Annotated in this window: 45 protein-coding genes, 1 pseudogene and 1 riboswitch (1 of these 47 running past the window's edge); of the genes and pseudogenes, 9 read left to right on the forward strand and 37 right to left on the reverse strand. The window is 53.7% G+C overall.

What is annotated here, in order from left to right:
- The 11 genes from EYB31_RS35420 to nagA form a co-directional block, all read right to left on the reverse strand.
- Positions 1-1,270 (reverse strand): hypothetical protein (locus EYB31_RS35420; RefSeq protein ID WP_206105523.1); only part of this gene is annotated, 1,270 nt, incomplete at its 3' end.
- Between the two features lie 5 nt (positions 1,271-1,275).
- Positions 1,276-2,535 (reverse strand): AGE family epimerase/isomerase, encoded by a 1,260-nt coding sequence (locus tag EYB31_RS35425; RefSeq protein ID WP_131018307.1) that lies wholly within the window; start codon positions 2,533-2,535, stop codon positions 1,276-1,278.
- A gap of 259 nt (positions 2,536-2,794) precedes the next feature.
- Entirely contained in the window at positions 2,795-3,622 is an 828-nt protein-coding gene (locus tag EYB31_RS35430; protein WP_131018308.1) for a carbohydrate ABC transporter permease, read from the reverse strand.
- Complete coding sequence (locus tag EYB31_RS35435) at positions 3,619-4,542, reverse strand: carbohydrate ABC transporter permease (protein WP_131018309.1); 924 nt, start codon at positions 4,540-4,542, stop codon at positions 3,619-3,621. Before EYB31_RS35435 ends, EYB31_RS35430 begins: the two co-directional genes overlap by 4 nt.
- A 43-nt stretch (positions 4,543-4,585) precedes the next feature.
- Entirely contained in the window at positions 4,586-5,341 is a 756-nt protein-coding gene (locus tag EYB31_RS35440) for a glucosamine-6-phosphate deaminase (protein WP_240763175.1), read from the reverse strand.
- A gap of 21 nt (positions 5,342-5,362) precedes the next feature.
- Positions 5,363-6,373, reverse strand: a complete 1,011-nt coding sequence (locus EYB31_RS35445; RefSeq protein ID WP_131018311.1) for a LacI family DNA-binding transcriptional regulator — start codon at positions 6,371-6,373, stop codon at positions 5,363-5,365.
- Positions 6,374-6,457: 84 nt separating this feature from the next.
- Entirely contained in the window at positions 6,458-7,306 is an 849-nt protein-coding gene (locus tag EYB31_RS35450) for a sugar phosphate isomerase/epimerase family protein (protein WP_131018312.1), read from the reverse strand.
- Positions 7,307-7,327: 21 nt separating this feature from the next.
- A complete protein-coding gene (locus tag EYB31_RS35455) occupies positions 7,328-8,518 on the reverse strand; it encodes a DegT/DnrJ/EryC1/StrS family aminotransferase (RefSeq protein WP_131018313.1) in 1,191 nt (396 codons plus the stop codon).
- A 51-nt stretch (positions 8,519-8,569) separates the two neighbouring features.
- Positions 8,570-9,595: a Gfo/Idh/MocA family protein gene (locus EYB31_RS35460; protein WP_240763176.1), complete on the reverse strand. Its 1,026-nt coding sequence runs from the start codon at positions 9,593-9,595 to the stop codon at positions 8,570-8,572.
- 13 nt (positions 9,596-9,608) lie between these two features.
- Positions 9,609-10,946: an extracellular solute-binding protein gene (locus EYB31_RS35465; RefSeq protein ID WP_131018315.1), complete on the reverse strand. Its 1,338-nt coding sequence runs from the start codon at positions 10,944-10,946 to the stop codon at positions 9,609-9,611.
- Between the two features lie 341 nt (positions 10,947-11,287).
- On the reverse strand, positions 11,288-12,493 hold the full coding sequence (gene nagA / locus EYB31_RS35470) for an N-acetylglucosamine-6-phosphate deacetylase (RefSeq protein WP_131018316.1): 1,206 nt from the start codon (positions 12,491-12,493) through the stop codon (positions 11,288-11,290).
- Between the two features lie 215 nt (positions 12,494-12,708).
- On the opposite strand from nagA, the gene EYB31_RS35475 reads away from it, so the two are divergent.
- Genes EYB31_RS35475 through EYB31_RS35485 form a run of 3 tightly spaced genes read left to right on the forward strand, consistent with a single transcriptional unit; the run spans position 12,709 to position 16,488 of the window.
- Positions 12,709-14,169 carry a spore germination protein gene (locus EYB31_RS35475; protein WP_131018317.1) on the forward strand — a complete coding sequence of 487 codons (1,461 nt, stop codon included), beginning with the start codon at positions 12,709-12,711 and terminating at the stop codon, positions 14,167-14,169.
- Between the two features lie 36 nt (positions 14,170-14,205).
- Positions 14,206-15,390 (forward strand): Ger(x)C family spore germination protein, encoded by a 1,185-nt coding sequence (locus EYB31_RS35480; RefSeq protein WP_131018318.1) that lies wholly within the window; start codon positions 14,206-14,208, stop codon positions 15,388-15,390.
- Positions 15,391-15,396: 6 nt separating this feature from the next.
- Positions 15,397-16,488 (forward strand): GerAB/ArcD/ProY family transporter, encoded by a 1,092-nt coding sequence (locus EYB31_RS35485; protein ID WP_131018319.1) that lies wholly within the window; start codon positions 15,397-15,399, stop codon positions 16,486-16,488.
- On the opposite strand, the gene EYB31_RS35490 is transcribed toward EYB31_RS35485, so the two are convergent.
- The 4 genes from EYB31_RS35490 to EYB31_RS35505 are packed head-to-tail and all read right to left on the reverse strand — an operon-like array spanning position 16,460 to position 21,603.
- On the reverse strand, positions 16,460-17,782 hold the full coding sequence (locus EYB31_RS35490) for an MBL fold metallo-hydrolase (protein WP_165452785.1): 1,323 nt from the start codon (positions 17,780-17,782) through the stop codon (positions 16,460-16,462). The two genes, EYB31_RS35485 and EYB31_RS35490, sit on opposite strands and share 29 nt — an antisense overlap.
- Before the next feature lies 1 nt (position 17,783).
- Entirely contained in the window at positions 17,784-19,457 is a 1,674-nt protein-coding gene (locus tag EYB31_RS35495; protein ID WP_131018321.1) for an ABC transporter permease, read from the reverse strand.
- A gap of 21 nt (positions 19,458-19,478) precedes the next feature.
- Positions 19,479-20,603 carry an ABC transporter substrate-binding protein gene (locus EYB31_RS35500; RefSeq protein ID WP_131018370.1) on the reverse strand — a complete coding sequence of 375 codons (1,125 nt, stop codon included), beginning with the start codon at positions 20,601-20,603 and terminating at the stop codon, positions 19,479-19,481.
- The gene (locus EYB31_RS35505) at positions 20,590-21,603 is read right to left on the reverse strand and encodes an ABC transporter ATP-binding protein (protein ID WP_131018322.1); all 1,014 of its coding nucleotides are present in this window, start codon (positions 21,601-21,603) and stop codon (positions 20,590-20,592) included. Before EYB31_RS35505 ends, EYB31_RS35500 begins: the two co-directional genes overlap by 14 nt.
- Before the next feature lie 375 nt (positions 21,604-21,978).
- On the opposite strand from EYB31_RS35505, the gene EYB31_RS35510 reads away from it, so the two are divergent.
- The gene (locus tag EYB31_RS35510; RefSeq protein ID WP_131018323.1) at positions 21,979-22,878 is read left to right on the forward strand and encodes a LysR substrate-binding domain-containing protein; all 900 of its coding nucleotides are present in this window, start codon (positions 21,979-21,981) and stop codon (positions 22,876-22,878) included.
- A 635-nt stretch (positions 22,879-23,513) separates the two neighbouring features.
- Here EYB31_RS35510 and EYB31_RS35515 read toward each other — a convergent pair.
- The 4 genes and pseudogenes from EYB31_RS35515 to EYB31_RS35530 form a co-directional block, all read right to left on the reverse strand.
- Positions 23,514-23,876: pseudogene (locus EYB31_RS35515) on the reverse strand (Rpn family recombination-promoting nuclease/putative transposase); the annotation flags it as partial.
- Positions 23,877-23,953: 77 nt separating this feature from the next.
- Positions 23,954-24,844 (reverse strand): diguanylate cyclase domain-containing protein, encoded by an 891-nt coding sequence (locus EYB31_RS35520; protein WP_165452786.1) that lies wholly within the window; start codon positions 24,842-24,844, stop codon positions 23,954-23,956.
- Between the two features lie 285 nt (positions 24,845-25,129).
- Positions 25,130-25,831, reverse strand: coding sequence for a glycosyltransferase family 2 protein (locus EYB31_RS35525; RefSeq protein WP_240763177.1), 702 nt, complete (start codon positions 25,829-25,831; stop codon positions 25,130-25,132).
- 199 nt (positions 25,832-26,030) lie between these two features.
- Positions 26,031-26,834 (reverse strand): AraC family transcriptional regulator, encoded by an 804-nt coding sequence (locus EYB31_RS35530; RefSeq protein ID WP_165452787.1) that lies wholly within the window; start codon positions 26,832-26,834, stop codon positions 26,031-26,033.
- Between the two features lie 236 nt (positions 26,835-27,070).
- On the opposite strand from EYB31_RS35530, the gene EYB31_RS35535 reads away from it, so the two are divergent.
- From EYB31_RS35535 to EYB31_RS35555, 5 genes are all read left to right on the forward strand, one after another.
- On the forward strand, positions 27,071-28,606 hold the full coding sequence (locus tag EYB31_RS35535) for an ABC transporter substrate-binding protein (protein ID WP_131018328.1): 1,536 nt from the start codon (positions 27,071-27,073) through the stop codon (positions 28,604-28,606).
- A 75-nt stretch (positions 28,607-28,681) separates the two neighbouring features.
- Positions 28,682-29,650 carry a carbohydrate ABC transporter permease gene (locus EYB31_RS35540; protein ID WP_206105524.1) on the forward strand — a complete coding sequence of 323 codons (969 nt, stop codon included), beginning with the start codon at positions 28,682-28,684 and terminating at the stop codon, positions 29,648-29,650.
- Positions 29,647-30,558 carry a carbohydrate ABC transporter permease gene (locus tag EYB31_RS35545; protein WP_131018330.1) on the forward strand — a complete coding sequence of 304 codons (912 nt, stop codon included), beginning with the start codon at positions 29,647-29,649 and terminating at the stop codon, positions 30,556-30,558. Before EYB31_RS35540 ends, EYB31_RS35545 begins: the two co-directional genes overlap by 4 nt.
- 166 nt (positions 30,559-30,724) lie before the next feature.
- The gene (locus EYB31_RS35550) at positions 30,725-32,188 is read left to right on the forward strand and encodes a sulfatase family protein (protein ID WP_131018331.1); all 1,464 of its coding nucleotides are present in this window, start codon (positions 30,725-30,727) and stop codon (positions 32,186-32,188) included.
- A 213-nt stretch (positions 32,189-32,401) separates the two neighbouring features.
- Positions 32,402-32,668: a hypothetical protein gene (locus EYB31_RS35555; RefSeq protein WP_131018332.1), complete on the forward strand. Its 267-nt coding sequence runs from the start codon at positions 32,402-32,404 to the stop codon at positions 32,666-32,668.
- A 381-nt stretch (positions 32,669-33,049) separates the two neighbouring features.
- Here EYB31_RS35555 and EYB31_RS35560 read toward each other — a convergent pair whose 3' ends face one another.
- The 18 genes from EYB31_RS35560 to EYB31_RS35645 form a co-directional block, all read right to left on the reverse strand.
- On the reverse strand, positions 33,050-33,841 hold the full coding sequence (locus tag EYB31_RS35560; RefSeq protein WP_131018333.1) for a (2Fe-2S)-binding protein: 792 nt from the start codon (positions 33,839-33,841) through the stop codon (positions 33,050-33,052).
- Entirely contained in the window at positions 33,825-34,670 is an 846-nt protein-coding gene (locus EYB31_RS35565) for an ABC transporter ATP-binding protein (RefSeq protein ID WP_131018334.1), read from the reverse strand. Before EYB31_RS35565 ends, EYB31_RS35560 begins: the two co-directional genes overlap by 17 nt.
- Positions 34,671-34,757: 87 nt before the next feature.
- On the reverse strand, positions 34,758-36,719 hold the full coding sequence (gene nikC, locus EYB31_RS35570) for a nickel transporter permease (protein ID WP_165452788.1): 1,962 nt from the start codon (positions 36,717-36,719) through the stop codon (positions 34,758-34,760).
- Positions 36,712-37,680 (reverse strand): nickel ABC transporter permease, encoded by a 969-nt coding sequence (gene nikB / locus EYB31_RS35575; RefSeq protein WP_206105525.1) that lies wholly within the window; start codon positions 37,678-37,680, stop codon positions 36,712-36,714. The genes nikC and nikB overlap by 8 nt, the downstream gene beginning before the upstream one ends.
- Positions 37,677-39,272: an ABC transporter substrate-binding protein gene (locus EYB31_RS35580; RefSeq protein ID WP_131018336.1), complete on the reverse strand. Its 1,596-nt coding sequence runs from the start codon at positions 39,270-39,272 to the stop codon at positions 37,677-37,679. The genes nikB and EYB31_RS35580 overlap by 4 nt, the downstream gene beginning before the upstream one ends.
- A gap of 204 nt (positions 39,273-39,476) precedes the next feature.
- Positions 39,477-39,672, reverse strand: a riboswitch (cobalamin riboswitch).
- Between the two features lie 200 nt (positions 39,673-39,872).
- On the reverse strand, positions 39,873-41,090 hold the full coding sequence (locus tag EYB31_RS35585) for a mandelate racemase/muconate lactonizing enzyme family protein (RefSeq protein ID WP_131018337.1): 1,218 nt from the start codon (positions 41,088-41,090) through the stop codon (positions 39,873-39,875).
- A 122-nt stretch (positions 41,091-41,212) separates the two neighbouring features.
- Positions 41,213-43,519: a helix-turn-helix domain-containing protein gene (locus EYB31_RS35590; protein ID WP_131018338.1), complete on the reverse strand. Its 2,307-nt coding sequence runs from the start codon at positions 43,517-43,519 to the stop codon at positions 41,213-41,215.
- A gap of 89 nt (positions 43,520-43,608) precedes the next feature.
- On the reverse strand, positions 43,609-44,520 hold the full coding sequence (locus tag EYB31_RS35595) for a hypothetical protein (protein ID WP_131018339.1): 912 nt from the start codon (positions 44,518-44,520) through the stop codon (positions 43,609-43,611).
- Positions 44,521-44,562: 42 nt separating this feature from the next.
- Positions 44,563-46,173, reverse strand: a complete 1,611-nt coding sequence (locus EYB31_RS35600) for an extracellular solute-binding protein (protein ID WP_131018340.1) — start codon at positions 46,171-46,173, stop codon at positions 44,563-44,565.
- 38 nt (positions 46,174-46,211) lie between these two features.
- Positions 46,212-47,102 (reverse strand): hypothetical protein, encoded by an 891-nt coding sequence (locus tag EYB31_RS35605; RefSeq protein WP_131018341.1) that lies wholly within the window; start codon positions 47,100-47,102, stop codon positions 46,212-46,214.
- Between the two features lie 38 nt (positions 47,103-47,140).
- On the reverse strand, positions 47,141-48,025 hold the full coding sequence (locus EYB31_RS35610) for a carbohydrate ABC transporter permease (RefSeq protein ID WP_131018342.1): 885 nt from the start codon (positions 48,023-48,025) through the stop codon (positions 47,141-47,143).
- A gap of 57 nt (positions 48,026-48,082) precedes the next feature.
- Positions 48,083-49,012, reverse strand: a complete 930-nt coding sequence (locus EYB31_RS35615) for an ABC transporter permease (RefSeq protein WP_420819497.1) — start codon at positions 49,010-49,012, stop codon at positions 48,083-48,085.
- Positions 49,013-49,404: 392 nt separating this feature from the next.
- Positions 49,405-51,684: a helix-turn-helix domain-containing protein gene (locus EYB31_RS35620; protein WP_165452789.1), complete on the reverse strand. Its 2,280-nt coding sequence runs from the start codon at positions 51,682-51,684 to the stop codon at positions 49,405-49,407.
- 170 nt (positions 51,685-51,854) lie between these two features.
- Positions 51,855-53,369 carry an extracellular solute-binding protein gene (locus tag EYB31_RS35625; RefSeq protein ID WP_165452790.1) on the reverse strand — a complete coding sequence of 505 codons (1,515 nt, stop codon included), beginning with the start codon at positions 53,367-53,369 and terminating at the stop codon, positions 51,855-51,857.
- A gap of 198 nt (positions 53,370-53,567) precedes the next feature.
- Positions 53,568-54,653, reverse strand: coding sequence for a mandelate racemase/muconate lactonizing enzyme family protein (locus tag EYB31_RS35630; protein ID WP_165452791.1), 1,086 nt, complete (start codon positions 54,651-54,653; stop codon positions 53,568-53,570).
- 110 nt (positions 54,654-54,763) lie between these two features.
- The gene (locus tag EYB31_RS35635) at positions 54,764-55,642 is read right to left on the reverse strand and encodes a carbohydrate ABC transporter permease (RefSeq protein ID WP_131018346.1); all 879 of its coding nucleotides are present in this window, start codon (positions 55,640-55,642) and stop codon (positions 54,764-54,766) included.
- Positions 55,643-55,671: 29 nt separating this feature from the next.
- On the reverse strand, positions 55,672-56,529 hold the full coding sequence (locus EYB31_RS35640) for an ABC transporter permease (RefSeq protein WP_420819498.1): 858 nt from the start codon (positions 56,527-56,529) through the stop codon (positions 55,672-55,674).
- Between the two features lie 101 nt (positions 56,530-56,630).
- Positions 56,631-57,671, reverse strand: the 3' portion of a protein-coding gene (locus EYB31_RS35645) for a Gfo/Idh/MocA family protein (RefSeq protein WP_131018347.1). Its footprint extends 243 nt past the window's final position; only the last 1,041 of its 1,284 coding nucleotides appear in the window; its start codon lies beyond the right edge, outside the window; its stop codon occupies positions 56,631-56,633.

Below are 57,671 nucleotides of genomic sequence, written 5' to 3' on the forward strand. Positions count from 1 at the left end.
CAGCCGCGTCCGCGTCCGCGCCCGCGAGCCCGGCGTACCGCCGCAGCGCCTCCGGCGTCGGCGCCGGCTGCATCGCCAGCGGCACCCGCCGCGCCGCCGCGGCCAGCGAGCCCGCCGCCAGCAGCTGCAGCGTGCCCGCCAGCACGCCCTGCACCGCATCGGCCAGCTTGCGGCCGAGCTGCCGGATCTCCGCGTCGCTGCCGCGGTAGAAGGCGCCGTCCTTGACCAGCGCCGGACGGACATCGCCGCAGAAGCCCTGCAGGAACGCGGCAATCATGCCGCCGCCTGCATCCTCCTCCAGCATATCCATTGCCGCTCCCGGGTACTCGGAGGACAAGTCGTTGTCTCCCGAAGTCGTCGGATGGCAGGCATAGTGCAAAAGCAGCGCTTTTGTTTTGACTGATCCGGCGTCCTGCGAACATAGTGCACCGCCCGCTTTTTCTGCACTTCCCGCATCTTTTGCATCTTCTTCACTTTTTGCAACTTTTGCGTTTTGCACGCCAACGGTTTCACCTGCAATCTCGTCACCCGCTCCGCTTGCGCACGTTCGGGCAGCAATTGTCGCGCCATCTGCACTCTTCGCCTCATCTGTCCGCCCGCCGGCAACCACAAACCGCAGCACCGTGACCTCCGAATCGACCGGAATGTGCGGATTTGGGGCCATCATCATACCTTCGCCGGTCATTTTCCGGCGAAAAATGCCCATCTCGCACAAGCCGCTGCCCTTCTCCACCGTAACCGGCTCGAACCGCTGGGACGCCTGTTCGACTCCGGCGATAATTTGCCGCTCCAAAAACGCTACGTAACCGGCATCCGCGCGGCCCAGCATCGGCGTAAACAGATTGGTCGTCTGCGGGCCGGAATGGCTGTGTGTCGCATGGAACTGCATCTGCTCGTCGCAAAATCCGAAGCGGCTGCGCAACTCCGCCCGGATCCCGGCTAGCGTATCCGTACCAAAGCAAAGCAGGTCCGCGGACACGATCAGGCACTGCGCTCCGGTAAACGGCGCTCTGTCTCCTTCCGCGCCCCAGTTTCCGCCCGCACCCGCGTCGCTTTCCGCATCCGCTTGCCCCTCCTCAACTGCAGTCCCCGCTCCCCCGCCGGGACGGCGGAAATATAAAATCCGCGCGTGAATCGGCCGCTTGACGCTCTGGAAATCGCCCTTCCGGTGGCCGTAACCGGCCAAAGGCAGCGGATGCGGCGGGGTAATGTCAACTTTGGCGCAGCCCAAGTGCAGCAAACCGCCATATGCGTCATCGCGGCTTGGCATGGCGCTCACTCCCTTTCTGGCTGTGCGGCGCCTGCCGACAGCAAGTCGATAACCAGCAGCATGTTGCGTAAAATATGGTAAGGATCTTTGACCGGCAGAGCGACCAGTTTCTGCTCCGGCTGTCCCTGCCGGCTGCGGATTTGAATCCATTCGCCGACCGATTCGTCCGGGTTCGGAAACGTGCGGAATACATAATCGCTCATCCGATCATACCGTTCAAGCAGCCCTTCCCGGCCGGTAAGCCGATGGGCCAGCAGCAGCGCGTACAAAGCTTCCGAATGCGGCCACCATATTTTCATATCCCACGTATCCCGCACCAGATCTTCGTAACGTCCTCCCGCAAGTTTCCCTTTCGGAACGCCGCCTTCGCGGTCGACATAACGCAGCAGACCGCCGTACTCCTCGTCCCAACCGAGATCGACGGCTCGCTCCACCACCTCGGCAGCCCGGCCGATCAGTTCGCCGCGTCCCGTCTTGACCGCCTCGGCCATTACAAACCACATGCATTCGAGTGAATGACCGGGCGTAATATGGCGGCTGAGCAGCGTATCGGCATCCTCCTGCCGCTCCGGCAGCATTTCGCGGATCAAGCCGTCTTTATAAAACCGGCCCATCACCGCATCCATCGCTTCCGCGGCCAAACTGCGAATCTGCGCCGCTGCGGCATGACCCGCCGCTTCCAGCGCATCCGCCAGCTCCTGGTACATGTTCAGCTGGATCATCGAAACCGAGTGGGCCTCGTATCCCTCCGGTACCGGATACGGCTCGCTGCGTCCGTCGCCCGAAGCCAATCTGTCTTTGATCCGCAGCCCCAGCTTCAAAGCTTCTTCGAGCACGTCCCCATCCCCGGCAACCCGGGCATATTCGGCAAAACCAAGCACGACAAAACAATCCGCATAAAAGCTGATGTCATAACCCGCTCCCGGAATCGGTTCCTTCATCCGGCCGTCTTCGGTCAGCAAATAGGCACAGTTGCCGTTTTCCAAAAAAACGTGACGGCGCAAAAAAACGACCGTCTTGCCCGCATGCGCAAGCAGCGACGCAGCGTCCCCGGATAAACGACCCCGGCCGATCATCTCCGACATGCGGGAGAGCAGCCAAATCATCCGACCTTGCGACCATGTGTACTTATCCGTGCTCAGCAGTTCGGTTCCCTCATTGTTGAAGCAAGTAAACACTCCGCCGCGCTCATGATCCAAAGCCCGTTCCCAGAACGGCAGCAGCGTCTTCTCCGTATGTTCCCTGTAAAACTTCAGCAACCCCATGTTCCGTTGCCCCCATTCGTCATTTTTGTCCAATCCGGCGGACAAGCCGGCTATGTCTAATCCAAGTATGTGGTTCCCAGAAGCACGTTTCCGACCCGTATAGCGATGATCGCTCCCACACGGCTTGCCCCAAAGGCATCCGCATCCGGATCATCAACTCTCGCCTCCGTACCCGTCACACTCCATTTTCACTATCGCTATACGCATACACTTAAAAGGAGGCCGGTTTCTCGCAACCTGCCTCCCCCGGTACTTGCAATTACTTGCTTCCCGTCATGCTGACGCTTTGAATGATGTGACGGCGCAGGAAAATAAACACGATCAAGATCGGAATAACTGAAATGACCGAACCCGCTGACATAACCGTCATGTCGATCGAAAACGACGATTGGAACATCGCCAGCCCCAGCTCCATCGTAAACATCGACTTGTCGCCGACGACCAGCAGCGGCCATACAAACGCATTCCACGCCTCAATAAAGGAGAAGATGCCCAGCGCGCTCATCGGCGCAACCATCAGCGGCACGACCAGCCTGAAGAAAATACCCCATTCCGAAGCGCCCTCCACTCTGGCCGCTTCCAGCATCTCATCGGGAATTTGCTGGATGACGTTTTGCCGCATAAAAAATATGCCAAAACTCATGACCAGATACGGCAGCACCAAACCGCCGAATTTGTTAAGCAGATCCAGCTGCTGCAGCTGCATATACAGCGGAATCATGTAAATCTCGAACGGCACGATCGCCGTCGCCAAAAACAGCGAAAACACAAAAGTCAGCCCGAAATATTTGTATTTGGCGAAAATAAAACCGGATATCAGCGACGTAAACACGATGGCGACAGCCGACAGCGAAGCCATTTTTAAACTGTTCAGAAAATATAGATGAAACGGCGCGGCTTCGAACACCGCTTTGAAGTTATTGAAATTAAACTGCTTCGGAATGAAGCTCGGCGGCCATATGTTCAGCTCGGGAGGCGTCTTAAACGCCGTCGACACCATCCACAGAAACGGAATTACCATGACAATCGCTCCAATGGTCAAAACAATCATAGAGAGCGCATCCAGTATTCGCTTTTGGCGTTTCACCGTTTTTTCCTCCTTCCGGAAGCCGTATTGTCTCTGGCCAGCAGCATTTGTACTACTGTAAGCACCAGCACGATCAGGAACAGCACAAACGCTTCGGCCGACGCATAACCCATCTTGTAGAAACGGAATCCGTTTTCGATCATGTCATACACCAACACGCGGACGACATAACCCGGGGCTCCTTGAATGTCGGAAGCCAAAATGTAGATTTGGCTGAATACGTTGTAGCCGTGGATCAGCGTGACGATGGAGACAAACACGGTGATCGGCTTGAGCAGCGGCAGCGTGATATACCAGAACGATTTGAGGCCTGTCGCGCCGTCAATGGCGGCCGCTTCGTAGTTTTCCTTGTTTATGCCCGTCATGCCGACAAGGAAAATGATCATGTTGTAACCAATCGTTTTCCATACCGTCAGCATGATGACGGAAACGATCGCCAGCACCGGATCAAACAGCCAAGCGTGATTGGGAACGCCGAAAAACGATAACAAATAATTGAGAAGTCCTGTTTTGGAATCGAGAATCCATTTCCACGAAACCGCCACCGGCACCATCGGCGTAATGTAGGGCAGAAAATATAACGCTTCGTACCATGCTTTAAAGCGGATGCCGCGATGCAGCAGACTGGCGACGACAATCGCGATCGGAACGCTGAATATTAGGATGCCGAAAGCGATAATCGTCGTATTTTTTATCGCAAGCAGAAACGGCTCGCTGTGTAGGAGTTCAATATAATTATCCAGGCCGACAAACGGCTTTTTGACGGAAATGAGATCCCACTCGAAAAAGCTGATATAAATCGTCCGCAAAATTGGGATGAACCTTAAGTAGGCATATACGGCAATAATCGGTCCCAAGCCCAATATGCAAAACCAATGCCCGGCCTTCAGCTTGAATCTTTTCTTTGCATGAGCCGTCATCCGCTCCCTCCCCTTTTCTTTAAATTTGCACAACGCAGCCCGTTCACAGCAAAGACGCGCTTTCCGCATCCAAATACATGCGGCACGACCCGGCGCTGCGCAGGATCGAAGCCGGGCATTGTTCCGTTACAGGCCCGTGTACGGCGTCGCGTACCGCCTGTTTTTTGCGGTCTCCCGGTACGGTACAGAAAATATGCGATGCAGACATAATTGTCGGAATTGTCAGACTTATAGCGATAGAAGGAACTTGCTCCAACGTCTCAAAACACCCGTCGTTCACTTGCTGTTGTCTGCTGACCAGATCAAGGTGGACGCTTTTCACCCGCAGCGGATCGTTAAAATCGGCAATGTGCGGATCGTTAAAGGCGATATGCCCGTTTTCCCCGATCCCGATACAAGCGATGTCGACGGGGTTGGCGGCGAGAAGCTGCGAATACCGCTCGCATTCTTTTTCCGGATCGTTCAAACCGTCAATCGCATGAAATTGCTTCGGCTTGCGGGTCTTGAACAACTTCTCCTGCAAATAAAGCGAAAAGCTTTGCGGCGCTTCGGCCGACAGTCCTACGTATTCGTCAAGGTGGAAACATATGACGCGCTCCCACGGAATATCCGCTTCTTCGCGCAGGGCATCCAAAAATTCATTTTGCGACGGCGCCGAGGCAAATACGACGGTAATCTGATCTTTCTCCCGCAGCAGCTCCAGCATGCGGTCCTTTACGTCGGACGCGACAGCTTTTCCCATCTCCTGCCGCGTCGAATATGGCAATACAGTCAGTTCATTAATCGTTATCGGTTTCACAGCGTTTGTCTCCATTCCCGCTTAAGGATTTATATTTTTGACCGACGTGCGGACAACCAGCTTCTGATCAAACATAATATGTTGAAAGTCCGTCAAACGTCTTTGAAAAATGCGATCAAACAACGTCCAGCCCAGCGCCTTCCCCGCCTCATAGGTCGGAATCGATACGCTGGTCAGCGGGAACGTCGTCAAGTCGATATCGTCGAAACCGACGATGGACAAATCGTCAGGCACGTTTAAACCCGCTTCGATAAAAGCCCGGATGACGCCGATGGCAATCACGTCATCAAAGCAGATCAGCGCCGTCGGCCGGTCCTCGGCGTCGATACCGGCCAACTGCCGGCCGATGTGCTGGCCGTCCGCCAAACCGTTCGCTTCACGGAACACATAACGTTCATCAACCGGCAGCCCCCGCTTGTTCATCACGTCGATAAACGCGTCGTAGCGGAGCTTTGACGCTCTTGACGTTTTCAGTCCGCATACGAAGCCGATACGGGTATGCCCGTTGGCCAGCATATGTTCCGTCACCTGGCGCCCGCCGTCATAATCGTCGAAGGCGAAAGTATCGCAAGCGAGACCCGGTATTTTGCCGAGCAGCACAAACGGAACTTCCTGACGCTGCAGAGCGAAAATATGGTCAAACGTCACATCCTCGAGCAGCGGTGCAATAATCAAGCCGTCCACCCGTTTGCGCACCATCGCTTCGATATGCTCGATCTCCGTATCGTGTTCCTCGCCGCTGCTGCACAAAAAGACGGTGTAACCATGCTCGCGGGCGATTTCCTGCACCCCTTTTGTAATGTGATTATAGAAGGGGTTGGTAATGTCTTTTATAATCAAACCGATTGACCCCGTCGAGCGGGACGAAAGCCCTCTTGCGATTTCATTGGGCACATAGCCGTGTTCCTCCGCAGCTTTGAGCACTTTCTGTCTCGTCTTCTCGGAAAAGCCGCTTTTGTTGTTCAGTACGCCGGAGATGGTGCTTTTAGCGAGCCCGGTAATGCGGGCCAAATCGGAAATCGTCGTGTTCAAAAACTTGCGCCTCCTTAAAACGTACAAAACTTGAACCTGCAGAAGCTGCCCCTTAAGCGGAAGAAATCCGCGCGGAGGCTGATCTTAAGACAGCAGCCTCCGCAAGCCGGCAAGCGTCATCTCCGTTCCTTCCATTGCCGTGCCGCCGGCCGGAATATAATGCGTTTCTATCGTATAAAGTCCCTTGTACCCGCTATCTTCCAGGGCCATGATATGCCCCGGATAGTCGACGGCTCCCGATCCGAGCGGCACGCAGCGCGGCGTTCCGCCGGCATCAACATAAGCGTCCTTCAGATGCACATGGCTGACGACATCTTTTACTTCGGCGTAACCTTCGGGATAAGCGCTTTTGCCGCCATACGCTTCATTGCCCGGATCCCACAGCGCTTTGAGCGCAACCGAATCGACTAGCCGGACGATCCTGCCGACTTCGGAGGCAAAGCCGCCGTTGCAGGACGGCTCGTTCTCCAGCAGCAGCAGCATCTTTTCCCGCTCGGCTATTTTTGCCGCGGTTTTCAGCAATTCGGCGATTTCAGGCACGACGTTTGCCGGATCTTGCTCGCGCCAGAACGAAAAGATGCGAATCCGGTTTGTGCCCAAGCAACGTGCAATACGAATCGCTTTGGCAAGCATTTCAAAATGAGCGTCCACATCCAGCTCCTGCTGTCCGAAGGTGTCGCCTCCGGCTACAGGCCGGCTTGCATCAAGCGCGCATTTGAATACCGGGGAAGCGATGGCCGAGACATAAAGCCCCCGCCGCTCCACTTCTTTAAGTATTCGTACCAGCGTATCCTCCGGCGCGTTCATAATATTGGCGCCGTCCACGGTGCGCAGCTCCACATGGCGAAGTCCGTTCCTTTGAACCCAATCCAAGGCTTCCAATATATTAGAAGAAACTTCATCCGTCAATACGCCTAACCGATCCCAAATCATGCATAGTTCTCCTTATGCTTCCTATATCGATTGTACGACTTTTTGAATTGCGCGCGCAATATCATGCATATCTTCTTCGCTGCCGAGCAGCACATTTTGCGGCAGCCAGAACGCTTCTCGCGAACAGGCCGCTTCGGCGACCGGACAAGAGAAGGTACGGCTTTCTCCGGTCCATTTGCGGATGCCTTCCAAAATCGCTTTGTTCTGGTTCAAAGCGATATAACCTTCATGCAGCGGAATACCTTCATTAACCACCTTCTCGCAAAACTCGCGTTTTGTCGTTTTGGCGGCGACATCCGGCTGCAGTTTGAACAAGTACAGATGATAAGCATGACGCGTCACCTGCGGTTCCTCATCAAGCACTCGCACACCTTCGATATTGCCAAGCAATTCGGTGAGGATGGCGGCGTTTTTTTCACGGGTAAGCATCTGCTCCTCCAGCCGGCTGAGCTGGCCGACAAGCAGCGCCGCCTGAAGTTCGGTCATGCGCAGGTTCCAGCCCACATTCTCATGTTGATACCATTCACCGCTGGGGATCCGTCCCGCGTTAATCAGCGACCAAGCCATTTCGGCGACCTCGTCGTTGTTGGTCAGGATCATGCCGCCTTCGCCCGCGTTAATATTTTTGGAGCTCTGAAAGCTGAACGTGCCGCAGTCGCCCAACGTGCCGACGCCTTGGCCGTTCCAGCTGCCGCCAACCGCTTGCGCAGAATCTTCGACGATGCGCAGTCCATGCTTGTCGGCAATTTGCTTCAGCCGCGTCATATCGGCAGGTCGCCCGGCGATATGAACGGGCAGGATCGCCTTTGTCTTTGGCGTGATCAGCCGCTCCACCTGGTCAGGGTCGATCAGCAGCGAGCCTTCCTGCACATCGGCGAATACCGGAATCGCCCCGAACATCAGCGGAGCGGACGCCGTTGCAAAGAAAGTATACGGCGGAATGATAACTTCATCCCCCGGGCCTACTCCGCATGCCTGCAGCGCCACCGTGATAGCCACCGTTCCGTTAACGACGCTGATCGCATGTTTGGCGCCGTGTATATCGGCAAACCGCTGCTCCGCTTCGGGAAGCTTAATTCGGCCGGTTCCTCCCCATTTACCCGAATGCAGCACTTCTAGCAGCAGCTTTTCCTCAAGTTCCCCGTAAATCGGCCAATCCGGGAACGGTTTGGTTCTGACCGGCGTTCCCCCGTCAATCGCTAATTGCGTCATCGCTTTATCCTCCTAAAAGTTTTGCGCAGCAAAACTTACTTCGTAAGCATTTCAAGCAAGCTCTATTTCTTTTCCCGTGCGGGCCGATTCGTAAGCGGCAAGAATCAGATCCACTGATTTGCGCGCTTCCTCGCCGTTCACATGCGGCTCGCGTCCGGTTCGGACAACTTCGACCATGTCATTGATGTAGTAATAATGCCCGGCTACCGGCAGCTGCTGGGCGCTGCTGCTGGTAGAGCCGAATCCCAGCGTATCCTCGAAGACGGGAGCAGGCTCGTCGCTGTCCATGAACTTCCACTGCTTGAAGCCCTCGTCGCCGAATTCGATCGTACCTCTGTCGCCGTGAAGCTCAAAACGCGTTTCCTGTCCCGGGTATACGGAGGTCGCTCCTTGTATGACGCCCAGCGCACCGCTTTTGAATTTGAGCGTAATGACCGCCGTATCCTCAACTTCGATGTCCCGCGCAAGCGTCGGACAATAAGCAAAGACGGAAGCCACATCGCCCATCATGTATTGCAGCAGATCGACGCCGTGAACGCCTTGGTTCATTAGGGCCCCGCCGCCGTCAAGCGCTCTTGTGCCGCGCCAGCCGCCGCTTTGGTAATATTCGGGGCTGCGGTAATACTTCAGATAAGCGTTACCCATGACCGGCCGGCCGATTTTCCCGTCCAGCAGCGCCTGCCTCGTGTGCAGCATAGCGGGCATGAGCCGCCGTTGGAACACGCAGCCGAGCTTTACGTTCCGGCTGCGGCAGGCACGGATCATCGCCGTCATCCGCTCCGCCGTCACTTCCAGCGGTTTCTCGCACAGCACATGTTTGCCTGCGTGAGCGGCAAGCACAACGCCGTCGCCATGCATGCCGCTGGGGGTGCAGACGCAGATCACATCGATCTCCGCCAGCTCCAGCATTTTAGCATAATCGTCATACAACCGAATGCTCGTATCCCCTTCGGCAAACTCTTCTGCTTTCTCAATCGTAATCCCGCATACCGCAACCAGCTCCGCTTCGGAATGCAGCTTAATGGCCGCCGCATGATAACGGGCAATTGCACCGGTGCCGACGATTCCAAATTTCACCGTATTGTTCATATTATTCGGCCAAATGTCCGGCTTTTTTCAAAATGTCGTTTGTTTCTTTAGCCGCTTCATCCAGGAACGCTTTGATTTTATCCGGCTGATCTGCAAACGATGCGTCAGTGAAACCCTTAGTTGCCAATCTGTCGGCGAATTTGGTCAGGATTTCGTCAAACTCGGGAAGATCGGGATACATTTGCAGTTCCTGTTTGGCGAAAAATCCTTGATATTGCGGGAAGTCCTTATACAAATCAGCCATATCCAAGTCGATACGCGGTGTCAGCCAGCCGCTCATCGCCACCATCGATTTTTGATTTTCCGGTTTGGTCAGGAAGTTGATGAAATCCCACGACGCTTGAATTTTCGCCTTATCCGAACCCCCGACGTAATAGTTGACCAAAGAAACCACATTTGCTTTCAGAGGAGCCGTTCCATAGTTCAGGTTGGGAGCTTTGGTTTTGGTATCCATAATTACGTTGGATTCGCGAATGTAGAATGCGGCCGCTCCCGTTTGGAACGCTTCGGTGTCATGTTTCACCTTCGGATCGTCGGTTTTGAACTTGTGCACCATGTCAACGTACATTTTCAGCGTTTGATAGCCGTTTTCCGTGTTGTAATCAGCTTTGTATTTGCCCGGCGACACTTCTTTGACGATGCTGCCTCCGCGCTGCGCAAGGATGTTCCAGAACTTCTCTCCCACGCCGCTGCCGCCGCCGCTCAAACGCAAGCTCATGCCGGCTCTTTCCAAATTGCCCGAAGCGTCTTTCTTAGCCAGCTTTTGCGCATATTCCAAAAGCTTGTCCACGTTAGGCGGATCGGTGAGGCCCGCTTCCTTCAGCATGTCCTTATTGTAGAAAATAGCGCCCGCACCTTTGATAAAAGGCACGCCATACGTCTTATTGTCCACCTTCGTTTTGTCGACGATGATTTTATCGTAAGAGGTTGTTGTGATTTGTTTGCCTACGTCGTCGGGAGCCGCTTGGAGCAAGCCGCCTTGAATGTAACGCAATGCCAGGTTCGGGCTCATCGGCACAATATCCGCGGCATTTTTGGCCGGGATGGCAGCCGCGACTTTTTTCTCGTAATCGCGAAGCGGGAAAGAGGATACTTGAACCGTCACGTTAGGTTTGGTCTTCTTGAATTCGTCGGCCATCTTTTTGAACCACGGATCAAGCTCCGGATACCCTGTCCAGATCGATACTTCGACCGGTTTCGTATCCGCTTTTGCGTCTCCCGCACCGCTATTTCCCGCTCCAGCTTGCGGAGCCGCCTCTTTACCGCTTGAACACCCCGCCAACATCGCCGATGAAGCCATGATTCCAACCAATGCACCAGACACCCATTTTTTTGACATTCCCAATACACTCCCCTCAAATTGTGTAATGCCGAATAATACCTGACAAATAGAACTTTCTAAATTTGAACCGGTTCAAATTTTGTTGAAAAAAATTTTTGACCCCCTCCAGCCCATTTGTGTAAATATAAATGACATAAAAATTGATAAATGCATAATATTTTTTTGTTTCTTACGACAATATTACATTTACGCTATTTATATGTCAATATACATAACATTAATTTTTCCCTATTCTTTTTGAAACCGCATACATTTATTATATTACAATTTACTAGGCAGAAAAATCAACAGTTTTTTAAAATAAATTTGTACCGGTTCAAAAAATGGGCAAAAAGTCCTCATCTGGTTGAGGTTGAATACACCGTTTCTCCTCGTTTGATTACGGCTCGAACCTCTATTTTCCGGGTTTCCGGCGTTATAGCAAACAGAATCAAATCGGCCCATCGGTTTGTCGCGATCGTCCCCAGCTGCGGCTCACCGATCAGTTCGGCCGGTTTTGCGCTCGCCAGCGTGAAAGCCTCGGAAAGCTCCGCTCCGGTAAATTGACTGTAACCTGCGACGCAATCCAGCAGCGATGCGGCGGAGCCTGCCAAAAGCAGCGGATTTGCCGATGTCTGCAGTCTTCCGGAGGGCAGCAGTTCGACTTCGCCGCCGACATGTGTTGTGTATTTGCCAGGAGGCATGCCCGCCAAATGCACCGCATCGCTCACCAGCACAATCCGCCCTTGCTTGGCGCGGGCCATCACTTTCACTACGGATGGATGCAGGTGGTGGCCATCGGCGATAATCCCGCAAATCAGCCGGTCTTCCGCCAGCTGCGACCAAATATAGTTAGGGTGTCTCGGCAGCAGCGGGTGCGCGCCATTGCCCAGATGTGTCGACATCGCAGCGCCGGCATCCACCGCAGCGGTGATTTGATCGTGAGTGGCGGCCGTATGTCCAATGCATACAAGAATACCGCTTGACACCAGCTTGCGGATCATTTGAACGGCTCCGGCGCGTTCCGGCGCGAGGGTTACCATGCGGATTTTTCCGCCCGCTGCTTCGTTCCAATGTAAAAACTCCTGCCAATCCGGGTCTTTGATGTGCTCCTTCGGATGAGCTCCGCGTGGTCCGTCCTCTCCGGACAAATACGGCCCCTCCAGGTGGATGCCCAGCACGCACCGGTCGACAAGCGGGTCCGATTCACAGGCGAGCCTGACAGCTGTCATGCTGTCCATAATTTGCTCGTATCCCGCAGTAATGATCGTCGGGCAAAACGATGTTGTGCCCATCTTAAGCAGCTCGTGTGTCATGTTTTTGATCGCTTCCACCCGATCTTCCATCGGAACGCCGGCCAAATTTACATCGTATCCGCCAAATCCGTTGACCTGTAAATCGACGAGTCCGGGTGCGATCCACAACTCCTCAGTTCCGGTATTCAGCTGTTCCGGTTCCACCGGCGCTACCGTCGTAATCAGCCCGTTATTCATGCTGATCGCTGCCTGTACCCCCGAGCCGATCAGCTTGCCGTACACTTGGCCCGGCGTCTTTGCCTGATCCATTTTGCCATCCTCCTTGTTATGTTGGCTTGGCGCAAAACCCGCCCGAGGCTGCGCAACCGCGCTTACCACTGGGCTTGAACAAGCGCCGAATAGCAACATTATACAGACTTGTCACGGCAAGAAGTCAAGTGATTTCGGCAAACATGAAGAAAAAGAAGTTTTTCTCACCGTATCCAATAAATGCATAACCGCCTTCTGGTCGTCCATACTATACCATGTGGAAAGCGGGTGGTACCTTGAATCAAGCGGCATGCGGCGTCCATTCGACGCTCGAGCTCATCAAAAACGAGCTGGGCAACACTTCGGATTTATCCGTGCGCGAATGCAGAATCGGCGTGGAACGGATTCCCGTTTTTGCGCTTTGGTTGTGCGGCATCACAGAAAAAAGAACGTTAAACGAAAACATTATCGTTCCGCTTATCGCAGGAACCCGGAATTTGCACATCTCTGCTTGCCAGGAGCCATTACACGAGCTGCTCAGCCATTCCATCGTCACCACTTCGGAGGGAGTCATACTTGATTCCGTGGAGGAGGCGCTTTTACGTTTATTGGCAGGTTGGACGCTTGTTTTGGCGGGAGAAGGGACCCCGATTCTGGCTTTCGACACACGCGGCTACGAAACGCGCAGCATCGAAGAGCCCGCTTCATCAACTGTAACCCGCGGTCCCCGCGACGGATTCGTCGAATCGCTGGAGGTCAACAGCTCGCTGATCCGCCGGCGCATCCGCAATAAAGCGCTGCGTATTGAAGTAATGAAAGTCGGCACCGTCACCTGCACCGATATTGCCATGATTTATTTGCACGACCGCGTCGTGCCCGACATTGTGCAAAAAGTCCGCAACCGCTTAAAAAACATCAACATTGACGCCGTGCTGGAATCTCAATATATCGAAGAAATGATCAAAGATCATCCCAGTTCTTTTTTTCCGACCGTTTACAGCACCGAACGGCCCGACGATATTACCGGAGGTGTTCTTGAGGGGCGGGTAGCGATTCTTGTCGACGGGACTCCGTTTGGCCTGATTGTGCCCTGCACGTTATTTCATCTGCTGAAAACCCCTGAGGATTATTATTTGGCTTATCCTGTTGCCACTTTTATCCGCTGGCTGCGCATGATCGGATTTTTTTTCACGCTGCTGCTGCCGTCGCTTTATGTTGGCATCCTTACTTTCCATCCCGAAATGGTGCCTCCCAAGCTGCTCAGCAGCATCTTGTCGTCCCGGGAGGGAGTTCCTTTTCCTTTGCTTTTGGAAGCGCTCATTATGGAGCTGACCTTCGAAATGCTTCGGGAGGCGAGCATCCGTATGCCCCGGACGATCGGCTCGGCCATCAGTATCGTCGGAGCGCTGGTGATCGGAGAATCGGCCGTCAAGGCCGGAATTATCTCTTCTCCGGCCATTATCGTAGTAGCCGGCACCGCGATTGCCTCCTTTACGATTCCGTCGATCGAATTATCGGGCGCCATTCGGCTGATGCGTTTTTTTATGCTGGCCATCACCTCACTGCTCGGATTGTATGGCATTTTTATCGGCCTGATGGTTCTCTGCACTCACCTGGCATCCCTGAAGTCGGTTGGAATCCCGTATTTATCGCCGGTCGCGCCGTTCAGGAAAGAAGAAGCCAAAAAAACATTCATCCGTATTCCCTGGTGGACGCTGCGGCAAAAAAAACGTTAGTCGGCAATTTTATCACTTGCACAGGGGGATAAAAACATGAGTCCATACCGTTATGCCCGATGTTGGATCCGCCTGCCAAAAATTTGCCTTTTGCTTTGCACCTCCTTCATGCTCAGCGGCTGCTGGAGTCAAATCAATCTCGATCAATTAACTGTCGTTTCCGCTGTCGGGCTTGATCTTTCCGATGACGATACGCTTCAGGTTACCTTGCAGCTCGTGAATCCGACGTTGCCTGTTGCGGCCGGGGGCGGTCAGCAGCGAAGGTCCTACGCAACCTATACGACACAAGGCCATACGGTCGAAGAAGCGCTGGATAAGATCAAGCAGCAAGCCAAAAAAAGCGTCTTTCTTCCGCAAACGCGGGTGATTCTGATCGGAGAAAATTTCGCGCGCCATGGTATCGGAGGTACGATGGATTTTTTTCTGCGCGATCCGAATCAAAACTTGAACAGTTGGGTCCTCGTCTCTTCCATTTCGGCGCGGGAAACGCTTGAACATGCAGAAGAGCTGGAGTCGGTCCCGGCCGATGAATGGAAGGAATATTTAAGCAGCAAAAAACGCAAGCCGTTAATCGAGACCGTGCAGCTGTACCAGTTTTTGCCCCGGTTACACCAGGTCGGGTTCCAGGCCTCCGTCTCGGGCATGTTTCCCGTATCCGGCATCAAGGGGGAGGAAATTATGAGGATCGGAGAGACGGCAATATTCAGGGGGGATAAAATGGTCGGCTGGCTGACGGCAGAGGAAAGCCAAGTGACCAATTGGCTGGCTGACGGTCCCCGGGCGGGAAGCATCCAGCTCAACATGGCTGAGGATGCATTCATCAACTTCAATCTGAAAAACATTCGTACCCGTATCCAGCCCGATTTGCAGGAAGATCAGCCGGTCATGTCGATCCAACTACGCGGAGAAGCGGAAATCGTCACCACGACGCGCCGCCTTGATCTGACGAACCCAAAAACGGCGGCCAAACTGGAACAAGCGCTGAATGAACTCATACGCACCTCTGTGGCCCATACGGTCGCCAAAGTATGCGGAACGTACAAAAGCGACATCTTTGGCTTTGGTGAAAGTCTCCATAGAAAAGATCCGAAGCAGTGGAAATTGTTGAAACCGCAGTGGGGGGAAACGATCGGCAAGCTGAAGCCAAAAGTCGCCGTTTCCGTCCAATTAGTCAAGTCCGGTCTGCTGCGGGACAGCTCCAGCTATACAGAAAAGGAATGATCGCCGGTGAAAATATCGCGGATATCCGACAGCCAGTTTTTTTTCATTATTTTCGTATCCATTGCGTCGCTTACTTTTTTCTCCGTTCCCATGCAGCTTGCCACCAGAGTAAAACAGGATTTATGGCTGTCGATGGCCATCGGCACCGTGATCGACATCTACGTAGCCGCCCTTCTCGCCTGGCTGGGAAATACGTATTCCGGACAGTCGCTTGTCCAATATTCGGTGTCCATTATGGGAAAAGCGGGAAAACTGATCGGCGCCGTGTTCATTTTGTTTTTTGCCGGAGTGATCGTTTCCGCCTTATGGATATTCAGCGATTTTCTGTCCAGAACGCTCATGCCGGAAACGCCGCGTATCGTGTTCTCCATCACGATGACCCTATGTGCGGGTTGGGCGGCGCTCAAGGGGCTGGAGACGATCGCACGGCTTGCGCAGTTAATCGGCGCACTCACCCTGTTCACTTCACTGGTGTTGTTTGCCACCTCGATACCTTATCTTCACCTCGAGCATCTGCTGCCGCAAATGGAAAACGGGCTCACCCCGGCGCTGAAAGGCTCCGTATATCCTGCCAGCTGGTTCGGTATCTGCATCACGATGGGCATGCTGATGCCGCATCATCTCAATCCGCGGCGCACATTATGGGTAAAAGCGAGCGCGGTGATTCTCGGCTCGCTTATTATGACGTTGTATCTGCTGTACAGCATCGGGGTCATGGGGCCGGAACTGGCCAGTACATTGGAAAACCCGATCTACACGTTTACGCGTATTACGAAACTGATTATTTTTGAACGGATCGAAGTGCTGCAGCTGCTCGTATTTATTACCGGAACATTTATCACGTTCTCCACGCTGTATTATACGGTTGCGGAAGGAGCGACTCAACTGTTTGGCATGAAAACATACGACAAATGGGTTTACGGCCTCGCCATATTGTTTGCCCTCAGCCCGCTGCTCCCCTTCAACCACAACAGCCCGCTTACCGACCGGTATCTCAGCCGCTGGTTTCCTTATGCAGCTATCAGCATTGAAGGCGGATTGGTAACGATCTTGTTTCTTGCCGCTCTGCTTAGGAAAAAATGGCCCCGCCGCGGCTAAGCGACAACGAGTCTCCGGCCTGAAGCGAGTACAGTCCGCGGTACCCTTCGCCGGTAAGCGCTTCCGTCAAACGGTCGGTCGCCTCCCGCGATGCGTGCACAAGCACGGTATGCTCGCAGTTTACACGGTTAAGCATACTTCTGACATCGCCGATGCCCTGATGCACCTTCCAGCGCAGCATCAGCACACGAGCCGCCTCCTGCGGATTGGCCTTGGCGGATTCGGTTTCCAGCAGGTTTTTGCCGAAGCTTCCGGCCGCCAAATGTCCGGTCAGCACAACGGCGTTTGCCGGAGAACCGCACAGCTTGCGGTAATACCACTGCGCCTTCGCCGATTGCATCATGCCATCATTCGTCAGCACGATGCCGTTCTCTCCGGAAGCAAGCGCCCGCTCGCGTTCCTCCAAGCTGTCGATGCGGTACAATCGGCCGCAAGACAATGCCCGCTTGGCCCGCTCTACGGCCCCCTCTCTGAGCAAACCCGGTTTGCTTAGCAGCTGCCGCAAGCCGTCCACAATTTCCCCTTCGACCCACAGGCAGCGGTCCGGATACCGTTCCGTCAGCCAGACCAGCAGTTCCTGTCCGCGGCCGTATACCGGTACGGGCAGCAGCGCAATGCCGCCTTGCCGGACGGTTTCCGCTAGCACTTCGGCCAGCCGCTCCAGCTTGGTCATCTGCGATTCGCCGTCGGTTCCGTACGCCGCATCCACCAAGCCAAGCAGCGGCGCGTCTTTCCCCGACAGCTGCGGCGGGGCGTCGGAGCCGAGCAGCAGCGATTCGGCGGTGTAATCGCCGGAAAAAAACACCCGCTCGCCGTCCATCTCCGCCATCAGCCAAACAGCGCCCAGCATATGGCCGCTCCGTCCCCAGCAAACCCGCAAGTTAGGCCCGGCCTCGAACCATTCTCCCGGTGCCGCTGCGTCGTCGAGATAAGCGAACCGGATCGCGGCAACATCATCTTCGTCGTACGGCAGTTCCGCCGAACGCGAAGCCGCGTAAGCACTCCACGCCGCGAAATACGGAGGAAGCTGGGCTGCCGTAGCCCGCGTCGTCCATACAACGCCGGTATAACCAAACTTGTACAACAGCGGAAGCGCGATGGAATGATCCTCGTGGGCGTGGGACAAAAACACGGCGGTCAGCGCTGCGGCATCCTGCGGCACGATATTCGGGTACACGCCGTCACCTTCTTTTTTCACGCCGCAATCAAATAACACCGAAACCGCTTGGCTGCGAATAAAATAACTGGAGCGGCCATGTTCTCCTGCGCCGCCCCACACGGTTGCATGTATCATGTTAGGCATTCCACTTTCTTTTTGAGCTTAAAATTTCAAGTCCGAGCAGCATCAAGGTCGTCAAACCGACGGAAACGACGGCCATCGCCATGCCAAGCGACACCTTGCCCTGCTCGAATTGCGCAAATATATACGTTGCCGACGTTTCCATCGACGGCGGCAAAATGAGCAGCGACGCGACAAGCTCGCGGATCGAGATCGTAAATGTCATCATCCATCCGGCCAGCATGCCGGGCGCAATAAGCGGCAGCAGAATGCGCCGCGCGATCATCCAGGAGCCCGCTCCGAACACGCGTCCGGCTTGAAACAGCGACGGATCAAGCTGGCTGAAGCTCGCCTTGACGTACTGCACCGTATAAGGCAGGAAAAAAACGACATAGGTGAGCACGACCATGCCGTACGTATTGTACAGCGGAATGGGCATCCACGGCGCATTCCAGAGCAGAATCAAACCAAGCACAATTACGATGCCGGGTACGGTGTTGGGCAGCAGGCTGAGCAGATCCGTAACCCTTTGCGGCACAGTCTTCGAGCGGTGAATCATCAGCGCGGCGAATGTTCCCAGGATAACGGCGATCGTTGCCGCAACCAAGGACAAGCTGAAGCTGTTCCACAGCGCGATCAAGCTTTTGGAGCCCCAGGCCAGCAGGTCCGCGTAGTTGTGCAGGGTCAGGTTGCTCCACGCCAAGCCGCCGCCGCGCAGCTTCATGAGCGATGCGGCGATGATCGAGAAATATGGCACGCCGATGGCAAACACGAGCAGCAGCACTACATAAAGCCAAGCCAGAACGGCACGCCAGCCGCTGAGCAGCACGATTTTGCCGCGCGAGCCTTTGCCGCCTACCAGCGAATACGAATAACGGCGCGTCACCAGCGACTGCATATACCACAGCACCAAACATGTGCCCAGCAGCACGGAAGCAAGCGACGTCGCTTTGCCGAAATCGATCGGCCAGCTGGAAATGTATTTATGGATCTCGGAGGTCAGCACGTAAAAGCCAATCTTTCGCCCGAACGTTGCAGGCGTGCCGAACTCGGCGATCGTTTTCACGAAGATGAGCAGCGCGCCCATCGCATAACTTGACATCAGCAGCGGCACAACAACGCGCCGGAAGCGGTACGCAAAGCCGCCTCCGTGCAGCGCCGCCGCTTCCTCGAGGCTGCCGCCGATTCGCTGCAGCGCCCCGCGCAAAATCAAATACAAAAATGGGAACAAATGCAGGCTCATGATCAGCACCAAGCCAAATACAGAGAAGAAGCTTGGCGTCCACGCCGCGGTCCATGGCATAAACTGCTCCATATAACCGTTGCGCTGCATAAATAAAATCCAGCCCATCGAGCCGATATAAGGCGGTGTCATAAACGGAATCAGCAGCACGATATCCAGCCATCTGTGCCGGCCTAGGCTTGATCTCGCGCTCAGCCACGCAAGCGGCAGGGCGAGCACGGTCGTTCCGATGACGACCCATAAGCCGACCCACAGCGAGTTTACGAATACTTCGGCCAAGTCACCTTGAGCGATCGTACGAAGCGGAGCAAGTATATCCAGCCGGTCGGCCGGATATACGCTCGTTAAGAAAATGAGTACTAGCGGGACAACCACAAGCGCCGTCAGCAAAACAAATGCCAAAGTCATCCCGATTTTATTCAAAGGCGTGGCGCCGGAAACTTGCATGATCAGCTCAACCTTTTTCGATTATTTAAAAAGCTGGGTAAATTTCTTCGTTACCGCATCGCCGTTGGCGTCCATCCAATTCCAGTCGATCTTCATTTGCGGAATTTGCTCCGTGCCCGGACGGTCTTTCGCTTTTACATCTTTGCGGCCCGGCAGCAAGTAGGTTTCAGCAACCATTTTTTGTGCCTCGTCGGACAGCAGGTAGTCGATAAACGCTTTGGCGTTGTCCACGTTTTTGCTTGATTTAACAATCGCCGCCGGACGCGGGCTGATGACCGTTCCGCTCTCCGGATACAGCAAGTCGATCGGTTCGCCTTTGGCTTTGGCTTGGTAAGTCATATAGTCCACCGCTGCGGCTACGACGCTTTTGGCTCCTGTGATGACCGGATCCAGCGCTTCTTGGTTGGCGCCGGCCATGGCTGCTCCGTTTTTCTTGTATTGCTCAAGCAAATCCCAGCCGCCGTCGCCTTTCAAACTCAAGTAGCCGGTGACAAAATCAAGCGCCGAACCCGATTGTGCCGGATCGGGGATATTCACAACGCCTTTCCATTCCGGCTTGGTCAAGTCAGCCCACTCTTTCGGCGGCGTCTTGACAAGCTTCGTATTGTAGGCGATACCCAGCGCCGACGCGCTGTAACCAAAGAAGCTGCCGTCCTTGTCGGACCATTCCGGAATCAGCTTATCCGCGTTTTTGGCTTCTTTGTAATCCAGTGTCAACCCGCTTTTCTTAAGTCCTTGCGCGGAAGGAAGCGAGGCAAGCACAACGACGTCGACTACCGGATTCGCTTTCTCCGCTTCCATCCGGGATAAAATTTTCCCCGTTGTTCCTTGGAACATCTCGACTTTTACGCCGGTTTTTGTTTCATAACCTTTCTGAATCGCTTCCGCCAGCTCTTTCGGGCCTGCGCTGTACACGACCAGTTTGCCGCTCAGTTTCTTCTCTTCCGGTTTCGCTGCCGCCGGAGCCGCTTGTTGAGCCGCCGGCTGCGTCTGCTGTTCCGCCGGTTTTTGCGCTGCTGCGCCGTTCGCATTACCCGAAGCGGCATTAGAGCCTCCCGTATTGGTGCCGCAGCCTGCCATTCCGAAACCTACCGCAGCTGTTAAAAGCACCAGCGCCCCGTTTTTCCATTTGTTATTGAATTGCATATTCATATTCAATTCCTCCTTCATTGGATTGGTTTTCATTTTCGATATGGCAAATATGTTGCGGCGATACATACAATTCCGCCGTTTCGCCGGCGGAAAGCCGCGTTCCGTGGTATGCGGTCCAGCTTCCGAGCTGCCCCATATCCAGCTGTATTTCGTATCGGTCCCCCATGTAACTTACACTGCGGATGGTTGCCCGGTAAGTCTCAAGCCCCGGCTCCCGCTGCCAGCGAATGTGCTCAGGACGAATCATTCGCTTACCCGGCTCAAGCCAGTTCGACTTCCCGATAAAACTTGCTACAAAAGGATGGGCGGGCATGGCGTAAATCTGCTCCGGCGTGCCTGACTGCAGCACGCGGCCGTCCTTCATCACCACGACTTCGTCGGACATCGACATCGCTTCCGTCTGGTCGTGCGTCACATACAGCGCGGTCAAACCGAAGTCGCGCACCAGGCTTGTCAGCTCCGTCCGCATCTCGTCCCGCAGCATCGCATCCAGCGCGCTGAGCGGTTCGTCGAACAACACAAGCTGCGGTCTGGCGACAACCGCACGCGCAAATGCGACACGCTGCTGCTGTCCGCCCGACAGCTGATGCGGGAGACGTTTCTCCATTCCGCCGAGACGCACGCGTTCGATCGCTTCCAGCACGCGGGACGGCATCTCTTTGGACTGCCCCGTAGCGCGCAACCCAAAAGCAACATTTTCAAACACGGTCATGTGCGGCCATAACGCAAAGTCCTGAAACACCATGCCGAAATTACGGCGGTGTACGGGTTTGTCCACCCGCTTGCCGGATGAGAATATAACCTCATCCCCCACCCGGATCTCACCCGCATCGGGTGACTCGAGCCCGGCAATCATCCGTAACAGCGTCGTTTTGCCGCAGCCCGACGGACCAAGCAACGTCGTAAATCCTCCTTTGCGAATCCGCAAGCGGGTCGGCTTTAGCGCCTGCACTTGACCAAACGACTTGGCCAGACCGTCAATGATAATATCCATGCCGCTTTCTTTCCCCCATCCTTAATGCTGCCATGTTCTGCTGTCTGTGTACCAAGCTATGTATTCAAAAAGCAAGCTTCTTGAACACCTCAACAAGTTCTAGTGTACAGGAGAAAGTTTCGAGCTTTGTTATCGCTGGGTTAATGGACTGTTAATTTTATCGATAGGATCTATTCATCTTCATAGATTTTATCTATACTGCAAGTAGAGCGATGTGCGGCGGATCCATTTCCAATACGTACGGCTCCCGAACGCGTGTACCGGCGTCGTGTGGCGGCGGTCGCCCCCTATCCTTTTGCAAAAACGCAAATGTGGCCGCCGGATGTCGGATGAGGCGACCTGAATACGCCCCCCGTGAATGGAGGTTTACAAGTTATGAATTTCCATCTGCTTAAGTTGAAAATCGTCGAATTGCTCGAACGCCACAAAAAAATAACGTCCGTCGCCGACGCGCTTGATTTACGGCAGCCCACCGTCTCCTTCCATATGAAAAGCCTGGAGCAGGAGCTGGGCGTGCAGTTGTTCGAGTCGCGCGGCGGCAAGACGTTTCTGACCGAAGCGGGTCTTGCGCTTCACCATTATGCCGTTAAAATCAACGCCCTCGCTTATGAAGCGGAGCGGGTCGTCAAGGAATTTCAGGTGCCGGGGAGAGGATCGCTGAAGCTCGGGGCCAGCTACGTGCCGGGTACCTATTTGCTGCCCGGGCTGCTGTGCAGTTTCGCCAAGCTGTACCCGCACATTACCGTTTCGCTGACGGTGAAAACCGCCCCCGTCATCAAAGAAATGCTGGTCAATCATGAAATCGATTTGGCCGTATTTTCCGCCGAGCCTTTTCAACTGGCCCCGCTGGCCGCGGATACGTTGTGCGAAGACGAAATGGTCGTTGTGTTTGCAGCCGGACACAAGCTGGGCCAAGAAGACAAGCTGACTCCGGAGATGCTGGCGAAACTGCCGTTTGTGATGCACAGCCCGGACTCCAGCACCGGGGAATTAACCGCCAAATGGATGCATGCAAACCAGGTTTCGCTGCAAGCGGCGATGCAGCTCGATTCGCTGGAAACGATCAAACAGATGGTCATCCAAAGCGACGCCGTCTCATTCCTGTCCAAGCTGGCGGTGCACCGGGAACTGGAGCGCGGCGAGCTGATCTGCCGCCCGATCCCGGAAAGCGACTTCAAGCGGTATATTTTATATGCAATCAACGAAAACCGGCTGCCGTCCGTGCTGCTTGACGCTTTTTTACGTCATTTGCTGGAGGGCCGGAAAGAGGGGTAAGCGGGGATGAGCGGGCAATGTTGTCAGGTTAATGTTGTGTCAGGTTAGCGATAAATGGCTGGTTTTCAGAACGCGTGTAGGCCACAGCATTAGCGCAATCATATCGGGATGATGGAGGAGTAGAACTGGAACCATAAAATGCTTGAACGCAGCAAATAAAGCGGCATCTTAGACTTCGATACAACTTGGTGAAAGTTGATCTTTGGTTAGGCGTCTGTAACGGACATCCTCGTCGCCATGGTTGGCGTTGCCTTATACCTGCGAACATCATGCTCCACCGTAACGGACAGGAGCGTCGTTATGTGGCAAAAAAACCGGGGTTATCATTTTTTACGGACATATGCGCCTTTATTTGCCAAAAAAAGCCGGGGAAACCGTGAGGTTAGGCCGAATAAGAGCGACGGTGTCCGTTACGTTTAGCAAACCTCAGATTTGGGTTACATAGTTGCGCCCACGTCCGTTAGAGCTGGCCCCCCCCTCCATCGTTAAGGGATGCACACAATAAATCGACGGTCTCACTCAGTCCGCGTTATCCATTCGGATAGGTTCTATGTCCAGAACGGGCGATGATCGACCAGTCCGTTCGTTAGCTATTACCACGCACTGGCTTCTCTTTTTCTTGGCTAACTTTAGCTTTACTGTCTTAAAGCAATAATTTCAGCCACAGACAGCCCCGAGGCTTTGATTATAATAGAAATTTCCACTCCAAGCTTAAGAAGCTCCAGGGCCATCTGAACGGCTTTCTTCTTCTCGCCGCGAGCTTCACCCTCAGCCAAAGCTCCTTCAATCATGGAAGCTTCATCATGCAGGTACTTCTGCCTGTCTTCATATAATCGGCGGGCCTCGGCATCCTGACTAAGAAATTCCAACGTGTCCATTGCTTTTTTCAATACAGGCTCGTTCATCGTCAGCACCTCCCAATTGGATTTATCGACACCTTTTAAAAAGAGTAACCAGTTAACCAATCCATCGCGCTTGAGCGGAGCCGCATGATCGTTCGTGAACAATTGAGTGTTAAGTTTAAACCAGAACTCCCCTTCAGACGGCGTGAAGGGGATCTCCGGTTATATAACTTCTACGCACCGTACGATTCGATAGCAAACGAGTTAGGTCCTTTTTGCCTTGCATGGTCAATGACCTCAATGGAATTTTCAACTATGTTGCGGATATTTGTTTTATTTTTGAACGGCCCGACCAGCCCGCCGATGTAACATCCCATTTGCTTCGGACAACCGATAACGGCAAAATCAAAATGCTTCATATCGTTGATGATGCTTTCGGCGATTAAGTTGGTCTCATCCTTGCCCGCTTTGGCAAATACGATAAATTCATCGCCATGCGCCCGGCCAAGGGTTGCGTGAGTGAAGTATTTTTGGACGTTGGATTCAATCATTTGATAACAAGCGACAATGACGTTGTCCCCTACTTCGAAGCCGTAATCGTCATTCACTTGTTTGAAGTGGCTGATGTCAAACCGAAATACCGCGAAACTGTCATCGTTCGAACACAAAGCAACGATATTGGCTACGTTTTCAAGAAACATTTCCATGTTGGGAATGTTCTTTTTGATTTCATGCACATCCGCCGATCCTATATGCTGCAAATCGATTTTTTTATCCATTTCAAATCCCTCTTTCTCAATGATGGTGATGAGCCGGTCTATGGCCATTTTCTTCTGGATCTGTTCATTTAGCGCTGAGGTAATGGCGATGCGTTTGCGTATCAATTGGTGAACGACGATCGTACTCTCAATGGGACCGCTGATGAGTTCTTTAATTTCACTCAAGGAAAAATCGAGGCTCTTGAGAATAACAATCCAATTCAGAAGATGCGATTGCTCTGATGTATAGGAGCGATAGCCTGTCTCGGAATCAATGGCCGCTGGCTTCAGCAGCCCGATCTCGTCGTAGTGCCGAAGCATTTTTGCGGTGACCTGATTTAATTCTGCGAACTCCCCAATTTTCAAACGAAGACATCCTTTCATAAGTGATTCCGGCCGGAACTCCTTACGTTAACCATAAACCTTACCACAACAGGAAAGTCAATACTCCCGAATAGAAAAAACCGCATTTTCACAAAAAATCTTGCCGCTATAGCTGGCGCGGAGAACGCTGCCATACATAACGGCAAGTTGTTGAGATATATGGATCTACACCGAGGTTAATCCGAACGTGAATGACAAGCCACCCCTATCTCTCGCTGTGCAAAATGGGGAGAAAATCTGTGTCTGCGAGTAAAGACTCCGGTTCGCTTAATGCTTGCGCACGGCAAAACGGCGAAAATGTGTGGTTACGGCAACGGCTCGGCTGCCTCTCAGGAACCGGCGATCGCCCACCCGCCATGTGTGGGTGCTTTTATTTTTTCTGCGGATGTAGACGTAGTTGTAGGGAGAAGTAGCGTAAATGGGATACCCTTTCTTGGAACAATCCCTTAGAAATTTGACATCTTCGCCAAGCGAGCGATCCGAGAAACGTACGTTCTTGAGGATTTCCTTGCGGAACAGGATCGTTCCACCCTGAATGAAATTGACAAATTTGTTTTTTTCTTGAGGAGAGCGAATGATCAGCTTGTGGCTTGCAGCCAAATAGACGAGGCATGCGTGCTTGCCGAGTACCGGACTTCGTGTGCGCAGAAGCGCCTTGACTTGCTCCCTTAAATAATATGGGGAATAATAATCGTCGTGGTCAAATTTAGCGATAAGTGGATATTTAGCTCTGCAGATGCCGCAATTTAAGCATTGTCCGAGCGAAATCCGCTCCGGCACTTGATACACGGTCACATTAGGATAACCGGCGGTTTTTTTCCGCCATTCCTTCAGATTGATGCTATCCTTATTTATAATGATGATCAGTTCTTTTCGCTTGTAGCGCTGAGTCCGGTAATTATCCAAAATGTTGTCGAGAAAATGGGGCTGATGCGTGCATGTGATTATGGACACCCCCGGTTCGGACATGAGCTCCCCCTCCATCTGCATACTTCCGCTAATTTCTTTACTTTATAAAATTCAAATTGGCGGAAGTTTGCTTGGGCCAAATGGGGGGACGAAGGCTTGACGATACATGCTGATGTGAATCGGAAACGCAGGTGTTTGCTGTCAGGACCAAGGGAGTTAAACCGTATAAAACGGCAGCGGCCCGCCTTACCTTCCAGCATTAATTGATATTTAAGAAAGCAGCTTGCGGCGTCGTGCCGGATTGCCGGTATTCCGTAGGCGACACGCCCGTATGTTTCTTAAACATCCGAAAAAAATACGAATGATCGTAATACCCGAGATAATTCGAGATTTCCGTCACAGTCAGGTCGGAGTTCGACAGCATGCTGCAGGCTTCTTTCATCCGCAGCTGGTGAACGTATTGGATCGGCGAAAGCCCCGTTACTTCGCGGAACAATGAGATCGTATAGTTCGGGGAGCGGTGGATCAACGCGGCCACTTGCTCAATGTTGACCGGCTGCCGGTAATGCGAAACCAAATATTCCTGCAGTTCCCCTGCCAGTTTCTGCTTGCTCGGCGCAATTTCTACCGATTCGAATTCACGTGAAGCAATGCCGACGATTTCGTTAAAAATGCCGTTGACCACCCATGGCTGAAATTTGCCGTCGCCCACCGTTTCATAAAACAAACGTTCGAACCGGCGCTTCATATATTCGAATTTACGAATTTTGCATTTCACGTATGGCTCGGCGTTGAGCAGCGGCAGCTGCTGCGCGTCTTCCTCCTCATGCCTGAACAATACCGTTATTTTCTGATGGTCCTCTTCCACATTTTCGCCAGCCCGGATCACTCCGTTCGGAAAAAACAGCAGCTCGCCTTTTTCCAAAATAAACGACTTTCCCGCCAACGTGTATCGAACTTTCCCTTCCAGCACCAAAGCAAGCACGTTGGTGTCCGTAGCGCCGATGTCCTTACGCCAATTGGGAATGCGGTTGTCGAAATGAACGGAGCTTAAACATAACATGCGCCGGCGCCATCCCTTCTGAATTTTAGTTAGTTTCACTATAAGTGTGTACATCCAAAATAACAATACATTCCGCGGTTCAAGCGGATTTTTCATAAAAGTGAGCGTAGTTTTGTACACAATATCGTAACTCTGTACATAGATTGCGCCGCATCGTTTCAGCTACTATGAATATCAAGGTAAGCGTTGCCAAAGCTTATCTATAACTGGAACGATTCCACAAGGGAGGTATTGCGTTGGAAGCTTTTACCCGAATATGTTGGATTGCAGCGGCGGTTGGCATGATGGCAGTCCCTTTAACGGCATGTACGTCTTCAACTCCAACCAGCGGAGCAAACGAACCGCCAAAAGCCGGGAGCCCTACCGCTTCGGCACCGCCGAGCGGGCAGACCGCGCCAAGCGCAGGCACGCAGGAGGTCACCCTGCGAGTGATGGACTGGAGCGACAGCACCAAGGCGCTGCGCGAAGATTTTCACAAGAAGTTTATGGAGAAATACCCCAACATTAAAATTCAGTACACCCAGCTCACCATTGACCAGTTTAAAAACACGGTTCTCACCGCCGTCAAATCGGATGACGCGCCCGACCTGTTCCCGGTGCCTACCGGCATGAAGTTGTCCACGCTCGTAAAGGACGGCTGGTTCCAGCCGCTTGATCCGCTGATGGACGACGCGTTCAAAAGCATGTTTGTGGACGGCACGTTCCTGGAAGGAACAACGATGGTAGGCGGCAAAATCTATTCCATACCGGAAGCGCTGTCATTGCCGAGTACGCTCGTTTTTTACAATAAAAAGTTGTTTAAGGAGGCCGGCCTTGATCCTGCCCAGCCACCTAAAACGTACGCGGAGTTCCGCGATGCCGCCAAAAAAATCACTCAAGCCGGCAAAGGCAAATATTACGGCATCATCGAAGGCGGCAAGCAGACGAACCGCTGGCAGCAAACCGCATTGGACTGGTCTTCCATGGGTGGAAGCGGCTTGAACGGCAACTCTCCGGTCAGTCTGGTCACGAAAAAAACGACATACGATTCCAAGCCGGTGCTCGACGTATTTGAACTGTTTAAAAACATGACCAAAGACGGCAGCTTCCATCCGAAAACGATGAGCATCACCGCCCCCGAAGCAAGAGCGCTGTTTGCCCAAGGGCAAGCCGGTTTTATTGTCCAAGGCGCTTGGAATGTAGGCGTGTGGAACAAAGACAATCCCGATCTGGATTACGGAGTTATGGCGCCTCCCCTGCCGGACAGCGGACAGAAAGGTGCGCTGCCGATGACCAATTCGGGCGCATGGATCGGACTTGGAGCCAAGTCGAAGCACCCGAAGGAAGCGGCGTTGTATTTGAAGGAGTATTACGGCAGCGACTTGTTCCAGCCGAAAAAGGTCGAATCCGGCGATTCGTTTTCAGTCGTGAAAGGCATTAACGAGAAATATTCAAAGGCCGCGCAGCTTAAGCAATACTACGACATCTCGATGCAAATCAGCCGGATCGTGCCCGATCCGTCGATCGCCAATCCCGCCGCCGCCGATGTGTTCGCCGAATTCAAAGATGTGCATCCGAATCTGGGCGAGCTGCTTGCCGGAGTCGCTGCAGGAGCGGTGAACGATGAGGCCAACAAACTTGGCGAGCTCTCCAAACAGCTGGATAAAGCGTGGGCCGCCGCAATTGACGCCGCTCAGAAAAAAGGCGCCAAAGTCGACGCCAAAACGTTTGAATTCGCAAATTGGGATCCGATGAAAAATTACGGCTCCGATGAATATAAGGCTTTAAAATAACGGCGGCGCAGAAACTTAAGCAGCGCTTTCGACGCCAGTTTTTGCTGGCACAAAAACTTTTAGGAGGCTATGCCTGTGGCCGTAATCCGCTCGCTTGCCGACACTCATGCCGGGCCGGCAGCCAAACGCAAGCCGCAGCGCCGCCACGTGCAGTTGTGGTGCTGGCTGTTCATCGCTCCCAACCTGGTCATGTATATGCTGTTTATCGGCTGGCCGATTGCGATCAGCTGGTATTATTCGATGCTTGATTGGTCGGGCCTCAGTTCAAACATCAGCTTTGTCGGCCTAAACAATTTTAAAGAAATTATCGCCGATTCTTACTTTTGGAACGCCTACGGCAACAGCTTTGTGTTTATGCTTGGCGCGGTGCCGCTTCAGCTTGTCTTGGCGCTGCTGATCGCCGTGATCCTCAACAACCCGAAGCTGCGTTTTGCCGGCGGGTACCGGACGCTTATCTTTTTGCCGGTTGTCACAACCGCTTCGATTGTCGGCATTATTATGGTGTATATCTGGGGTTCGGACGGGGCGGTCAATTTCCTGCTTACCCAGCTTGGCTTGCTTGATGCTCCGGTCAATTGGCTGAGCGACGCCAAATGGGCCATGTTTACGGTCATTCTCATCTATGTGTGGAAAAACCTCGGGATCAACATGGTGTATTGGCTGGCCGGATTGCAAAGCGTGCCGCGCGAGCTGTACGAAGCGGCCCGCGTCGACGGTGCCGGTCATACGCGGACGTTTTTCCATATTACGCTGCCGCTGATCGCCCCGATCGGCGCGATCATCCTGCTGCTGAATATTGCGGGTTCGCTGAAAGTATTCGACCTGATCAAAACGATGACCGACGGCGGTCCGTTTTTCGCCACAGATGTCGTGTCGACGTACATCTACCGTTATGCGTTCTCCAGCGAGCTTGGCCTGCCGCGTCTCGGCTACGCCTCGGCTGCCGGCATGTTTTTTGCTTTTACGATTGTTGTCATCGCCATCCTGCAAACGGTTGTGAGCAGGCAATTCCGCAGCAAGCAAGGAAAGGAGCGAGCTTCATGACCGAACAAACGCAAGCCAAAGCCGCCAGCCTGTCGGCGGAAGCGCAGCGCTCCTCCAAAGGGCCTGCCGCCAGACGCAAAGGCAAAAAATCGCTGTCCGGCACACTGCTTCATATCGCTCTAATCGTGCTTTGCTTGATCTGGATTTATCCTTTCTTGTGGATGGTCGCTGCCTCCTTTAAAACCAAAGACGAATTTTTCACCAAAGGGCTCAGCTTGCTTCCCGCTTCGTTTGATTTGTCCAATTTTGCCCGCGCTTGGCGGGAGGGGCATTTCGAGCAATATTTCCTGAATTCGGTCGTTATTACCGTATGTGTCATTGCGATAGTGCTGTTTATGACGGCCACGTGTGGTTATGCGATCGGGCGGTACTCGTTTACAGGAAAAAAGTGGGTGGTCACCTTGTTTGCCGCCAGCATCTTTGTGCCGCTGGAGTTTGCGATCATCCCAATTTTTGAGCTGATTAAAGGGCTCGGCTTAACCAACTCGCTGTTGGGCGTCATTTTGGCCGAATCGGGGGGCAGCCATCTTGTATTTGTGCTGCTGTTCGCCGGTTTTTTCCGGCAAATTCCGAAGGAGCTGGAAGATTCGGCGATTACGGACGGCTGCGGTTACGTGCGTACCTTCGCGCAAATTATGCTGCCGCTTGCCAGCCCTATCGTCGGCAGCGCCGTCATTATGCAGTTCATCTGGACCTGGAACTCCTTCCTGCTGCCGCTAGTGCTGACGCTCAGCAATCCGGCACTGCGACCCCTGGCCGTCGGCCTGTACGCGTTGCGGGGGGAAAACATCGTCGATTGGACGGGAATCGCCGCCGGAGGCACGATCGCGATCGTACCGATCGTCGTGATCTTTTTGCTGCTGCAGCGTTATTTTGTCGACGGTATCGCCGGGGCGGTCAAAGGATAAACCCGCCAGCGAAGCGACGGGCTCCATCTACCATCAAACGCGCTCGTAGATTCACGCGAAACCAAAAGATTTACACAACCCTACAATTCGTATGTGCCGCGGCCCGGAAAAATTATAGCGACGGCCTGCCGCATTGCCATATCAGAACACATGAAGGAGAAAAACTATGAGAATTTTGCTGCTTGACCTCGATTCAACGCGGCCCGACCACCTGGGCTGTTACGGTTATCCTCGCAACACGTCGCCGAATATCGACCGGATCGCCGAGCAAGGCGTCCGCTTCACCAACTATTACACCTCCGATGCGCCGTGTTTTCCGTCGCGCACGGCGCTGATGACCGGCAAATTCGGCATTCACAACGGAGTGGTCGGACACGGCGGCACCGCCGGGGACGTAAGGCACGAAGGCGCGGAACGCGGCTTCCGCAGCCGGCTGACCAGCGAGTGCTTCCCCGCCTTGTTCCGCTCGGCCGGCATGAAGACGGCGCTGGTCAGCCCGTTCGGGGAACGCCATTCGGCATGGACGTTTTACGCCGGCTTCAACGAAATTCATAACACCGGCAAAGGCGGTATGGAATCAGCGGAAGAAGTGACGCCGGTCGTGCTTGACTGGATCGGTAAAAATGCCAGCGAGGACAATTGGTTCCTTTACGTCAACTATTGGGATCCGCATACACCGTATCGCGTGCCGGAAGATTACGGCAATCCGTTTGCCGATGAGCCACTTCCCTCTTGGATCACGGACGAAGTGCTGGAGCAGCATACGACAAATAAGGTCGGGCCGCACAGCGCCAGGGAAATCAACATGTACAACAATACGACGAACCCGCGGTATCCGCGCCATCCCGGGGAATTCACCGACCGTGAAGGGTTGCGGCGGATGGTCGACGGCTATGACTGCGGCGTCCGCTTCATGGACGAAAACATCGGCATGCTGTTCCGTGAACTGGAGCGGCAGGGCGTAATGGACGACCTGATCGTCATCATTACCGCAGACCACGGCGAAAATATGGGCGAGCTGGGCATTTATGGCGAGCACGGTACCGCCGATCAAGGAACGTGCCGCATTCCGATGATCATCCGCTGGCCCGGCATGAAGCAAGGACATGTGGACGAAGGCCTCCACTACCACCTTGATCTGCTGCCAACGATGGCCGAGCTGCTCGGCAAAACACCGATGCCGTCATGGGACGGCGCAAGCTATGCGCCGTCGATCACTTCAGGTGAATCGTGCGGCAGAGATTACCTCGTTGTCTCGCAGTGTGCGCACGTATGCCAGCGGAGCGTCCGTTTCGGCGATTACTTGTATATGCGCACCTACCACGACGGGTATCATTTGTTCGATAAGGAGATGTTGTTTAATCTGGCCGAAGATCCGCATGAGCAGTTTAATCTGGCGCAGTCCCGGCCGGAGCTTTGCCGCGAGGCGGTGTATCTGCTGAACGAATGGCATGATGCGATGATGGAGACGATGCCTTTTGATACCGACCCGCTGTGGACGGTGATGAAGGAAGGCGGCCCCTTCCATGCCAAGGGGCATTTGGCGCAATACGCCGAACGGCTGGAAGAAACCGGCCGCGGATATGCCGTGCCCGAGCTGCGCCGTCGTCATCCGCGGGAATTTACGTAAAACAACGTACAAACGCCTCTTGTCCCGACCCGGGAAAGAGGCGTTTTTCATTGTATGGCAGGCAGCGGTATCGCGGGCTTCAATCCGATGTTGTCTGGTTAGCGATACATGGCTGCTATTCAGATCGTGTATTGGCTGCATTAGCGATCAGATCGCATATTGGCTGAATTAACGTAATCATATCGGGATTATGGAGTAAACCGGAACCATAACATGCTTGAACGCAGCAAATGGAGCGATTTCGATTCAACTTGGTTAAATCGGGATTCGCGCGCGTTGGAAATTTGCCTGGCTGCAACGGACATCCTCATCGCTCTGGTTTACCTTATGCATGCGGGCATCCTCATCGCTCTTGTTGGCCTTATGCATGCGGACATCCTCGTCGCTCTTGTTGGCCTTATGCATGTGAGCGTCATGCTCCAACGAAGGACGGACATGAGCGCGCTTATTTGGCAAAAAAATCGGGGTTATCATTTTTAACGGACCGCAGCGACTTTATTTGCCCAAAAAAGTCGCGGAAACCGCGATATTAGGCCGAATAAGAGCGACGGTGTCCGTTACATGCAGCCAACCTCAGATTTGCTTTACATTGCTGCGTCCATGTCCGTTAGAGAGAGGACTTAACCAACGTGGGAGATCCACAACGGTTGGGTAATGCACAACGGCCAGGTGATATGCACAATGAATCGACAGTCTCACCCAGTCCGTTATCCATCCGGATGGGTTCTATGTCCAGAGCGGATCGCAACGCATAATAGAAGCTCGATCCTTCCTGTGACGATTCCCGTGACGATACTGGGGTCCATCCTATCGACTTCTTATACTGACAACATGGGGCTGCAATCTCATGCAGCCTGGCGTTTAACAGGAGGAGACGCTCTTGCGTTTGGCCTTTCGTCCTTCTTCATCCAGCCGCGGACATGTATAGCAATACCCGTGTTGGGTGTCTGTCTGGTAAGCCAGACAGCAGGCGATCTTCTGTCGGGCCATCTTCTCCGGTTGATGCATATCCGGGATCCAGCGAAACTCCGCGTTAAACGGATTTTTCCGCAAGCCAAGCTCCTCTACATTCAACCCGTTCAACAATACGGCAAAATCCTGCTCAATCAGGCTTATCCTGTCTTCTGAGTACGCCTGGCTTAAGATGTAGTCTTTCTCGTTGTGTAGTCTCATCGCCATCTGCGGCCACAGCTGAAGCTCTCTGGTAGCGGAGGCGCGGGCGATGCCGCGGAATATCGGAAACATCGTCCCCTCGTAAAAAGCGCGCAGCGCTTCCGCGCGGGAGCCCCCCGTTTCCGCAACGGAAACAAACGCCTGCTCCTTCTCGCGAAACAGAAACGATACTTTTCTTCGTCCTTCGGTTACGACGATGTGAAGATGCAGCCGCTCCGGAGAAACCTGCAGCGCCATATCGTAAAGCGATAAGCAAGTTTGCGCGGATGAACATACCATCGCAAGCCAGCTGGATAGATGAAATGCCGCAATATCCGGCTTGCCGGCGCGAATAATTTGCATAATAGCCTGAATGAGCGCTTCGCCTTTTTTATCATCCAAAAAATCGGACAAAGGTGCCGTTAAAGCAGGCGACGGATGGGCTTCCGTAATAAAGTTGTACTTATGCTCCAGAAATGGATAATCAATTTTGGTACTCATAGACGGGCCTCCTCTCATAACCTTCAGCCATTTTGTCCTCAAGCGCATTTCCCCCGGCCGTATGGCTTGCCGCTGTTTCCATAAATTCCGGAAATACCGGCGTATCGGCCAGCAGCGACCGCGTATACGGATGCTGAGGGTCGTGGATCAGCTTATGTACATCCGCTTCTTCGACAATAACTCCACGTTCGATGACCAGCACTCGCTGGCATAACGAGGCGACAACGGCAATATCATGCGAAATAAACAGATAACTCATATTCCGGACCCGGTGAAGCTCCTTCAGCAGCTCCAGCATTTGGGCCTGAATGGATACGTCCAGGGCGGAGAGGCATTCGTCGAGGACCAGCAGCTTGGGTTCCGGGGCGAGCGCCCGCGCGAGACAAACCCGCTGACATTGGCCGGTACTCAGCTCATGCGGATAACGGTGCAAATAATCGATGTCAAGGCCAACCGCTTTCAACAGGCTTTCCAGCTGAGCCTCATACGCCTTTGCGCTTAGAGAAGGATGGAACCGGATAAGCGATTCCATCAAGCTTCTTTTTACGGTCCAAGACGGATTCAGGCTATTCCGCGGGTCTTGGAACACCATCTGAATGTCCTGGTGCGACTTTCTTCTAACCGCCTTGTCCGATAGCAGCCCGCCGTTCCATTGCAGCTTGCCCTGATCGGCTTTATCCAGCCCGGTTATGCAGCGGGCCAAGGTGCTTTTGCCGGAGCCGGACATGCCGATCAAACCGACAATTTCCCCGGATTCGATCGAAAACGATACGGAATCGAGCACCCGCTTACCTTGATACTTTTTGTGCAACCCTTGAATGTTGAGCATTGCGCTCCCTCCTTATGCCGGACCGTCACCCACGTTCCGTTCAAGCCTTCCTGGCGCAAACGTGCAGGCCCGTGAAGTGTGCATCCTTCATTTCGCTTGCCGAATATGCGGCGGGATCCGCAAAGAAGGAATCGCCTTCAGCAGCTGCTGCGTATAAGCCTCCCGAGGCTCGGTAAATAAGGAACGCACATCCCCCTGCTCGATCATGCGGCCGTTCTTCATCACGCAGATCCGATCGGCGATGTTCGCGACAAGCCTTAAATCATGGGTTATAAAAATCATCGACATATTGCGCTCGCGCTGAAGCGTTGCCAGCAGCTCCATAATTCGCGCTTGTGTGCTCACGTCCAATGCGGTTGTCGGTTCATCGGCGATAATGATTTGCGGTTCATTTACGATGGCCATCGCGATGACAACACGCTGCCGCATTCCCCCGCTGAGCTGATGCGGATACTGGCCGTAAACCTCTGCAGCGAGGCCTGTCTGCTGAAGCAATTTCAACACTTTGGCTTTAATCTCCGATTTGTTTGCAGCCGCTCCGCTTTCACGGTGAGCCGCCAGACATTCCTGCAATTGCTCGCCGACGGTAAGAACCGGATTCAGCGAATCCATCGGGTCTTGGGTAATATACGCAATGCGGCTGCCGCGCGCCTTGCGCCAATCATTCCACTCCCACAACCGTGTATCCGCCCCGAGCAGGCGGATCGTGCCCGAGGTCGTCTCCAGCGGCGAACGCAGCAGCCCCATCAGCGCAAGCGCAAGCGTGCTTTTGCCGGAGCCGCTTTCGCCGACCAGCCCAAGACATTCGCCCCGCTGGAGCTGCAAGCCGATATCCTCGAGAATCGGCTTGCGGCTGCCGCCTCGTTCAGCTCGGGCGGACACGCACAAACCTTCGGCCGACAGTACGCAAGCGCGGTTTTCCGCCGCTTGGTCTCCTCTGCTGCCCGCAGCGCCGGCGGCAAACGGCATGCCTCCCGGCGGGACAGCGCCGCTCGTCTTCGCTAGCGCGCTACGTTCGCGTCCGCTGTTCGCGCTTGCGCCGCGTTTTGTGTGCGCTGGAAGCCGGCTTCCGCTTTCGGCGGCTTGCGCAGTTCCCTGTGCAAGGGGTGACGGCCCTTGATCGCCGGCCGCAGACTCGCGTCCGCTTTGCCCCATCGCCTCAACGCTCCCGCTCCGCTTCTTCCTCCGTTCGAACAAACGCGGCATATGCAGCGTGCGGGGTTCCAGCGCATCCTTCAGCGTATCACCCAAGTAATTGGTCGCCAGCACGGTGGCAAATATCGTCAGGCCCGGCGCCAGGAACAGCCATGGCGCTTCTTCGATATAAGCGCGCCCTTCGTTCAGCATTGCGCCCCATTCCGGCTGCGGCGGCCGGATGCCAAGCCCAAGAAAAGACATGGACGCAATGCTCAAGATGATGTTTCCCATATCCAACGTCACCAGCACAAGAATGGGGCCGGCGATCGAACCGAGAATGTGCGTGCCGATAATTTTCCAGGCGGGGATACCCGAGGTTTTGGCCGCGAGCACGTAACCTTCATTGCGCACCGACAATACGTAGCTGCGAAAAATCCGCGCGAACGACGGCCAGGCCACCGCCGCCACGGCGATCATCAGGCTCATCAGCCCCGGCCCCAGCAAGGAAGCGAGCGCAATCGCCAGCACCAGCTGCGGAAACGAAAACAACACATCCATCAGCCGGGTCAGCACCATGTCGACCCAGCCTCCGAAATATCCGGCGGCAAGTCCGATCAACAACCCCAGCGAAATAATAAGGCTGACCGCCAGCACCGAAGCTCCCAAGGACGATGCCCCGCCATGCATTAGCCTGGACAACACATCGCGGCCGTAATTGTCGGTTCCGAGCCAATGATCGCCGGAGGGCGGCAATAACGCCTGCTTATAATCCACTTTGAGCGGATCGTAGCCCGAAAACCAAGCTCCGCCGATCGACATGACAATCACGACGGCAAGGATCGCCAATAAGAAAACGGCCAGAGGGTCTTTCTTCAGCGCGACAAATAGACGTTGGCGGAATCGGTTATCCATGCTGTCCCTCCTGTTCCAGTCTGACTCGCGGATCCAGCCATCGGTAAGCGACGTCGACCGCCACATTTAATACCATGTACACGATAGCCATCAACAGCACAAAAGCTTGAATGACAGGATAATCTCTTCCGGTAATCGCATCCACGACATAACGCCCGACCCCCGGCCAAGAAAATACGGTTTCGATAATCACCGTTCCTCCAATCAAACCTCCCACCACCAGCCCAAACGATGTCAATACCGGCAACAACGCATTGGGCAGCGCATGTTTGAACAAGATCGTTCTGCGGGATAATCCTTTGGCTTCCGCCATCATCATATACCGCTGCGAAAACACCTGCAGCAGACTTGTACGCAGCAGCCTGGCGGTGACCGAGGAAAGGCCGACGCCCAAAGTCAGCGCCGGCAAAATCAGATGCGAGAGCCCTCCCCTGCCCATCGTCGGCAGCCATCCCAGCTGAACCGATACGAGATACATCAGCACAAGTCCAAGAAAAAAACTCGGCACCGATACGCCGACCAGCGCAATGACCCGGGTAACGTGATCCGCCGCCCTCCGGTGATAAACCGCTCCGGCGATTCCCGAAGGAATCGCGATCAGCAGCATGATGAGCAAGGCAGCCCCGGCAAGCTCCAGCGTCGCCGGAAACCGCTGCATCAGCTCGTCCATAATCGGAGTTTTGCTGCGGAAGGAAACGCCCAAATCTCCATGTATGATTTTCCACAGCCAAACGCCGTATTGAACGGGCAGCGGCTGATCGAGCCCAAGCTGCTTATAAAGGATTTCAGCATCTTTTTCCAAATCGCTTAAATTCGCCCCGGGATCAAACATCGTCAGCAAAATCGCTCTTGCCGGATCGCCGGGGATAAACCGGACCATCAAAAATAGGATCAGCGTTACACCCAGCAAGGCGGGAATCGAAACAAGCAGCCGCTTCACCACATAGCGGATCAGCTTCATTTGGAAATATACATCCCGGGTACGATCCGAGTTTGCAGATTTTTATCGATGCCTTTCACTTTTTTGTTGTAAGCGGCGCCCCAACGGGTGTTGTTGAACAAATAAATAATCGGCACATCTTCTTGCACGATCGTCTGAATTTGTTTAGCCAGCTCGTTTTGCTTGTTTGAGTCAAATTCGGATGTCAGCTGATTGATCAGCTTGTCCACTTCGGGATTGCTGTAGCCGCCGTAATTCGAAGCGACACCGGTATAGTAGTAGGAATACAGCTGCCCGCCCAAGTCGCCGGTCGCCGTGCCGCAAGAACAATACGTCGCCGTATCAAAATTGCCGTCCAGCATCATTTGGTTGGAAGCCGTCGTTTCCACCGGATTGAGCTCGATGTCCACGCCAATGCCTTTCAGCTGCGATTGCAGCGCAACGGCTAGAGGTTGGAACACGCTGTAGGTGAGCATTTTCAGCTTCAGCTTTTGCCCGTCTTTGGCGCGGATCCCGTCGGCGCCTTTTTTCCAGCCGGCATCGTCCAGCAGCTTTTCGGCTTTTGCTTTGTCCATTTCCGCACCGGTCGAGATCGCGTAAGGCAGCCCTGCCGGGAAGTGACCTGTCGCCTTGGATGCAAAACCGCGGCTGACGCCGTCGATCAGTTCCTTGCGGTCCAGCGCCAAATTCAAGGCGATACGCACGTTTTTGTCCTGCAGCGCAGGCACTTTTTTCATATTCAGCCACAAATTCGTCGTCTGGCCGATTGGGAAGTAGGTTGCAAACTTCGAATCTTTCTCATACGATACCCGCTGTTCAACTTCGACGTTCATATCGGCGTCGGCATCGCCGTTTTTCAAAGCAAGCAAACGGCCCTGCGCATCCGAACCAAGCCGTGCCTCCAGCCGCTGCAGCTTCGGCTTCTCGCCCCAATAACCCGGGAATGCTTCGGCAATCAACAACTCGCCCGGAGTAAACTGCACCGGTTTCATAAACCCGGTCAAATCGGCCTGCGTATTGAACTTATCCCCCAACTTATCGGCCTCGGCCGCATTATGTATGGCAAATCCGTTTAATTTAAAAATAAAATTGGGATCCGGCTTTGCCGTCTTCATCTGCAGATGCAGCCCGTCTTTGACGATAAATTCCACGCCGCCGATCTGGGACGGCGCACGTTTGTTCAGCTTCTGATGGCGTTCCAGCGCGGCTTTTACCGCAGCTGCGTCCATGGCAGCCCCGCTCCAAAACTTGACATTCGGCTGCAGCTCCACTTCCCACAATGTAGGTTCGATGTTTTTCCACGACTTGGCGAGCCATGGTCTGATTGAGCCGTCATCGTTCAGCATGACCAGCGGCTCGGCGACCCCGTCCGAAGTGATGCGCTGAGCGTCGATGTGGACCGGGTCCAAGGAACGCGGCATATTTAAAGTGACATATTTGAGCACCTGCTCCTTCGCCATATCCGAAGACGCAGCGCCGGCCGCGGCGGGTTCCGCCGAAGGGGCGGCGGTTCCGCTCTGCTTGGGTGAGGATGAGCAAGCGGACAATACCATAAGCATACATGCAAGAATAAGAGCGGTATAACTTCGAAGTTCAAAACGATTCAATTTCATTAATGTTGCCCCCTGATTCGCGAAGTTTAATCGTAATAATTACTATTTAGATTCTAGCTAGTTTGTTTCGTTTCGTCAACACATTCCTGAGCACGCCAAAAAGGGCGCCTCCACCTTAAAGATACAATAAGGTAAAGACGCCCCTGTTTTACACATAAAAAAACAACGGTTCTCTAACACCTCCCCATCTTCCGTAGGTTAAAAGCAGTGTCGTTCAAACAGGCAGGTCTCCTGACTCCGGAATGTAAAGCGCCATCGGCGGCCTTCCCAATCTATGAGTATAGATCAGTGGCATTATCGCTATGGCTGTTCCGTTACAGTGGCGGGACCGTGTCGGCTTTGCACCGAACTTCCCTTTTAAGCCTCAGCGAACTGAGGCACCTGTTTCCACTCCATATTTAATTGTGCTTGAACCTCTTAAATATCCAGCCTATTGTAGCATAGACCCGCACTGAAGTGAAGCTGCTTTTCACGGGCTTCAAGGCAATCGTACAAAATCGGGCTTGCAGTTATGTCGGTGCTGCGGGGCCATCCGATCCAGATTCCCTTCTCCCCTCCCGCTTCTGCGCAACCTTATGCGATTGCCCTGCGGCAGCCCCGTCACACGACAAGCGCTTTGCGCAGCACGGCGTTTACGGCCGATTCATCCATTCCGAGCCCGGGACCGGTTGGCGTTTTGATGATGCCGTCTTTGACCTCCATCGGCGGGGCAAATAAAAATCCTGTTGTTTTGACGCCCGATTTGTCTTCCTGGAACTTACCGATATTCGGAATGTACGAGGCATAATGCAGCACATAGACGTAACCGAAGCCGCCGGAAATATGCGGCGTCACAGGAATACCCTTCAAAGCGGCCATTCTCGCAACCCGCGTATTGCGGATCAACCCGCCGTTGTATTGCAAATCCGGCTGTACCACCTGGGCCGCGTCGTTGGCGATGATCCAGCGGAACCGGCGAATGCTCGTCTCCTGCTCACCAAAGGCCAGCGGAACAACCAAAGCGTCGGCCACCTCCTTGGTGTCCTCCAAATGCTCAAACGGGCATGGCTCTTCGTAAAAGAAAGCCCCGATCTCCTCCAGCATTTTGCCGTATTCGATGGCGACCGGAGGATCATAGGAGCCGTTGCCGTCGGCGTGGATCGCGATGTTATCGCCAAGCGTTTTACGCGCCAATTGAATCAGCCCTTCCGACCGGCCTTGGATGGAGTCGGCGTTTTTGCTCATGCGGCCCCCGACCTTAAACTTCACGGCTTTCGCCCCGGTGTCGGCCATTCTCCGCTGCAGCACCTCAATTTCCTCTTCCGGCGTCGTTCCCCGGTTCCCGCTGGCGACATAAATCGGCACCTCGCTTCGGATCACCCCGCCGAGCAGATCGCCGACCGGCTTGCCGCTAATCCGGCCCAGCATGTCGAGCAGGCTGGCCTCCACCCACGAAATGCAGCACCATAACGCCAGCCCGGACAACTTGTAATTGCTTTCATACACGTATACGCCGTCCAGCAGCTTTTCCAAATCCCGCGCGTCTTTGCCGATAAAATACGGGATGATGAGTTGCTTGAGCAGCGGGTGCAAATAAGCCGCGCGTTCGCTCGCCACGGCAACCCCAACGGAGCCGTCCTTCGCTCGAGACCGCAGAAAATACAGCCCGTTGTTAAACAGCAGCTCCATCGATTCGATGATGACCGGAGAAGCGATATCCACAACCAGCACCGGAGAATTGGCGGCCGCCTCCAGCTCGGCCAAGCTGACCCCCGCCTTGGCTTGCGTCAGAGACGGGTCCAAATGCAAATAAGACAAATCTGTATATGTTTTGTCCATCAATAAAATACCTCCCGATTTATATCATTTGAACCAAAGGACCATCAGGAAAAACAGAGTGCAATGGAGGAAGGGAATGGAACGGACTTCCCCAACAGGGGTTCAACTTATATAAAAATAACTTACGACTTCAGCGCTTTTTTATAATGTTTGTTGATATATTCGTCGCGGTATTGGCCTGGCGTCATTCCTTCCTGCTTGCGGAACGAGCGGATGAAATTTTGCGAATTGTTGTAGCGCAGCCGCTCCGCAATTTCGGATATTTTCATATCCGTTTCCTCCAGCATACGTTTCGCTTTGCCGAGCCGATATTGCATTAAGTAGTCGCTGAAGCTGATGCCCAGTTCCTGCCTGAGCACCTTGCTGATATAACTCGGATGGTAATTGAGCAGATTGGAACACGATTCCAAGCTGATGTCGGTATCGTAGTTATCTTCGATCATCTGCACCACCTCTTGGGAAATGGTGCGATGCCTCGATTTGCGCTGCTCTTCAAATACGCTCACCATCGGGTCGACGATCCGCTGCTTAAACCAGCTCCGTGTTTCCTCCACGGACGACAGCGCATGAAGCTGCTCCAGCAGCGGCGGATCACAGCCCAACGGTTTCAGATGAGAAATGCCGCTTTCCTGCAGCAGCCGGATCAAATTGACAAAAAACCGCGTCATCGCGATTTGGTAGTCATTATAATTATGAAATTGCCCGGAAATTTCCCCAAAAAACGCATCCGTCAGCTGCTGAACCTTCTCCCGGTCGGCCATCTTGATCGCATCAAAAATGTGCCGCTCCAGCTCCTTCGGATACTGCGTCGCCACCGACTGCGCCGGCTGCACGTCGTCGATGCGCAGAATTGTTTTTTGCCCGTACAGCACCCGGTATTTCAGCGCGTCCATCGCTTCCTTGTACGCTCTGTTCGCCTCGGCCAAGCCGTCGTAGGGACGGCTGATCCCGATGCTGACCCGCAGCGACAAATAATGCTCGACCTCGTCTTGCACCCTCTTAGCCAGCGAATACAAATACGTGCGGAAATCGTCGGGCGACTCCGGATCGTCAAAAATAACCGTCACCTGCGAGGCGTCAACCACAACGGGCAGCAGGCGAGCGTGCTTCGGAATCAGCTCGCCGACCATGTTGCTGACCGCAAACAGCAGCAGTTCGCTGTCCCTTTCACTGTAGCGCGTTCCTTCCAGCGTATCGATGTGAATCGCAATGGCCGCGAGGTGCTTCCACTTCTGGGCTCCAGCGTCAAAAAAGCTCATCTTCTCGCCAAGCTGCGTAGGTTTCATCTCGCCCCGGACCAGCTTCATCACGTAATATTCTTCCAGCTGGCGGGCATGATTTCTGAGCTGGTCGGCCATCTGCACCTGATCGCTGCGCATGCGGGCAAAACCTTCATGGATCATATGAAACTCGTCGATCCGTCCGCTGACTTTACCCTGCTGCGCAAACAAAGATTGGTACAGCCTGAGCACCGGCATATACATGCGCTGCGAGCCGGCGAGCGACACAATGACGGCGGCAAGCAGCATCACAACGCATGTAGCGAGTATAATCCATCCCGTACGCCGCGACTCGAAGCGGATCAAATCGATCGGAATGACGGAAATATACGCCCAGCCGTTAAACGCGGAGCGCTGAAAAGCGACGCCGACCTGCTCTTCTCCGAAACTGGTTTCGTACAAACCCGATTCCCCGCTAGTACCGTGCAGCTTATCCGCAACCGCTTCCAACATTTGCGAGTTGGCTTCCATCCGCTGATTCTGGGAGGCGAGCACATGGTACGATTCGTCCATGATCATCACTTCGCCGAGTGTATTGTTTTTGGCCAAAAAATTGCGCAGCTGCGCTGCGGGAATTTCAATAATCAGCATGCCGCCGGGCTTCTCGGTAAAAGGCGGAAATATTTTCACCAGGTTAATCGTAAAATTGTTGTCCCCGCTTCGGCCTCTGAGCATGCTGTTACGCTCGGCAACCCAAAACTTGGTGCGGTTCATCCGCAAATATTCGGCAACCTTGGAAGACTCCGCATCGGACAGCCGGTTAAGGCCGCCGCTGTTCAGGATCGTTCCGCGGTTTAAATCGATCAGATGTACGTCGCGAATGCCCACATCGAAGGTTAACACCTGGGACATCGACTTCAGCACATTTTGCACCAGAATGAAACCGGAAGGAGCAAGGCCGCTGTCAAGCGCTTCCGTCACGTAAGGATTGTCGGACAGCCGTTCGATCTGCAAATCAAGCGCTCCCAGCACCTGCTCGACACGCAGCCGCGTCTGCTCGAGTACAAGCATGTTGCCGTCGTTCACTTTCTGCTGGATCGTGCCCGACGTCTTCATGTAAAAAAACAGGCCGAGCAGTATGATAGGCAGCGTGCTCGCTCCAATCGTAAACACAATCATTTTTGTGAAATACCGGTTGAATCTGAACATAACGGCCACCACCTATTCTGTACTGCTGCCAGCCTACCGCACAAACTTCGGGCCATGAATATCCCGGTACACCCATTATACTACAACGGCTAAACCGATTGGCCGTCTCTTCCTTTTTTCCCGACGTCAAGCCGATCCTTCAACGTCTCCTCATCGATCAGCCCTTCAAAATAATCGCTGGCGCTGCGCAAATAACCGAAGCCAAGCTTGACCGCTTGGGCGTATTGGCTGGCCGGTTCCTCTGCGAATGCCGCTTCAATCTCCTCGTCAAGGGGCCGTTCCCCTTGACGAAGCGCACGGCACAGCCGAAGGATCCGGTCGTCGTCGCTGTAGAAGCACGTGTCGGCGATAAACCGCCGCACTTTCACAGGATCGGGCGTGACCACCGCCTCCGCATAACGCTCCAGATGAATGACCTGCTCCTGATGTTTGGCGTGCAGCTTGCCAAGCCATACGGCCTCATCGGCCGTCTGCGGTACAAACGTCTGCAGCCCAAGCAGCATGCGCTGCCACATAAAGCGCAGCGACGCTGCGGCGTCATTCACTTTGACGGCGGCTGCAGCAGGCAAACTCGTCATGCCATTCTCAAAATGGGCGGTACGGTACCGAAACGGGGTGTTCGGGTTGTTTTCGTACAACTTATGAAAAATAAAAGCGTCGTGGTAAATGCTGCAATCCGTCGGGAACTCGCGCGACTCCGGCTCCGCTTCGCGGAATACGACCTTCATCTGGCGGTCGGCGGCTCTGTGGCACAACCAGCCAAGCACAAAAGCCAGCTTGTAGCTTAAGCGGTCCGCCTCTTTCCGTTCGTGCCAGCTCGCACGGTATTTATCGAGCAGGGCAATCGTAAATTTATCGCCCGAGCGCGTGACGCTGCCGTATTGCGAGAAGCGGATCTGGCTGCGGCCCGCTTCTTTAAACGCCTCACAAATTCGCTCGGATGCAAACATCATCAGGAAGCAGTCTTCGACGACCGCGGTATGGGTTACGTTCTCCGACATCGTTTATCCTCCGTTCACCGGCTTGTATCTTATTTTTAAAAGTTATTTCCCCTTATTCGGGTCGGCCTTGTATTCCTGGTTCAGCTCCTCCAGCACTTTATCGCCGCCGGATTTGCGCCAGCTGTCAAGCGCCGCCTTCCATCCCTTATCGTCCAGCTCGCCCATAATGTATTTGACGCGGGCATCGCTGATAATTTTGTCCAATTGGGTCCGCTTCTGGTCAAACGTCGGGGAGCTGTATGCAGCGGCCGGGTTGATGACAAAGATGTCGGCCACGGCTGCGGCTTCCTTTTTCGCCACCTTGTATTTGGACGTATATTTATCGAGTATGCCTTCCATCGCCAAGGAGCCATCGGCCACCTGCATCGCCTGCTGCATCTGGATGACCTCCGCAGCGTATTTTGCCGCCTGCTCCGGCGTGCGGTCCGCTTTGCCGTCCTTGATCGTATAATGCACGCCTTCGATGCCCCATTCGAAAATGTTCTGCCCTTCTTTGGTCGAAAGTTTATCGAAGTACTGCAAAATTTTCTTCAAATCGGCTTCGGTTTTCACCGTTTGCTTCGGAATAACAAAGCTGCCCGACACCCCGTTGTCCATCAGCAGCTTTGTGCCGTTTACGCCTTTCAAGATGCTGGATGTGTCCAGCTCGGCGCTCGGAGTCAGCTTAAACAGCTCGCTGTGGCGGGTGATGAAGTCGTTGTCGCCGAGCCGGAACCCGAACAGCCCTTTGTTGCCGTTATCGATATTTTGCACCCGCTCCGTAATGGCAAAATCCTGGTTAATCAGCTTCTCCTGATACAACCTCCGGTACCAGTCCATCGCATCGGTAAACGCCTTGCTTTCATGGGCCGGTACGATTTGATCGTTTTTGACTTCCCACACGTTGCCGCCGCCGGTCGCCGCCAAGATGAGCTTGAAGCCGCGCAGCCCTTTTTCTTCGGCAAGGCCTAGCGTATCGTTTTTGCCGTTGCCGTCCGGGTCCTTTGTCGCAAACGCTTTAATGACCTGGTACATTTCGTCGAGCGTAGTCGGCGGTTTCATGCCCAGTTTGTTCAGCCAGTCGGTGCGGTAAATCATGCCGTCCCCGACCAGCGAGCGGGCGCGGTTGATCGTATAATATTTGCCGCCGACCGCTGTGCTTTTGAGCACCTGCGGATTGAGCGCTTTCTCCAAATTCGGAAACTCCTTGAGATACGGCCCGATTTCCCAAAATTGCCCGGCTTTCATCGCATTTTTAATATTGGAAGGAAGCGGGGTACCGACCAGAAACACCATCGGCAGCTGTCCCGAAGCGATTGTCGCATTGACCTTCTCGTCGTATGTGCCGTTGGGCACCCATTGAATTTGCAAATCGGTATTGGTCAGCTTCTCGACCGCGGTAATGATCGGATCGTTATCTTTAGGCGGCTCGGAAAGGACGGACAAATTCATCATCGTGATGACAAAAGGTTTCTCGTCTTTCGCCGGCGCGTTCGCTGCCGGTTTGCTGTCTGCCGGTGCGCTTGGCGTGCTGGCCTGCGGTTTACTTCCCGCTCCCGGCGCTGCCGGAGCCGGACTGCCGCCGCTGCACCCCGCAAGCGCTGCGGCCGCAAACATAGTCCCGGCTAAGCCAAGCATGATCTTGGACTTCGATCGATTTGTCGCAATGAACATCAATATGCCCCCTATTATTCATAATTTGAATCCAGTCATTACACCGCCAGCAGCTCCTGAAAAGCTTCGCGGTCGAGCCGCCCGGAGAAAAACGCGCTTGCGTTCAACAGCCCGGTTAAACCTGCCTTAACCGCCCGGGCGTATTCGCTTGCCGGCTCGGCGGCCAAAGCCGCTTCCAGCTCAGCAACGCTCAACTGCTCTCCCCGCCGCAGCCGGGCAGCTGCTTGAATAAGCACATCGCCGTCGTCGTAAAAGCTGCTTCCCGCCACATATTCCCGCGCTTTTTCCAGATCGGGGTTCATCAGCGCTTCGGCGAAACGCTCCATGCCCGCACTCCAATCGTCAAGGCTGACATGCAGCCTGTCAAACCAGCCTTCAATGTCCTCGACGTCCGGGACAAAGGTGTGCATCTCGATGAAAAACCGCTGCTGCAGTGCCGCAAAAAACTCCGCCGTCTCCTTGCTGCCGACAGCGGCAGCAGCAGGAAGCCGCTCCATGCCGCGCTCGTAATCGGCCGTGCGGTACGCGTCCGGCGTGCTGTCGTTGTTCACGTACAGCCGGTGGAACACATAGGCGTCCCGGTACATCGCGGCTTCCTCCGACACCGGCGCCAGCGCGCGCTCCGCCGCCCGGTAGCAAATCCAGCCCAGCGCAAACGCCAGCGAGGATTCAGCGGCCGTCTTGGGCACAAGCGGCGCGGACCTGAAGCCGATCTCCTCTTTTACCGTCTTATGCGACTCCCAATTGTCCCGGTATTTGTCCAGCAGGCGCAGCGCCAATCCGCCGTCTGCGGGAACCAGGCCGCCGAACTGCGCAAACTGCGGGTGTTCCCGGCATACTTCCTGAAATGCAACGCATAGCTCTGGCGAAGCAAACGCGAGACGCAGCATATCTTCTACCGCTGCGGTATGTGTCAGGCTCTCCGACATATCTCATCCTCCATTACCAAAGTTTATGTTTGGACAGATCAACCTTTTACGGACCCGATCAGCGTGCCTTTGACAAAATGTTTTTGCAAAAACGGGTACACGCATAAAATCGGCAAGGTCGAGATGACGATCACTGACATTTTGACGATTTGCGCCGGCGGAACGATGTAGTTGGCGTCAAATGTGCCGGAATCGCCCAAGCCCCCCGACGATAAAATGACGATCTGCCTTAACCATACTTGAATCGGCCACTTGTAGTTGTCGTTGATGTACAGCACCGCGTGGAAAAAAGAGTTCCAGTGGCCCACCGCGTAAAACAGCGCAAACGTCGCAATCGCGGGCAGCGACAGCGGCAGCACTATCTGCCACAAGATGCGCAAGTCGTTGCAGCCGTCGATTTTTGCCGCCTCCTCCAGCCCTTCGGGAAGCTGCTGGAAAAAGTTTTTCAGCACGATCAGGTTAAAAGCGCTGATCGCCCCCGGCAGCAGCAGGGACCAGAACGAATTGATCATGCCCAGCTCCTTGACGACAAGAAACGTCGGAATCATGCCCCCGCTGAACAACATCGAGAAAATGACCCCCAGCATGATAAACTTGCGCCCGTCCAAATCTTTGCGAGCCAGCGGATACGCCATCAGGCACGTAAACAGCAGATTGATCGCCGTACCGGCCAGCGTAATAAAGATCGATACCCCAAGGCTTGTCAGCAGCACGTCGGTGGAAAAAATATATTTGTACCCCTCCAGAGACAACTGATGGGGGAACAAAACAATTTTGCGGCTAATAAACTCCTGCGGCGATGTAAACGAACCGGCTACGACGTAAATAAACGGCAGCACCGTAGCCAACCCGAACAGTCCGAGAAAAGCGTAGTTGAATATGTCAAACAGCTTGCTGCCCAGCGTCTCCTTCATAAGACTCATTCCTTTCCAGTCAAGCGACTTGTTGTGCCCGGATGCCGTACGTGCACAGCCGCTTTATTAATAGATGCCTTCCTCGCCGATCTTCTTGGCGAAATAATTGGCGCCAACGACAAGCGCAATGCCGATTGCCGATTTGAATAAATTGACCGCCGTTGAATAACTGAAATCCCCCTGCTGAATGCCGTGTTCATAGACGTACGTCTCAAACACCTCGCCGACCTCGCGGTTCATCGGATTCAGCATCAGAAAAATTTGCTCGAAGCCGAGATCGAGAAACGAGCCAAGCCGCAAAATAAGTAAAACCACAATGGTGCTGCGAATTGCGGGCAATGTGACGTGGAGCAGCTGCCCCCATCTGCCGGCCCCGTCGATCCGGGCGGCTTCGTAGAGCTGCGGGTCTACGCCGGCGAGTGCGGCCAGAAACAAAATCGTGCCCCAGCCGGTTTCCTTCCAGATCATCTCCCCGACAATCATCGTCCGGAACCATTCGCGGTTCAGCAGGAAGTTGATTTTTTCCCCGCCGAATGAAGCAACCAGCTCATTAAAAATACCGCCTTCCGTCGTAAACAAGATGTAAGCCAGCCCAACAACGACAACCCATGAGATAAAATGGGGGATATAAATCAGGCTTTGGATCGTGCGTTTGTACACTTCCTTGCGGATTTCATTAAGCATCAGCGCTATGACGATCGGAAGCGGGAAAAAAAAGAAGATGTTGTACAACGCCAGGATCAGCGTATTGCCGAACAGCTGCCAAAACTGCGGTTCGCCGAAAAACGTGCGAAAATGCTCAAACCCGATCCACGGGCTGCCCCAAAAACCGGTAAACGGCGAATAATCCTGAAAGGCGATCAGCACGCCCCACATGGGGACATATTTAAAAATAAAGAAATACAAAATTCCCGGTGCCAGCATGTAATACATCCAGCGATTTTTGATGAGCCGTTTTCTCAGCAATTGACTGGCGAAAGACGCTGCCGGCTTCAAGCTGCTCGTTGCCGCCGATGCTTTCAAGGGATAACCATCCTTTCCGCGGATTCATTATGGGAGGAACTATTGGTTCTGACCCGATCATAACACCAGTGAACGTAACCGGGAACAATCACGGGAAAGCCATTTGGATGCGCTTACAAAAATTCCGCCAAAATTCCGCGTTATAATCATCAGAAAGCCAGCCGATAATCATTACACAGCCCGGAACGTTCCCCGATCCACCGGAAAAAAAACGCAAATATCCCCGCTGGAAAAGGCCTGCCTTCCATGGGCTGGTTTATTCCAAAGGGGATATGCACAATTGTGCCGGGCCGCTATACCGTTGCGTTTTTCCACCGCGCGCCCCGGCGCGCATGACGGCGGTTGAATCCCATGCGGCCATCCGCTTAAGTTCTCCACTTTTCGCGGTATTGTCCGGGCGTCATGTCGGTTGCTTTTTTGAAATAACGGATGAAGTTTTGCGGATTGTTATACCGCAGGCGGACTGCAATATCGGTTACGGTCATCTCGGTTTCCGTCAGCCATTTCTTGGCTACGTCCATCCGGTATTGCAAGAGATAATCGCTGAAGGTGAGATTACAGCTTTTTTTCAGTGCCCGGCGAATGTAGCTGGCATGGTAATGCAGCCGCGACGCGCATTCCTCCATCGTAATGTCGCGGTCAAACTCGCTTTCGATAATGCGGATGATTTCTTGGGCAATTAACTTATACTGCGCATCTTTGCCGTGATCAAGCGCCTTGACGAGCGGGCCGATAATATGGTGCTCGAACCAGCCTTCAATTTCATCCATCGTTTGGAATTGGCTGAGCTGCTCGTACAGCGGAATATCTCCGGCGCTTAAGCCGGGTACGATAATATGCATCTGCTCGGGAATGTAGATGATGTCAAGCAGCAGCTTCATCAGCCAGTTCTGCCTTTGATGCAGCGTCAGCTCCCGGTTGGCCACAATTTGCATAAATTCGCGGCACAACGTCACCGCCTTGTTCTCGTCGGCCTGTTTCACCGCTTCGACAAGCTGCTGTTCAAGATGATCGGGGAAGCTGACCATCTGTGTCTCCGGCTGCACGTCTTCGATAAACAGCACCGCTTCCTTTTCTTTGGTCATGCGGTATTTCAAGGCATCGAGGCCTTCCGCGTAAGCGCGTGGCGTCATTTCATGGGAATGATACGACCTGCTGACCCCAGCGCTCACTTTCAAGTTCAAATAAGCCGACACGTTGTCCTGGATGCGGTGAACGGTTTCGTCGATAAACGCTTTAAACGCTTCTTCCGTCTCCTCATTGCCGTGAAAAATCGTCACCTGCGTATGCCGGATTACGACGGGTGCAAGACGGCGGGCTTCCGGCACCATCTCTTCGATAATGTTGCCGACGGCGAACAACAGCAGATCGCGGTCGCTTTCTTTGAACCGGGTATTCAGCAAAGAGTCGATCTGGATGGCGGCGACGGCCAGCCAGCGGGACTCCGCTTCGTATCCGTACAAGGCGAGCTGCTCCTTGATATCATGAGGCGGTATGTCGCCTTGGATCAGCTTGATGACCACGTATTGCTTGGATTGCTGATGAAGCAGCCGCAGTTGGCGTCGCTGCTGCTGCTGGTTGAGCGATAAATGCTCGAACCTTCTTTCGATCAGCTTGAATTCATCGGAAGCATCCGAATCTTTTGAAGTTTCGGACCCTGCCGCCACCGCGCGGTAAAGCCGGCGTACCGGCGTGTACAGCCTGCTTGCGCCTTGCAGCGATAACGCAGAGATCAGCACGATCATGCCGGCGCATGTCCAGAAGGTCACCCAGCCGATGGAACGGGACTCCCGCGTAATCTCGCTGATGGACACGGCTGATAAGTAAACCCAGCCGTTATAAGCCGATTTGCGGTAGGTAATGCCGTATTCGCTGCCATCGATCGCTCCGACCATGTAGCCTTTGGCATCCGCCGAAGCGTAAATGTTCTGCACATATGGCGAAGCGGCCACCTTGCCGCCTACGGATGAGCTCTCCGTGTAAGCAATTACATTTTGCCGTTCGTCAAGGATCATCATCGTACCGAGGTCGCTTGTTTCCGGCAAAGACTTAAACAACTCGTGGTTGGACAGTCTGGTCACCAGCAGACCATTCGGATTTTTGGAGAAAAACGGAATTTTTTTCACCAGATATACGTTGTTGACAGCCGCATCAATGTGCGGAAAAACGATTTTATCGGTAAGCCACATGGACGGTTTTTCAATGTTCGTATAATAAGCAAGCCGGTCTTTGTCCAACATATCGGTAAGCTGGGCGAACCCGCCGTTGCCGATGCCCCAGCCGTCCACAACGTTGACCAGCTGGATTTCTTTAATGCCCAGCTCGTACACTTGTACGCGCTGCAGCGAAGATAAGGTGTTTTCCACGAGCGGAAATTCCTTGTTTGTAATTTTCGTTTTTAAAATGTCCGTAATCTGCGGGGAACTCGTCAATTGAAAGACGGAAAAATCGATCAGCTTCAGCGTATTTTCAATTTGCGTTTCGGTTTGCAGCAGCAACTGGTCGTTTCCCGAATGCACCTTGCTTTGAATCGAGCTGGAAAATTTCACATACGAAAACACGCCCAGCACCAGAACCGGGATCGCGCCAAACAGCAGGCAAAGCAAAAACAGCTTGATTTGATAACGTGTAAATTTCAGAATCATATCCTCCTTACAATGCTTCCCGGGGTGAGGCCCGCTGCAGACAAGATACAAGTCATTATGCATCTTCAGCGGATAAAATCAAATAATCATTAGAGCGACTGATGCCGTTTTGCCCGGAAATATCCTGAAAACGGAGAAGGGAGAGCCCCCCAAGGCTCTCCGCGCACCGCTTATTTTTTGGCGTTTTTCTCGTATTGCTCTTTGTATTCGGCGATAATTTTGTCGCCGCCGTTTTTCCGCCAATCTCCAACCATCTGCTCGAAGCCTTTCTCGTCCAACTCGCCCATAATAAATTTCGTGCGGGCGTCAACGATGATGCTGTCGAGCTGCTTGCCTTTTTCCATATACGTATTCGAGATCAAATTGATCGTCGGGTCCATCACCGCATATTTCTCGTTGTCGTTGATGAACTTCGTATATTTCTCGACGCTCGGATCGATTTTGCCGGGAAGCATCTTTTCGTTATCGAATACCATCAGCTGGAACAGGTTGTTGTACACCTCGTCCGTGTACACCTTCTCGTCGATCCGCGCCGCTTTGCCGTTCTCCATCTTGTAATGTTTGCCTTCGATGCCCCAGTTCACCAGGTTGATCACTTTCTCGTCGCCCAGCTTATCCATGAAAGTAAGCACCTTCTTCAGTTCAGCTTCGGTCTTCACGCTAGTTTTCGGGAACATAAACACGCTGTTGTAGCCTGTGCCGCCCTGCAATCTGACGCCCGCCGGACCTTGCACGTTCGGATAAGCGTCCAGCTTCGCGTTCGGGTTGTTTTTGTACAAATCGGTAAACCGCGCGTTCAAATCGTCGTAAGCGCCGATATAGGCGCCCGCTTTGCCTTGATTGACCAGCACGATACGGTCTTTGACCAGCGGGAAGTCGCTGTTGATCATTTTGTCCTGGAACATTTGGCGCAGCAGTTTCATCGTGTCCATATATTCCTTGGTCATAAATGCGGGAACCATCGCCCCGTCTTTGTACAGCCAGTTGTTAGGCCCGCCAAGCTCGGTCAGGAAGTGGCTGAATAAAGCGCCGCCCGTATCCAGGGACAAACCATACGTGTCATTTTTGCCGTTTTTATCAGGATCCCCTGTCGTAAACGCTTTAAACACATTCATCAGATCGTCGATCGTTTTGGGCTCCTGCAGCCCGAGATTGTCCAGCCAGTCCTTGCGTAAAATGATCCCGTTGCGGGCGATCGGGCGCCAGCGGTAAATTCCGTAAGTTTTGCCGTCGATGGCAATATTGTTGAACCGCGTCTTATCGAGTTTGCTCAAATTCGGGTAGTCCTTCAAATACGGACCGACTTCCCAGAACATGCCGGCGCGGGCCGCTTCGATAATCGCCGGGTTGCGGTCGTCCTTGATCAGCATCACCTGCGGCAGCTCTCCGGCCGCCGCGATTGAGGCGTTCACCTTCTCGCTGTAGCTGGCGTTGGGCACCCAGGTAATGTTCAGCTTTGTATTCGTATATTCTTGCAGCAGTTTCATCGCTTCGCTATCCATTTTGGGCGGCTCGGCGGACTGGTAAATGTTCATCATGCTGATCGTTACAGGCCCTTCGGGAGCGCTTGCTCCCGCTGCTTTGTCCTGCTTTTTCTCCTCGGGGGTGCCGCATGCCGCGGTGATAACCGACAGCAGCGCAATAACCGCCACACCTTGCTTCAGCTTGCTTGAATGAGTGTTCATTGTAAACCTCCTCGCATATTGTACCATATTTGTGATTCCGTTGATCGGCCAATCTCTGGATGGGACGGGCAGGCTTGGCGTTTGAGCCCAAGCCCGGTCGCCGGACCGGTCCATGGACCTGAATCCGGTCGCCGGGTCTGCACCTGAGTCCCAATTCGGTTGTGGGACTGGCCCATGAGTCCACACACTGCCGTCGGCTTAACGCACGACGTCCAGCGTCGCTTCCATCTTCTCTTCGTCCAGCTCGATGCCGAGGCCATGGCCTTCCGGTACGACGATGTATCCGTTTTCCACCCGGAACGGTTCTTTCAAATAACGCTCTCTTGTCGTGCTTTTCTCGATGTTGTATTCGTAATAGCTGCTGCATTCGGGCGAGCTGGCCGCCAAATGAAGCGCCGCCGCAAAACCGACGCCCCGCGTTGTATTATGCGGCACGTAGTGAATGCCGAACGCCCGGCACAGCGCAGCCGCCCGCTTGGCGCTTGACAGACCGCCGCATTTGACCGGATCGGCGGCATACAGGTGGCACGCGCCCCGGCTGATGAAATCGCGGAACGTAAACAAGTTCCAATCTTGCTCGCCTACGTGAATCGGCACAGGCAGCGTATGCGCCAGTTTGACATATGTCTCGATGTCAAAATAAGGGCACGGCTCTTCAAAGTGGTGAATATCGTATTGTTTGATCCGTTCAAACAGCTGCACCGCCTGAATGTACGTGTACGAGCTGTTGCCGTCGATCATCAGCCGGCAATCCGGCCCAATCGCTTCGCGCGCCGCCTTCACTTTTTTTTCGTCGTCGGCCAGATCAACCGGCAGCCCCGTGCCGTAACGCGGCCCCACCTTGATCTTCACCGCCTTCACGCCAAGGCGGCTGATCGCGTCCCGCACCTTGTCCGCCTCCTCCTCATGGGTCAAATCGCGGCTCATGCTGGAAGCGTACAGCGGAATCCGATTACGGTAGAGACCGCCGAGCAGGTTGTACACCCGCTGTTTTAAGTAACGTCCCTTCAAATCCCATAAAGCGATTTCCAGCCCGCTGAACGTCGATGCCAGCATTTGACCGGAAATTTTGTAATTTTTGCGCATGACCCGTTCTTCGATCAGTTCCCCGTCAAAAGGATCCATACCGATGACCTGCGGTTTGACGACCGTCGTCATGATTTGTGCCAGCACGTCCGGCCGCATCGGACTGGATTCGCCGAAACCGCTCACCCCTTCGTCTGTCTCCACCTTGACATAAAACAAACCGTCCGTTTTGTAGCAAATGATGTCGGTAATTTTCAAGTTTTTTCCTCCTTCAGTTATGTGAACCCGAACCGGCCAAAGCCCGCAGCTTGCAGCCAATAACCGTCACGGGGGTATCCCATTTGGCTTCCCAAGAAGCTGCTGCCGCTTTAACCTTTGACGGAGCCAAGCAGCACGCCTTTGGCGAAATGCTTCTGCAGGAACGGGTATACGAGCAGAATCGGTACCGTGGATACAACGATCACCGCCATTTTGACAACTTCGGCCGGCGGGGCTACAAAATCGCTGCCCAATTCACGGGCGTCGCCGACTCCGCCTTGAGCCATAATGACGATCTGCCGCAGCCACACTTGAATTGGCCACTTGTTCGTATCGTTGATGTACAAAATGGCGTTAAAAAACGTATTCCAATGTCCCACCGCATAAAACAGCGCAAATGTGGCCATCGCCGGCAGCGACAGCGGCAGCACCACCCGCACCAGCACCTGCAAGTCGCTGCAGCCGTCGATTTTCGCCGCTTCCTCCAGCCCTTCCGGCAGCTGCTGGAAAAAGTTTTTTAACACGATCAGATTAAACGCGCTGATCGCTCCCGGAATGAGCAGCGAGCCATACGAATTGAGCAGCCCGAGCCATTTGACCACGATAAACGACGGAATCATGCCGCCGCTGAACAGCATCGTAAAAATGACCATCAGCATGATCGGCTTTCTCCCCAAGAAATCTTTGCGTGAGATCGGATACGCGGTCAGCGCGGTAAAAAACAGGTTGATCAGCGTCCCCGCCACCGTTATAAAAATCGTTACCCCAACGCTGTTCAGAATCGTATTGGTCGAGAAAATGTAACGGTATCCGTCAAGCGAAAACTTGTGCGGGATCAGCACAAAACCACGCGCCAGCAATTCCTCGGACGCCGTAAACGAGCCCATAAACACATATACAAAAGGAGTGACCGTAACAATCGCAAATACAAGCAAAATCAACCCATTGACCACATCAAACAAATAAGAAGCGGGATTTCGTTTCATCATCGCCGTCCCTCCCATCCAAATAAAATCGTTTAGTAGACGCCTTCTTCACCGAATTTTTTGGCCAAATAGTTGGAAGCCCCCACCAGGATCAAGCCGATTACGGATTTGAACAGTCCAACCGCCGTGCTGAAGCTAAACTGTCCCTGCTGGATGCCGTTGCTGAACACGTACGTGTCGAATACTTCGCCGACCTGACGGTTCATCGGGTTAAGCATCAAGAAAATTTGTTCAAAGCCGGAATCAAGGAAGCTGCCCAGCCGCAAAATCAGCAAAATGACGATGGTGCTGCGAATCGCCGGCAGCGTAATATGCCACAGCTGCCTGATCCGCGAAGCGCCGTCGATTTTCGCCGCTTCGTACAAGGTCGGATCTACGCCCGCCAAGGCGGCCAGAAAAATAATCGTGCCCCATCCGCCTTCCTTCCAGATCACCTCGAGAATAATCAAGGGCCGGAACCAATCGTTGGACAGCAGGAAATTGATTTTTGCGCCGCCTGCAGCTGCGACCCATTCGTTGACAAGTCCGCCTTCGGTCGTGAAAAACATGTAAATGATACCGACGACAACAACCCACGATACAAAATGCGGGATGTAAATGGCCGTCTGCAGCGCCCGCTTAAACCGGTCGAATTTGATTTCGTTAAGCATTAGCGCAAGTAAAATCGGTATCGGAAAGAAAAATACGATATTGTAAAAAGCGAGTATAAACGTGTTTTTGAACAGCAGCCAAAACCACGGGTCGTTGAAAAAACGGATGAAATGCTTGAATCCGACCCATTTGCTGCCCCAAAATCCGCGAAACGGCAAATAGTCCTTAAAGGCGATCAACACGCCCCACATCGGCACATATTTAAACAACAGAAAATACAGTAACCCCGGCGTCACCATCACATACAACCAGCGGTTTTTGACAATCAGACTCCGGTAAGCTCTAAGCTTTGCACTGCGTTTGGCAAAAGCGGGAGCTCCGGACATCGTCGGGTTTGTTTTCAACATCGCACCTCCAATACTTCCTGCAGGCTCACCGGGCGGCCTTCCTGAACCGAACGCCATACGGCTTCGCCTACACCTACGGCATAAGCCCCGTCCTTGGCCCCGGACAATATCGCATAACCGCGCTTCGGATCCGGACCGAGGAATATGTCTTCCAATAACACCGGATCGCCGCCTCCATGGCCGCCTTCCCGCTTCACGACATGAATCGTTTCTTTGGAGCCAAATAGCGGGAAATAATCGATCGTCTGCTCCGGCACCGGGAACGGCACCCGGGACGGCGAATGAAATTCGGTCGATTCCAGCCTGCCTTTGGTTCCGTTAATAGCCAAGCGGTAACCCTCGTACGGCAGCGAAAAATTGACCGAGTAACTCAGCAGCGCCCCCTGCTCGTAGCGAACCGTTGCGGCATACGTGTCTTCGATATCGATTTGCGAATCGAAAATGCAAGCATCGGGCCGGTATTCGCTGTAGCCGTTCATCGCCCGGCCCATCTCAATATGGTCGTCTTTGACCGCAATCTGCTTGCTGCGGGAAGACCATCTCATAAAATAAGCGCAGTCCGGTTTATCACCGCATGTCTCACAATGCCGACCATCCGTTTTCCGCGGATTCCCTTCACCTTCGGGTCCGTAATAATTCAAACGGCCGTATGCAAATGCTTCCGCAGGCTGCTGGCCGATCCACCAGCCGACAAGATCGAAATGATGCGAGCTTTTATGGATAGAAAGACCGCCCGAGTTCGCTCTTATCCGGTTCCAGCGCTTAAAATAGCTGGCTCCGTGGTAAGTATCGATGTACCAGTTTAAATCGACCGATGTCACCCGGCCCACTTTGCCTTCCAATACGAGCTCTTTGATTCTTGTATGAATCGGCGCATACCGGTAATTGAAAGCAACAGTCACTTTGCCTTTGGATCTGGCTTCCGCTTCGATGATTTTGCGGCAGTCCGCGCCGGTTGTTGCCATCGGTTTTTCCGTGATCACGTCAAGGTCCAACTCCAGCGCCTTTACAATATACCCGGCATGGGTATCGTC

Origin of the sequence: Paenibacillus thalictri, assembly GCF_004307995.1 — a bacterium.
Taxonomy (GTDB): Bacteria; Bacillota; Bacilli; order Paenibacillales; family NBRC-103111; genus Paenibacillus_AF; species Paenibacillus_AF thalictri.

What these genes read in the sequence shown, in the direction of transcription:
- EYB31_RS35425 (WP_131018307.1), bottom strand. Translation starts at nt 2,535, where the DNA reads ATGGGGTTGCTGAAGTTTTACAGGGAACATACGGAGAAGACGCTGCTG.
- EYB31_RS35435 (WP_131018309.1), bottom strand. Translation starts at nt 4,542, where the DNA reads ATGACGGCTCATGCAAAGAAAAGATTCAAGCTGAAGGCCGGGCATTGG.
- EYB31_RS35450 (WP_131018312.1), bottom strand. Translation starts at nt 7,306, where the DNA reads ATGATTTGGGATCGGTTAGGCGTATTGACGGATGAAGTTTCTTCTAAT.
- EYB31_RS35455 (WP_131018313.1), bottom strand. Translation starts at nt 8,518, where the DNA reads ATGACGCAATTAGCGATTGACGGGGGAACGCCGGTCAGAACCAAACCG.
- EYB31_RS35465 (WP_131018315.1), bottom strand. Translation starts at nt 10,946, where the DNA reads ATGTCAAAAAAATGGGTGTCTGGTGCATTGGTTGGAATCATGGCTTCA.
- nagA (WP_131018316.1), bottom strand. Translation starts at nt 12,493, where the DNA reads ATGGATCAGGCAAAGACGCCGGGCCAAGTGTACGGCAAGCTGATCGGC.
- EYB31_RS35475 (WP_131018317.1), top strand. Translation starts at nt 12,709, where the DNA reads ATGTGGAAAGCGGGTGGTACCTTGAATCAAGCGGCATGCGGCGTCCAT.
- EYB31_RS35480 (WP_131018318.1), top strand. Translation starts at nt 14,206, where the DNA reads ATGAGTCCATACCGTTATGCCCGATGTTGGATCCGCCTGCCAAAAATT.
- EYB31_RS35490 (WP_165452785.1), bottom strand. Translation starts at nt 17,782, where the DNA reads ATGATACATGCAACCGTGTGGGGCGGCGCAGGAGAACATGGCCGCTCC.
- EYB31_RS35495 (WP_131018321.1), bottom strand. Translation starts at nt 19,457, where the DNA reads ATGCAAGTTTCCGGCGCCACGCCTTTGAATAAAATCGGGATGACTTTG.
- EYB31_RS35500 (WP_131018370.1), bottom strand. Translation starts at nt 20,603, where the DNA reads ATGCAATTCAATAACAAATGGAAAAACGGGGCGCTGGTGCTTTTAACA.
- EYB31_RS35505 (WP_131018322.1), bottom strand. Translation starts at nt 21,603, where the DNA reads ATGGATATTATCATTGACGGTCTGGCCAAGTCGTTTGGTCAAGTGCAG.
- EYB31_RS35510 (WP_131018323.1), top strand. Translation starts at nt 21,979, where the DNA reads ATGAATTTCCATCTGCTTAAGTTGAAAATCGTCGAATTGCTCGAACGC.
- EYB31_RS35525 (WP_240763177.1), bottom strand. Translation starts at nt 25,831, where the DNA reads ATGTCCGAACCGGGGGTGTCCATAATCACATGCACGCATCAGCCCCAT.
- EYB31_RS35530 (WP_165452787.1), bottom strand. Translation starts at nt 26,834, where the DNA reads ATGTTATGTTTAAGCTCCGTTCATTTCGACAACCGCATTCCCAATTGG.
- EYB31_RS35545 (WP_131018330.1), top strand. Translation starts at nt 29,647, where the DNA reads ATGACCGAACAAACGCAAGCCAAAGCCGCCAGCCTGTCGGCGGAAGCG.
- EYB31_RS35550 (WP_131018331.1), top strand. Translation starts at nt 30,725, where the DNA reads ATGAGAATTTTGCTGCTTGACCTCGATTCAACGCGGCCCGACCACCTG.
- EYB31_RS35555 (WP_131018332.1), top strand. Translation starts at nt 32,402, where the DNA reads ATGCTTGAACGCAGCAAATGGAGCGATTTCGATTCAACTTGGTTAAAT.
- EYB31_RS35560 (WP_131018333.1), bottom strand. Translation starts at nt 33,841, where the DNA reads ATGAGTACCAAAATTGATTATCCATTTCTGGAGCATAAGTACAACTTT.
- EYB31_RS35565 (WP_131018334.1), bottom strand. Translation starts at nt 34,670, where the DNA reads ATGCTCAACATTCAAGGGTTGCACAAAAAGTATCAAGGTAAGCGGGTG.
- nikC (WP_165452788.1), bottom strand. Translation starts at nt 36,719, where the DNA reads ATGGATAACCGATTCCGCCAACGTCTATTTGTCGCGCTGAAGAAAGAC.
- nikB (WP_206105525.1), bottom strand. Translation starts at nt 37,680, where the DNA reads ATGAAGCTGATCCGCTATGTGGTGAAGCGGCTGCTTGTTTCGATTCCC.
- EYB31_RS35580 (WP_131018336.1), bottom strand. Translation starts at nt 39,272, where the DNA reads ATGAAATTGAATCGTTTTGAACTTCGAAGTTATACCGCTCTTATTCTT.
- EYB31_RS35585 (WP_131018337.1), bottom strand. Translation starts at nt 41,090, where the DNA reads ATGGACAAAACATATACAGATTTGTCTTATTTGCATTTGGACCCGTCT.
- EYB31_RS35590 (WP_131018338.1), bottom strand. Translation starts at nt 43,519, where the DNA reads ATGTTCAGATTCAACCGGTATTTCACAAAAATGATTGTGTTTACGATT.
- EYB31_RS35595 (WP_131018339.1), bottom strand. Translation starts at nt 44,520, where the DNA reads ATGTCGGAGAACGTAACCCATACCGCGGTCGTCGAAGACTGCTTCCTG.
- EYB31_RS35600 (WP_131018340.1), bottom strand. Translation starts at nt 46,173, where the DNA reads ATGTTCATTGCGACAAATCGATCGAAGTCCAAGATCATGCTTGGCTTA.
- EYB31_RS35605 (WP_131018341.1), bottom strand. Translation starts at nt 47,102, where the DNA reads ATGTCGGAGAGCCTGACACATACCGCAGCGGTAGAAGATATGCTGCGT.
- EYB31_RS35610 (WP_131018342.1), bottom strand. Translation starts at nt 48,025, where the DNA reads ATGAGTCTTATGAAGGAGACGCTGGGCAGCAAGCTGTTTGACATATTC.
- EYB31_RS35620 (WP_165452789.1), bottom strand. Translation starts at nt 51,684, where the DNA reads ATGATTCTGAAATTTACACGTTATCAAATCAAGCTGTTTTTGCTTTGC.
- EYB31_RS35625 (WP_165452790.1), bottom strand. Translation starts at nt 53,369, where the DNA reads ATGAACACTCATTCAAGCAAGCTGAAGCAAGGTGTGGCGGTTATTGCG.
- EYB31_RS35635 (WP_131018346.1), bottom strand. Translation starts at nt 55,642, where the DNA reads ATGATGAAACGAAATCCCGCTTCTTATTTGTTTGATGTGGTCAATGGG.
- EYB31_RS35640 (WP_420819498.1), bottom strand. Translation starts at nt 56,529, where the DNA reads ATGGTGACGCCGGGGTTACTGTATTTTCTGTTGTTTAAATATGTGCCG.